We start from the raw sequence: 55,866 nt of genomic DNA, 5'->3' as shown, positions 1-55,866 counted from the left end.
GTCATCGCTGACTTGGAGACCGTGTGGGTCACCCATGAGGGTGTCATCATCGCCACCCACGTCCGGGCCTGGGCCCGGCACCTGGTGGTGACCGATCCGGCCCACGTGGCCCGTGCGGCGGTGATGCGCCGGGACTTCCGAACCCAGCGGGTGCACCGCCCCGAACCGATAGAGTCCGTGCAGGTGCGGGATCTGGCCGCCTACGACGAGATCTTCGGCATCGACCTCGGCCAGCAGCCGAAACTGGTCCTGGAGGTGGCGTCATGACCGGGACGCCGTCGCAGATCGAGTACTACGCCCGGGCCCTGCGCGCACCACGGATCAGCGATGGGTTCCGCCGGCTCGGGGACCAGGCCCGGGACGCCGGCTGGTCTCATGAGGAGTATCTGGCCGCGGTCCTCTCCCGGGAAGTTTCCGAACGCGAAGCCTCCGGAGCGGCGACCCGGATCAAGGCCGCGAGGTTCCCGGCCCACAAGGACCTGGAGGAGTTTAACTTCGATCACCAGCCCTCCGCGGACCGGAACCTCATCGCGCATCTGGGCACCGGGGTGTTCCTCTCCGAAGCCAAAAATGTGGTCCTGCTCGGACCGCCCGGCACCGGCAAAACGCACCTCGCGGTCGGCATCGGCATCAAGGCAGCCAAGGCCGGGCACCGGGTCCTCTTCGACTCTGCCACCGGCTGGGTCGCCCGGCTCCAGGAGGCCCATTCCCGCGGGAAACTCGCCCAGGAACTGGTCAAACTCCGCCGCTACAGCCTCCTGGTGGTCGACGAAGTAGGCTATATCCCGTTTGACCAGGACGCGGCGAACCTGTTCTTCCAGCTTGTCTCCAGCCGCTACGAACACGCGTCCATGATTCTGACGTCCAATCTCCCGTTCGCCCGCTGGGGCGATGTCTTCGGGGACCTGACCATCGCCTCGGCCATGATCGACCGGATCGTCCACCACGCCGACGTCCTCAGCCTCAAAGGCAACAGCTACCGGCTCAAAAGACACCAACCCGACGCCAGTACGGCACAATAGAACCACAACCCCGTGGCCCCGTTTTCAATTGGCACTATTGGCCCTATTTTCGGTTGGCGTTAACACCTCATCCTGGGTTTCAGCCAACATGATCGTGTTCATCTCCTCACGAAAAACACCCGCTCTGATTGCATAGGCGGCCGCCCGCGGGGATCACCGGGAAAATCGGAATCTAGTCCTCGTTCTCGGTAAAAGGAAACAGTGAAGGGCCCACGGCGTGATCCCCGGCGCCCGGCTTAATGACGGACTGAAAGAACCATAGTGACTACGGCGTCGACAGGCGACCACAGGCACATTTTCAGCCCGGAACGGGCGCCCCGCAAGGGGCATACAGGCTTAATGCGGCTTTAACGAAATGCTCTATCACTCTTGGGGCGGCAAGATGGCTAGCCCGTTTGCTCGGCTGGACCATCGCCCCTGGATACGCTTGCTAACCGAAACAGTTACGTCATGGGATGCTCCGATGTGTGTCTCGTAACTAGCAGTGGATACAGCGATTTAGCCAGAGGGTTATGAGGCATAGTTACGAGAATCTCTGGCCGTGGACGAACAATGGCGGTGGGCTTCCGCGGCACGGTGATCGACCCTCTAATGGGACGATTTGGACGGCCATAGGAGAAACCTGACAGGACGCGGGCACTGCACTGCGATTCTCGGCTACGGAAGCAGAATTATGTGGAGAAAGGGGGGATACCCAGCATCCAGAAGATCAGTGACGCTACGACGACGACGGCCATGCCGGCGCCGAGCGCCCCAGACAGGGCCAGCCTGTCAATTCTGTCAGCGTCCTCGCGGAGTATGACGTATGCTACGCCAACGGCGGTTACGAAAGCCCAAGCCAGAAACGACTGGAAGGGGAAACTCATCGGATCCTCCTTCAGTGCTGGGCCTCGTCAGTAGTCCTACCCTTTAATTGTCCTTCCTCTGCAGCCAGCGTGCAGCCCTACTTTCATTTGTCGCTGAGAACTCGGACTACCGCGGCGGGAGGCACGGGGGTGCGGCGGTCATCGGGGACAGCCACCCAAACGATGCCGTGCTGGTCTTGACGACTTTTGGCAGTCCCGATCGGCTCGGCGAGGTTGACCGCGACGTCGCGAGCGAAGCCCTCGATAGTGCCGTCTGCTGCATTCCTATGGAACTCGAGCCTGCTGCCTAGGACCACCATGGGATCTATAGTCCGGCGGTACACAACGCAGGCTGCAGCCGGCCCGTCCTGCCAGATGCCGAGGATTTGCACTTCCTCCGCCCAGTAGCGGTTGACCGAGTCAACGATGTAGTGAACAAGATTCATAGTTCCATCCTGAAGGAAGACCGGACGGGAAAGCAGCCAACTTCGCTAACGGAACAGTGTCCCGGCTAAGGATCGTCTATCGCGACACGAGATGAGGCCGTTCACTGCCGATAGGCGGTTTTCGCGCACCCGCGCTTCCGAGAAAAGAAACTACGCCTCGACGAGAATAACCAAGGTCTCCGGCAGCACGCCGTCATACGCCATCGCCTCGGCCCCGGCCTCGGATTGCATCAGGGCCATGACGGCATCCATGTCGGGAACGTCCATCAGCACCGCCACTTGCGTCGGGTTCTGTGGGTTGACGAACGTCCGGATGTTGGTGACGCCGAGGGGTCCGAAGATCTCTTCGCGTTTCGGTGAGGCAAGCCAATGATCCTTGTCCTTCACATCGTGGTGGCCGATCACGGTTGGCATAGCGCGTCCTCTCGAAGGGGGGCCAGCGGTCCGCAGGCCCACTGCGCAGAACGCTACTGGTCGTTCCGCACCCAGGCAAGGCCTTTCGTGGCCGCATCTCCCTCGGTCTGCGGGCTGCCCGCAAAAGGTTCCCCAAACGGACCCCAGGCCGCGAGAGTGGCCCTGTTTTGACCGCCACCTCTGGCTTTTCACCATTACCGGATCACGTGGTCCGGGTTTTGCTGGTCGTACATCTCCCGTGATTGCCCGATGGAATCCTTATGTTTCAGTGACCAGTCCGCGAGCTGCTTGACCAAATGGGTGAGGCTGCTTCCGCGCGGCGTGAGCTCATACGTGACCTGTGCGGGGACCGTGGGGTAGACGGTCCGGATGACTAGGCCGTCGCGTTCGAGCCGCCTGACGGTGAGGGTCAGCATGCGCTGGGAGATACCGTCGATCGCGCGCTGCAGTTCCCTGAAGCGCCTGGTGCCGGAGGCCAGCTCCACAATCACCAGCACCGACCATTTGTCGCCGATCCGGTCGAGCACGTCACGGATACCGCAGTCCGGATGCTCGGCGTCGCCGCACGGCTCAAGCATGGCGGTTACTTCCGTGTGACTGTCTAACACCAAAGTGCCTCCTTGTGCGTTTCGGCATGGTTACCGAGGATGAGTCTAGTTACCGAAAAGTACCAGCGGAAAGAGCGCATGCATGATTCTCGTTACCGGGGCCTCAGGCCACCTCGCCACAGCGGTCCTCGAACACCTCGCGGAATCCGGTGCACCGGCAGTCGGGGGAACCCGTAACCCCGCTGGAAACCCGGAGCTCCGTCAGCTGGACTTTGATGATGCCGGAACGCTCAATATGGAAGGGGTGGAAACGCTGGTTCTCATCTCCGCCGGCACGGCCGAAGACGACGTGGTCATCGACCGGCACACGAACGCCATCGCGGCAGCGGAACGCGGCGGGGTACAGCACATTGTTTACACCAGCCTGGCTGGCGAGGGCGACCATCTTGGCTTCGCTCTGGCCCACCGGTGGACCGAACGCCGTCTCCGGAACGGAAATGTCGCGTGGACGGTCCTGAGGAACGGCTTGTACGCCGAGCTGATCGGTCAACTCCTTACGCCACGCGAGGGCGTGATTACTGCCCCCTTCGGCCGCGGCGGGGTGGCGGCCGTCGCCCGGCAGGACCTCGCCGAAGCGGCATCCATCGTCGCCCAAAACCCCCGGCTGCACAGCGGCCGGACCTACAATCTGGTCGGCAACCGGGCGATCACGGCCCAGGACGTCGCCGACGAGCTGGGCGTGACGTACCGGCCGGGCACGATGGAGGATCTACGGCAGTCCCTGGACGCGGCAGCACTCCTGCCGTTCCAGCCCTCCATGCTGCTGTCCATCCACTCTGCCGCAGCCCATGGATTTCTCGAAGGAACCGCCACCGACGTCGCACGCCTCCTTGGACGGGAACCGCGTGACCCGCTGACTGTTGCCGCCGCCGCCGCACACAACTGATAGCAATCGAGAACGCGTCCGCTCAGGGTTCCTCCAGGACGCTTGAGCTGACAGCTCCAGGAGTCCTGGAGGCGAGATTGATGCGGAATGACGGGTTAGGCTCACACTATGAAGCCCCGGCCCGTAGTCGTGCTTGCCGTTGGTGCCCTAGCCACCTTGCTAGCTCTGGCCGTCCTGATCGGATTCATGCCTGGAATAAATCGCGCGTGTCCCGCAATTGGGTACGCGTATGTCGGCGATGTGGAGCTGGCCTTTTCCGAGCAGCCGGAGTCAGTATCGGCTTGTTTTGGGGAGGGATGCGCTCCTGAGGCCGTGACGCCACGTGATGGAAAATGGCTGGTGCCCCAGTCGCCGCCGTATCTGATCCCACCCGTTAGCGTCACGTCCATTTACGTCGAAGCCGTAGCCGCTTCGGGCGCCCGCATAGCCCGTACCCTGCCAATAGAAACGGAATCAACCGGGGAGCGCCCCTACGGACCCCATTGCGGTGGACCTTTCAAGTTCAAGCCTGTGCCCGTGCTCCTTAACTGAAAGCATCACTCTGGCTCGAATCTTTGAGCTGCCAGGGCTCGGGGTCTGCAGGACTATTTGCCACTGCAAAATCAACGGGAGTGTCCCGTTGAGGGTTCGTCACACGGGACGGTTACGAGGCCCGCTTTCACCGGGGCCGTGCAGCCGTCAGGGCAGTCGAGTGAGACGGCCGGTCACCCCCAATAGTGACCGGTCGTCTCAGGTCGTTGTGGTTTGGAGCCTATGGCGCGGCGTTCACCACGGACGTCTTCACGGAGGTCCAGGTCGAGACGGTCCCGGCGGTGAAGCCCGGATAGTCCTTGAGCAGTACGTCCTGCTCCCCGATCACGAGTCCCGAGGTGGGATCGATGATGATGTCCGTCCTCGCTCCTCCGTCGGGAGAGGGGATTCCGATGGCGATGCCCGTCCTGCCGTCGATTGTTGCTTGCCTGTCTCCGACGGTGACGCCTGGGATGAGGGCAGCGGCCTTGTATAGGGCGGCGCGCAGGTCGGCAGGGACAACTCCGCTGCGGAGGCCGTCCGCGATCGTAACGAATGCCGCACTTTCAGGAGACTTCCCGGCACCCTTGGTCCGCTCGTAGATGATGTCCAGCAGGGCTTGTGGGTCTCTGGGCAGACTGCTGGCGTCCTTGAGGGGCGTGCCGATAATGATGGTCGGCTCGTTCCCGTAGAAGGCACCTCCTGGGGCACGCAGGATCCCGACCAGTACCGAGGCACCTTCAGGTTGTGCTTTCCGTCTCTGGGCCAACTCGGCCGCTGCAGCCTTGGCGGCGTCGCTGGAGGAGTCAAGGGGAACGCGGTCTTCACGGTTCCACACCCATTCCCCGTTCTTATCTGCCGGTACGTAGACCTGTCCGCCGGTCGTTTCCTGCCAGGAAATGTCGCTTCCATCGGCGGCCTGCATGCCACTGCCGGTGAGCTCCGTCGTCTCGATTTTTAGGTACTGGCCTGGTCCCACTACCGGGTCGGAGGTCTGGATGGTTGCTGCCGCGGCGTTGTTCAGGACCTCGGCGGCTTCGGCAGTTGCGCCCGGACCGCTGGGCCTGACAACGTCTGCCACGACGATTCCGCCCACGAGCAGAGCCGCTGCTGCCGAAGCGAGCAGGACCCGGCGCCGGAACCGGATCGGGCTCACTGTTGCCGGGGCGAGCGTCCTTGTCGACGCCCCGGGACGCGAAGTCGAGTCGATCCTGGTCATGAGTTTGGTGCGGCCGCGGGCCAGCGTTGCCGGCGCGGCGGAGCCGATGTCGCTACGCATTGCGCGGAGCAGCTGCAAGTCGTCCATGGTCGTTCTCCGTTTCGTCAAGTATTTCGAGTTTGAGCTGGGTCCGCAGTGTCTGGCGGGCGCGGTTCAGGCGGGAGCGCACGGTTCCCACCGGAACGTCCATAGCTAGGGCGATGCCTTCATAGGTCAGGTCCGCCCAGGCGTACAGCAGCAACGTTTCGCGGTCGATGGCCGGCATGGACTTCAGGGTGCCGGCGATGCGCCCGGTGGTCACAACGGCGTCCACCTGGGCGGCGATCCGGTCCGAAGCGTCAGCCACCGATTCTCGTGCAGCCGCTTTGGCCGCGGTTTTCAGCATCTTGGCTTCAGCACGGTGATGCCGCCGAAGCAGATTTGTGGCGATGCCGAACAGCCAGGGCCGGGCATCCTCCCGGTCAAGGTCGTAGGTTTCGAGTTGTTCCCAGGCCACCAGAAAGGTTTCGGATGTGACGTCGTCGGCCGCGAAGTCGCCGGCCCGCCTGGCGGCGTATCTGTAGATGACTGAGGCGTGTCTGTCGTACAACTCCCCGAAAACTGCGGGACTGGCCCGGGACCGCCTGATGATGTCGTTATCTGTGCTCACACTATGTATTGCCCGGTGGCCGCAAAAGGGTTCACGGAGCGTCCCCTTCTTCGCATCAACGGATCTCCATCGAAGCGTACCGGTGCCCGGATATGCGGATTACTCATGATGCTGGTCCAACTCTGGCCGCACTGGGCTGTCACCGCAGTTCGCCTCTTGCTCGTGGTCCGCTTAGCGGTTGGGATACGGCGAGCCAATGCCCACGGTCGCAGAAACCACGGCCAAATTCAGCCTCGCTGAAGGCCCGTCATCATGGCTGCGTCGACCTCCAGGAAATTAACTAGGGGAGCGCAGGGGATGTGTCCCGTAGCGGGTTCGGCTACCGGGCGGCCTGGGTGACATTTATCGCAGCGAAAACCCCGCCATTTATTGCTGCGATTCACACCGTGGCGTGGCGCCACTTTTCCAAAGACCGGCCTCGGGTGTTCCACTTCCTAGGAAATGAACCGCCCTTTGAACGTTGTAGGAATTCAACAACGGCCCGGTCCAACAGCCCGTGACTGTCACTTCAGACTGGCGGGTTTTCACGGTTCAATCGGCGGTTCTATCTGATGCCGATGGTGAGGTTGAGCGGGCACTCCGCGGATTCCCGAATCGTGTCATGGTGAGGTGCCGAGGCCATTTGTGGGTGCGGCCAATGCGCAGGCGCGGGGCCCCTCCGTAAAGTCCCCGGACGGCGAGGAGATCGGCATCGGAAGTTCCCCGCCAGTGTGGCCGGACCTCCAGAGCCTCCTACCTGCCGGTGTCGGGAAGAATCAGGCCGGGACTTGGTGGACGATGTCGGGAGCAGACAGCCCCTCCAGCCATGCCACCGCGGCCGGACGCGACGTGAAAAACTCCTGGAGATTGTGCTGGCCGCGCCGCATCCAAGCAGCAACGACCCGGTCAAGATTCGTTGTCCCCACTATGGCGACGGAGGAAACGAAGCGGGTGTCCCGGTAGTCGTTGCAGGCTTCGACAGTCAGGTTGACGCCGATGATTTCGATCAGCAATGGCAGCTTCCGGCCAGCACTAAGAAGCTCCACGGCAAGCACAGATTCCGCAGCGTCTTCGGCCTGAAGAATGGAACCGGGCACCCAGATCAGATGAAGGGTCCCACCGACATATAAGCTCAGCGTCCCTTTTCCACCTGCAAGCACGATCTCCGCCACGGAATTCCCCTCTGCGACAGAATAGCCGGAGAACGTGTGCCCCGATAGGTCTCGGGCATGGCGGATGCCAGGAGCAGTGCAAAGCCGCGGGATCAACAGGCGATCGTTCAGCCTACTAGTTTCTGCCGCTTCTTGACCTCGGAAACGGGCAGGCGTACGTTACGGTTAGTCGTCGATCCGAAGGGGGTGCTCGCCAGCTTCGCCTACCGGGCTCGCCGGCAGTCGCATGCTCGAGAATCACGCCGATAGCCGCGTGCCAAGACTCACGCAGCATAGGTGCATCCGGTCTCCGCCGCTGCAGCAGGCCTGTCGGCCTGCTCCCGGGCTCTCCTCCGGCCCGCAGCGGCTGCATCATGAATGTCCCGCACAGCCGGAAGGGTGGTTGTGCCAAATCCCTGATCGTGCAGGCATGCTCAGGGCGAATGGGAGTCACCATGGACAACAACGCATTTCAGGCCCTGCAGGAAAAAGTACGCGGCCAGGTCATCACTTCCGACCACCCTCTCTACGACGCCTCACGGACCGTCTATAACGGCATGATTGACAAACATCCCGCAGCCATATTGCGTGTTTCGCAAGTCGCGGACGTCATCGCGGGAGTCAACTTTGCCCGCGACGAGGGCCTGGACCTGGCGCTTAGAGGTGGTGGGCACAGTGCGCCCGGATTCGGGACCTGCGACGGGGGCCTCGTGCTCGACTTTGCCGACCGCAGGGGCGTCCGGGTAGATCCTACTGCCGCAACGGCCCGGGCTGAAGCCGGCACCACCTGGGCCGACTTCAACCACGCAACAAACGCCTTCGGGCTCGCAACAACCGGCGGCATTATCGGATCCACGGGTGTTGCTGGCCTGACACTCGGCGGCGGCATCGGATACCTCGCCCGTAAGTATGGCCTGTCCTGCGACAACCTCAAATCCGCGGATGTGGTTACCGCAGAGGGGAAGTTCCTCACAGCCAGCGCAACCGAGAATGACGATCTCTTCTGGGCGTTACGTGGCGGCACAGGAAACTTCGGCGTCGTCACTTCCCTGGAATTCGACCTGCATCCCGTCGACGTGGTGTACGGCGGCGTGGTCATCTATCTGCTCGAGCATGCTGGGGCTGTTGCGCAGCTGTACCGAGACTACATTGCCACGGCTCCGGAAGACATGGGAATCTTCCTCGGATTCCACCAGGGCCCGCCGGTCCCCTTCCTGCCAGAGGAGCACCACGGCAAGCCCGTGGTGGTTGTGGTGGGTGGCTGGACCGGTCCCCACGATGAAGGCGAGCGGCAGTGGCAGCAATTCCTGGATGTCGCCCCAGTTGCTGGGTCATTCGTCGGGCCCCTCCCTTACCCGATGCTCAACACTCTGTTCGACCCCCTTCTCCCTAAGGGCCTCCAAGCATATTGGAAGGCGGAGTTCCTTCCAGAGCTAAGCGACGATGTGATCGGCGTTGCCCAGAAATTCGGAGCCGGCGTGCCCAGCCCCCAAACGGCCAATCATTTCTATCCCATTAATGGCGCGGCCCAACGCGTAGGACAGGATGAAACAGCCTTTCCTTACCGGGACGCCAACTTCTCTGTAGCCATCGCCGGAATGTGGGAGTCACCGGCGGACAACGACGCCAACACGAAGTGGGTCAGAGACTACTACCAGGCCCTGCATCCTTATGGGGCCGGAGCGGGTTATGTCAATTTCCTTGATGCTGACGACCAGCCCCGCATCGAGGACAACTACGCAGGCAACTACGCTCGGTTGGCCCAGATCAAGGCGAAGTACGATCCCGGCAACTTGTTCCATATCAACCAGAACATCAAACCGGTGGCCTGAAACGGGGAAGAGTCTTCACTAACTCGACCTTGGAACGTCGTCGGGCGGAACTTCAATATCTTCAAGCAGTGGCGAGGCCTGGCCACCCGCTACGACAAACTCGCACTCACATACCGCGGCGGAGCCATCCGCCGAGCGGTCAGCATCCGCCTGACTGCTTTAGGAGACACGCCCTAGTTGAGTGCGTAACAAGCGCTGCTGTTGGAAAAGCACTCACCACGCACCAAAGGACCCCGATCCCCAACACCCACGGCGGTGCAGTCGACTTCTGACATTCGGTGCAGACGCCTTCGGAAACTGAAACCATCCATGAAAAAAGAAAGCGAGGGCCGTCACGGTTGTTCAATCAGTGAGACCTCTCAAATCACAAGGGTTACGAGACAAGGAACAAGTCCCACGACTCACTTCTATTCGGGGCCGTAATAGGGGGCCTTGCACTATCTCCCCTTGGCGCCCGAGCGTAAAGTTTTACCACCTCGACGTACAGACACATGGGTGACGGGAGCCTTGGACATGACCGGTTTCGGGATGAGAATGGCGGGCGCGTTCCTGGTCCTTATTGGGCTATTCGCCGCAGGAATAGCTCCGGTGGCAGCGGCTCCGCCGTCCCAGAGTAAGGACCTGGTTGGCATCGACATCTCCTGGCCCCAGTGCGACAAGATGAATACCCTTCCCCTCGGGCAGGCATTCGCGATCGTGGGCGTGAACGGTGGACTGGCCAATAACAACAACCCTTGCTTCGCTGCTCAAATCGAATGGGCTAAGACAAAGACCACCGGGACCGGGAACCACCCTGCCCAGCCCCAAGTTTCTTTATACGTGAACACTGCCAACCCAGGACATGAGGGCTCCTGGTGGCCATCGTCCAACGTCTACAAAGACGTGGCGGTCCCCCCAGACCGCTACGGTGAATGCGTGCCCGAATTCGAAGGCGCAACAAGAGGCCCGGTCGACCTCGCCTGCTCATACGTGTACGGCTACGTGAGGGCTTATGAGGACGCCACTATCCGAGGCGTGACAGACCCCGGCAGCTATTTCTGGTGGCTGGATGTGGAGACGGGCAACAGCTGGCAGACCGGAGAGCCTAACAGCACAGCCCTGAACCGGGCAACCCTCGAAGGGATGGTCGACTACTTCACGACCATCACTACCAACCGTAAGACCGCCGACCTTAAGCCTGCCGGTGTCGGGATTTACTCGACAAGCAATCAGTGGGGAACCATCGCCGGGACCGTGCCATCAAGCAGCCCCTTGACAGGTCTGCCAAGCTGGCTTGCAGGTGCCAGAACGCTGCGGGGAGCGAAGTCGAATTGTTCTCTTCCTGGGCTCACCCCTGGCAGCACGGTAACACTGACCCAGTACGTGTCAGCCGGACTCGACTACGACTACGTCTGCCCCTCGAAATAGGCAGCGCAACGCGGCGCTCATCTTCGGCATCGCCGGCACTGACGTGCATGGTCTACACAGGCCCCGCCGAGTTGGGGGGCTGCCTTCGCAAGAGAATCTTCAGGCCGCGCTGCGCTCACGGCCCTAGCTCGTCAGGACTTTCCAGCCGCAGATCAGTAGAGAGCCCGGAAGACTTCCAGGACACACTTCTGTTTCCCTGGTCAGCGGGACCGGCTCAAGACGTGCTGAGACCAGGATCCGGTCCCGCCTTTATCGGCGCGCGCCCCGGGGCGAAAACAGGTTCCCTCCCCAAATATGGGCGGGGCACGCACCGTTGCACATCATCCGGAATAACCGGCTAACTCCCAAGAAAATACGGAATGCATGCAGCAGTGAACTTGGGAAAGCGCCCCGGCCGCGAGAACCTGCCGCAACCTCTACGGGTCATGGCAAGACGAGCCCCAACCTTGGTGTCTCGAAACCTTTCCGCCTCAAAACACTAGGGATATGAGACGTATCAACGACTGAAGGACGGCAGCTATGCAGTATGAATGAGGACATGACCAGCAGCTCTCAAGAGACACCAATGAAGGTATCCGTCTTTCCTGGGATGAATTTCTGGTGGGCTATCCAGTCGGACAACTTCCCGGATGTCTTTCCCGACGGGACGCTATGGGCACCGCTGCGAGGCAGTTCCGGACAGCGGGTTGCCTCCTGGGACACGTTGCACAACGTCCGACCAGGGGACCTTGTCCTGCACTATTCCCGTCCCGCGATCCGCGGCATCAGCCGGGCGGTCACGATGCCAGCGCCGGCATATCCACCGCCCCGCGGGTACAAAGAGCATGCGGACACGGAGGGGACACTGGTCCTCACGGACCCTGTATATGAAGTCCACATCCCCTGGAAAGACGTCCTCGACATTTTGCCGCCGGGACAAGGCCCTCTGACCGCAATAGGGACGTTGAACAGGGGCTACTTCTATAACTTGGACAGCGAAGGTGCTCTGCAGTTGTTGCAGCAGGCAGGGCTGGGGATCACCGATGACCCTGATGAGGGCCGGCACGAAGCCGTGTCGGCCGACCAATACTTTGGTGGTCCGAGCGACAGGTGGACATTAGGGGCAGTCCGTACAGAACAGCGTTTCCTGCGGAACCAGCAGCTGCAGCTTAGGGGCAGTTCCTGCTCGCTCTGCGGACATTCCTTCCCGGAACAGCTCCTCGTCGCCGCCCACATCAAGCCCCGCTCGGCCTGCTCTGAGAAGGAGCGCATGGACACACGCAACGTGTCTATGCTCGCGTGCCTCATCGGCTGTGATGCGCTGTTCGAGCTCGGCTACGTCGTCGTAGGCGAGTCGGGCGTCATCGAAGCGGGCAAACCCGGGCCCGGGCAGGTTGGAGACCGGATCGAGGGCCTCGTGGGCCGCAAATGCCGGGCTCATGACGAGCGATCGCGCGGCTATTTCGCATGGCACCGGCAGGCCCATTCCGGCAAGCTGATCAAGCAGTCGCAAAGGACTCCCGACCTGCCGCAGCATCTATCACCGTCGTAGAGAGTTCCACACAGAACGTCCCGTGCCACGTCCCAGCTCTCCATGGCGTCGCAAACGTTCCTCCTCAGACCAGTTCGTCACTTGCCAGGCATGGGCGGCTGTGACTTCTCTGCCCCGTCCTTCCGCCGGTGTTCGGCGGCCGCGGAATCCGCCTCAATGCATGGGAGTGCTTCCACCTCGGTGAGTTAACTCGGAAGGCCGACGGCGGCGCGCACCTGGGTCCGTGCCGCCGTCGTCAGCGGGAAACCATTGCCCGGTTCCTGCCGGCGGCGGTACGCTCTTCGTCCCGGCCGTGTCCCTGGAAGGATCGATCATGAAAGTCCTGGCTTCAGTCTCGCTGGTACAGCTGATTCTCCAGCTCATCGGAGCGCGAAAAGCCATCCGCGACGGGATCCCTTACGACACGCCGATCGGCCGGGGCAGGCCCGAGAACGTGGCGGGCGACATGTGGGGCATGGGCAGCGGGCTGTCAGCGCCGTGGCACACCCTGGCCGTCCATGCGGCAGGGACCGCTTTGCTGATTGCCAGGCCGCGGCCGTGGGTGCGGCGGGCGGTCGGGTGGCTGGGCGCCCTGTACATCTTCGGCATCCTGTGGGAGCGGATCACGCGGGAATCGTTCCGGCACCCGGACCGGGAAAACACCCCGCTCATAGCCTCGGGGCTTGCACTGTCTGTTGCCATGGCGCTGCTCGGTCTGGCAGGTCGGAAGGGGCGGTAGCCGGTCGCACCCTTCGGCCTTCGCGCCACCCTGTTCGTTTTCAGAAGTGGTGTGCGCAAATGTCAGTACCCGACTGCACAGCCGTTCCTTGTCCATATGCGGGGTCGTCCTCGTTTCCGGCCCAGACGGCACCGCCGCCAGGGCAGGGCATCACCTCGAACGCCAGGCCGTCACGCTGGGCCCGCAGGTGGCGCCCGTCATCCTCGACCACTTCCCAGCCCGCCGCCGGCAGCGCTGCACGATAGTGCTGCAACACATCGACGTCTCCCGAGAGCACAAACCAGCGGGCACAGCCGCCCACACCACTCATGCCGCCACCGCTGTAAAGGCCAATGTGTTCGATGGAATCGAACGCTCGCTGGGACTCGCGGTCTGCACTGGCCATGGGCTCATCCGTACCCTCGATCACGCACTGAGGGGAGGAGTCGTACTTGCCGATCTTCTGCCCCAGGGCCAAGGGGGTGACAGCGAGCATCACGAGCAGCATGAGGACCGGGATGGCCACGGCCGTCAGTCGCATCCACAGTCGTGGCGAGAGGACCAAACCGACCACGGCAACCACCGCGACCAGACCGAGCGCAATTCCGGCAGGACCTACCGTCAACCCCCAGGTGAGTCCTTCGAACGCGGTATCGGCAACACGGCCGTACACCGCCATGAAACCGCTGTGGACCAGCACAGCCAGCAGTGCCAGTACTGCCTCGACGGCGAGTAGTACCACAACAGAGACAGCTCGGCCGGTCATGGGCATGGCTCATCGTAGGTTCGGCCTGACCTGCTGTACATGGGTCGACGCTCGCAACGCCCTCGACCCCATTCGCAAGATATGTTGCAACCCCTCTTGACGCCAGCGCTTCTTGCGAGCAAGGCTGAATAACCGACCTCTCTTGTAACCTATCTTGGAGTTGAAATGTTTATTCCAATCACCGTCCACGTCCCGGAACACCGCGTTGAGGAGTTCTACATCCGTTTTGGAGAATTCCTCGCCGACGTCCCTGATCCGGATGCGCCCACCCGGCTGCCGTCCGGGACCGTCCCCTCCTGGGTTGAGGCCGACGAAGCTCCAGCTATCGCCGCGACCCTCTGGGATAAGATCTCGCCGCAGGGACAAGGAGTTCTCCTTCACTTGATCCGGGCGACCGGTGACGAAGCCGCGCATTTCCTTCCAGAGGAGATCGCCAAGGCGATTTCGCACCCGAAAGGCGCGTCGGGCGTCGCAGGCACTCTCGGTGGGGTGGGGAAGGCCATCCGTCGCGCGGGGCTTCCGATGTACACCACCCCCAAGGGCAATTCCTGGCACTACATCTGGGATTGGGACGGTCAGCGCTACTCCATGACCCCCGAGGTCGCTCGGCTCTTGCGCACGGCCGCCGGTAACTGACAGCAAGGAACCTTCCGATGAGGACTTGGCGGGTGCACGATCGGATCCAACCGCGATAGTTGGGTGTGGGTTTGAGTCGATGAGCGAGGCTTGATGCGGAAGGGGAAACCGTGATCGCAGTTCTGAACCAAGTCCTTGGTTACGTCGAGGAGCACCTCACTGAGGAGATCGATGTCGCCGGTCTGACAGTGTTCCGCACCACCGGACCCTACCCGGCGGCCCTCCAGTCCAGGTGGGCGGCCCACAGCCGCTGACTGGTTCCCCTCCAACCACTGGCGGCTGAGGCCCGGCCCCTCGGTCGTTGCCATTCTGGACCGCCGCCGACTTCAGCACCGCAACCACCGAGTTGCGGCTGCCGGTGGAACGCGCCTGACGGAATTATCGGCGCGTCAGCCTGGGCCGCGCATCACTCACTGACCTCGTCCTCTGCAGGGAGCGCCGTGTCAACGAAACTCCCTGACGAGATCTGCCGCTTGACCTGCTCAAGCTCTTCTTTGAGCAGGTCAACGGTCGCGCGGTACCTTTCAAAGTCCGCCGCTCGGCGCCGAGCCACGGCGTAACTGACGACGGCGGCGACAATGGCGAGCGGGAACGACAGGAGCAGGGCCCAGCCGGACACGGCAAGGAAGTCCAGCGCTATGGGAAGTGCCTGCTTGAATGCCAGGAACTCGTTCACGCCACCGACCACCCCGTTCAGCGCGGAGTCCAGGGGGCCCAGAAACTGGCCCACGATTGGCGTCCCGGAGAACGACGGGACGGTCAGCGGCGGTTCCCCTCCTGCGGACCATCGGGAATCACGGAATTGGCTCAGGACATAGATCCCGGCACCCGCGTTGAGGGCCGCAAAGAGCAGGACGGAACCAAGCGCCGTCCAATGAAACCTGCGCGGACGCCAGAGGCCGGCCACCAGCGCGAAGACGGCGGCAGCAATCCAGGGAAAGAAGCGGAGTTCGTCGCGGCTCAAGCCACCCAGCAGATCCAATGAATTCCCCGCTCCTTGCCGCCGGAGCCATGCGTGCCCCGGTCCCAGGTGAGCCTATCCCAGTCGCACCGGGCATTCCGCAGCAGATGTTTAACTGTCGTGCCGGCTGGAGTCCAGGGCGTCGAACTTCTCCTGCCATAGTGTTAGCTCGAGGTCCACAGGCTGCCGGCCTTGCGGTAGCCCTCGGGCCGGCTCATCCGGGCCGGCCGCATCATGGTGGACGCCCGTGCCGGGCTCAGGCGCTATACGCTTCGCATGCTTGAGCATGGCGAGCTCGGCGTTGGTTTCGAGGCCTTCTTTGACGGGGCCCGGGTCAAGATCTAGGGAGTTTGTTTGGCTGCGGCTCTCGAACCTGGATGGGAATAAATCACCTCGCTGCGGACGCGTTACATGTAACATTGACCCATGAGCGTAAGGGATCGCGTTGCCCGGCACCGGGTTGCCATGCGCGAGCGCGGCTTCCGACAGATTCAAATGTGGGTGCCGGACGCACGCACGGAAGAATTCAAGCGTGAAGCGCGCCGGCAAGCCATGGCAGTTGCCGCCGCTGACCGCGGCGGTGACGACCAGGATTTCGTTGAGCAAATTTCGGAAGACTGGCCTGAGTGAATCGAGGCGAGTTGTGGACGGTCTCAGGCGGAACATATGCTCAAAAACCTAGGCCGGCACTGATCATCCAGGATGACCTGTTTGCGGCTTCAGAGTCGATCACCCTCCTGCCCTTAACGTCGCAACTGACGGACGCCCCACTGCTGAGGCTGACGGTTGAACCCGGCCAACTCACTGGCTTGGAGCGCGTGAGTCAGATCATGGTGGACAAGCTGACCACGGTGCGTCGCGCCAACCTTGGCCTGCGGATGGGGCGAGTAGATGCCAAGACCATGGTCGCAGTCGAGCAGTCGTTGGCCGTCTTTCTTGGTCTGGGACGCTGACTCACACATCTGGTGTTGTAGGTTCAATGGCTAGGTCTCGGCGGGGACGACGCCATGACGGCACTCCTCGATTCGGCCGAATACTTCGTCCAACCCGGCGGGAGGTAGCCGACGTCGTGCGGGGGTTTCGACAGGCTCAACCACCGACCAGTCCCGGGACTCCGTCCTGGATGGCGAAGGAGGCCTTCGTGCTGACGGGGGATCCCGGCGTCGTGACGTAGTCCAGCACCCGGAAGTCCGCGGTCATCGCCTCTTTCGTGATGCGGGTGTTCTCGTAGCCGCGGTTGTCGTTGTAGAACTTCAGGTGCGGGTTCTATGCCATCACCGGGTCCACGGTGGAGCCTGAGCGGCGGCGGCGGCGGGAGGCGGCGTAGCCGTCCCACCCGTCCATGGAGACGTCGTCGATCTCCGGGCCCAGGATGTCCCAGCGCTGGGTGGAGTTCTTGAAGCCGTCCAGCAGCCACTTCTCCTGCTCGGCGCCGGTGATGGTGCGGTCCTCGGCGAGGTGCTCTTAGGCAAAATGTTCGTGCCGGACCATAATGTTCGACAATCAGTCCGCTGAGGTCTAATATCTGGAGCCTCGCCGCTATCATTTGTATGGCACACGGTAGTGCAGCTTCTATTAATGCTCGGTAATCACTTATGGCTGCTCCTGCGGTAAGAGGCATCCTTCGTACGAAAGAACAGTGCAGATGTCCACACCGCCGTATTTCCTTAAAGCCGCGACATCCGTATTCCTTGCCTCAATGGTTCTATCTCTGGCCCCTGCTGTTGCTCATGCTGATTTTGCAACTGATCCGCCATCTGCCACTGTTCCTTCTCCTTCGCCCTCTGCTCCACCCGCAGGAGAGCAAAGGTACATCGTGAAATATGGCAATGATGTGAATGCAGAAGCGGAGTCCACGTCCCTGCGGCAACAGGGGATTGAAGTTAAGGCGACTCTTTCCCATGCAATGAAAGCTTCGGTAGTTGTAGTGACACCGAAGGAAATGGAGTCCCTGAAAAGATCAGAAGACGTGGCCTCAGTTGAACTTGACACTCCCGTTTCAATCTCTGGTGCCACGTCTATTTGGGGGCTTGACCGGGTAGATCAGCGATCAGGGCGAGATGGGCAGTACAGCATCGGCAATGAAGGTGCTGGCGTGAACATCTATGTTGTTGACACTGGGCTGCATGTTTCCCATACGGAATTTTCCGGGAGGATTCCTGCAGTCTGGTGGGGAGTTCATGATGGCAATGGAATCAATGACTGTAATGGTCATGGGACGCACGTCGCTGGAACCGCCGCCGGAACAACATACGGCGTTGCCAAGAAAGCCAGCATCATCCCCATCCGGGCGCTTGAGTGTGATGGAAGCGGCTGGGCGTCAACAATCATGGCAGGGATTGACTGGTCAGTTCAGCACCACGTGGCCGGTCAGCCAGCAGTACTAAACCTCAGTATTGGCGGTTTCACTAATTCTTCATTTGACGAAGCCGTTCAAAGTGCTGTTAACGACGGGATGACGGTAGTCGCATCAGCAGGCAACGCCGGCGCTGATGCCTGTGCTGCTTCTCCTGCTCGAGTTCGGTCTGCCATTACCGTTGCAGCTACGGATATTAACGACGCTCAGGCGTCATGGTCCAACTACGGCTCTTGCGTTGATATTCAAGCGCCGGGAATATCCATCAGGTCTGCTTGGAACAACGCTGCTACCGGCTACAACACTCTGGACGGTACTTCAATGGCCGCTCCACACGTTTCCGGTGCGGCTGCAATCCTGCTTTCCCGTGACCCTTCGTTATCCCCGGCACAGGTTCACCAGTCGATGACCAACAACGCGGTGACGGGTATCATCAGTGCCAATAAGGGCGCAACCCCTAACAGGTTGCTATTTATCCCCGCGCCTAATCCACCTGCTCCCTCCTGCTCCAATCTCCAGCCTGGTGATGCATGGGCGGGGGTAGGTACGCATTGCGGGTTGCAGGGATCAGCAGCTTCTACCCCGTCTACCGCTGAAGCTCCCCCCGTAACCGCTGATGAAGCTCCCGCTCCCCTTGCTACGACCAATGCCGCCCCGGCACCTGCTGCACCTGCCCCAGCTCCAGGGCCCGCACAACCCGCTCCCGCGCAACCGGCTCCCGAACCTGCTGATGCTCCCTCCCAGCAGGCTGCAGCCGCATCGCCCCTAAATAACCCTGCCGCTGCGAATGCGGCGCAGGCAGTGGCAATTGCTGAACCTGGAGTGATCTCACCTGAGCCGGTGGTGGACGAAGCCACTCAACGACCCGAAACCACATCTTCGGAAACACCGGCAACAGTGGCAGCGAACTCCAACCCTGCCCCATTACCAAGTGGCGGTGCCACCATTGCCCCTGTAGCGGATACATTCGATGACGCTGCGGCGGATACCGTGACCGCTGCAGCGAACAACTCATTCTGGGTAATCACGATCGGACTGGTCCTTGGTGGCGTGGCTGCTGCATATGCAATCAGGAGGCTGAATCACCGACGGCGGCTGACAGTATGACCTCACCTTCTGTTTGATTTGTAACGGTCAGACACGGAACGGCTGACGGCGCCGGGTTGGAACGGCACGCGGCTGGTACGAAGGATATCCTCGGCAAGGACCCCGAAATCGACAACCAGCGAGGGGAGACTTCCATCGGCGGCAGCACCGGCGTCGTAATTCATGCTGCCGAAGGCGGCTGAGGCTTCCGAAGCTCCAGGCGAACCGGAAGTAACCCCGCCGCCGTTGCACGCAGGGTGATCTGCAGGTGCGCAGGGGTGGGCAGGCTGGCCGACCCTGCATCCGCACCATCGAACCGCGCGATTCGAGGATCAGAAGCGCGACGCCGTCCCGGAGCCGGAGGGATTGCGTCCGAGCGGGACTCCGCTCGTGTCCGTCGCGATGCCCGATTGTCCGGTCACTGTCCCCTGGTATGAGGGAATGCCGGCGATGACGCCCGTGGCGGGGTTCCGCTCTTCAAGGTTCCGAGTGTGATCGTGAGGGTCTTGCCGTCCGCGCTCAGCGAGACGGAGGACGCCCCACGCGAGCCGGTCCCCTTGAAGGTGAGGTTTCCGCCGCTGCTCGTGGTGTAGTTGGCGCCCAGGTTGACGGTGCCGAAGTTGTTCTGCGTGCAGCCCGCCGAGAGGGTCAGGGCGTCGTAGGGGGCAGAGGTGTTGCGGCTGATCAGCACGCTGACGCTGTTGCTACTGTGGGTCCACGGCCCCGTGGTGCTCGTCCAGGTGCTGCAGAACGAGCTCGGGCTCATCGGCTCGTTGAACACGACCACGACCTTGTCGTTGGTGTCCGCTTTATCGGCGGTTCCGCCGTTCTGGAGCGTGACGGACACGACCCTCGGGCCGATGCGGCTCGTCGTCGTCGTCACCGTGCTGATGTTGCCGTAGACGTCCGTGGCCTGGGCCGAGAACGTGACCATGCCCGAGTTGAGTTGGCTCAGGTTCATCGTCGAGGACCAGTTTCCCGAGCCGTTCGCCGTTGCCGTGGCCGATAGGCTGTAATTCCCCGAATCGGTGGCCGTGAGCGCCACGGCTGCCCCCGGATCGGAGGTCCCCGCGAATGGCACAGCGGTCACCGTGTCGCCCGTGATCTGGGACGGCATGCTCGTGAACTGCGGTGCCGTTGCGGTCGTCTTCTTTGTTCCGGTCTGCGCTGCGGACGCGCCGGTGTTGCCCGCCGTATCGGTCGCGGTTGCGGTGTATGTGAGCTGTCCGTCGCTCAGGCTCGTCAGGTTCAGTGGCGTTATGGTCCAATTCCCGGTTCCGTCCGCGGTCGCGGTTGCGGTGAGGGTGTGAACGGCGTCGGTGTCCGTGATGTTGAGCGTGACGGTCGTGCCGGGCTCGGCGCTGCCGCTGACGGTCACGGTCGTGGCGGTCGCGGTGGTGACTGTGGTCGGGGCCGTCAGTGTCGGCGCGGCGGGGGGCGCGGTGTCCTTGGGAACCGTTGCCGTCGTCGCCGGGCTGACGTTGCCCGCCGTATCGGTCGCGGTTGCGGTGTATGTGAGCTGGCCGTCGCTCAGGCTCGTCAGGTTCAGTGCCGTCGTGGACCAATTCCCGGTTCCGTCCGCGGTCGCGGTCGCGGTGACGGTGTGAACGGCATTGGCGTCCGTGATGTTGAGCGAGACGGTCGCGCCGACCTCGGCGCTGCCGCTGACCGTCACGGCCGCGACGTTGGCAAGGTTGACGACGGAGGGTGCGTCCAACGTGGGCGCGGCGGGGGGCGCGGTGTCCTTGGGGACCGTTGCCGTCGTCGCGGGGCTGACGTTGCCCGCCGTATCGGTCGCGGTGGCGGTCAGGGTCACGGTGCCGTCGTTGAGGCTCGAGAGGTTGAGTGTCGTTATGGACCAATTCCCGGTTCCGTCCGCGGTCGCGGTTGCGGTGAGGGTGTGAACGGCATTGGCGTCCGTGATGTTGAGCGAGACGGTCGCGCCGACCTCGGCGCTGCCGCTGACCGTCACGGCCGCGACGGTCGCGGCGGTGACTGTGGCGGGGGCCGTCAGTGTCGGCGCGGCGGGGGGCGCGGTGTCCTTGGGCACTGTTGCTGTCGTCGCGGGGCTGACGTTGCCTGCCGTATCGGTCGCGGTGGCGGTCAGGGTCACGGTGCCGTCGTTGAGGCTCGAGAGGTTGAGTGTCGGAAGGGACCAGGCTCCCGTCGAGCTGGCCGTGGCCGTTCCGCTCACGGCATGGCCCGCGCCGTCGGACGCTGTGACACTCACGGTGTCCGCGGGCTCGGCGGTGCCGGAGACGGGTACGGCCGCGACGTTGGCAAGGTTGACGACGGAGGGTGCGTCCAACGTGGGCGCACCGAGGGGCGGTGCCGGGCTGACCGTGATGGTCGAGGTGGTCGAACTTGAGCCGGTGTCGTTGGTGGCGGTCAGGGTTGCGGTGTAGGTTCCGGCGGCGGTGTAGGTGTGGGCAGGGTTCTGCGCGGTGGACGTGCCGCCGTCGCCGAAGGCCCAGGACCACGACGTCGGCGAGTCGGTGGAGGTATCGGTGAAGGCCACGTCCAGCGGCGCGGTGCCGGATGTGGGGGTGGCCGTGAAGGAGGCAACGGGCGCCCGGCGGCGGTGCCGGGTTGACCGTGATGGTCGAGGTGGTCGAACTTGAGCCGGTGTCGTTGGTGGCGGTCAGGGTCGCGGTGTAGGTTCCGGCGGCGGTGTAGGTGTGGGCGGGGTTCTGCGCGGTGGAGGTGTCGCCGTCGCCGAAGGTCCAGGACCACGACGTCGGCGAGTCGGTGGAGGTATCGGTGAAGGTCACGTCCAGCGGCGCGGTGCCGGAAGTGGGGGTGGCCGTGAAGGAGGCAACGGGCGCCCTATCACCAGGGTCGTAAGAGTGCCAGTACCGGTTTGTGGCGTTCACATCGGCGAGCAACAGCAGACCGCTGTTGGCCGTGCCCCGCGCCGCGCTGTTGAGGTTCTGCTTCGTTGACGTCACGTTGTGGACATACTGGTCGGCGTCCACGATATGAGCCGTCTTCGCGGTGGTGAAGTTGATGATGTCCAGCGGAGAGGACTTCTCGTAGATCGCACCCCCCGACTTAGTGCAGACACCAGCGTTCGTCGTGCCATTCGGTTTCGGATAGGTGGCGAAGGTACGCAGTCTCTGCGTGCTCTCATCAATCAGGACGATCACCCGGTTCGGGCACTCCGACACAGGCGCGATCGGGTGCGCCGACCAGGTCGTGCCATTCAATGCCAACAGCTGGATCAGCGGCTGGGGCGCGGACGTGAAGGACGTCTTGACGGCGGCGAAAACCCGGCCGCCCGAGGAGTCCAGCCACTTCAAATTCATGTGGTCATCACCGCTGTCCGGCCCCGACACCGCCGCCACCGGTGCGCTCCAGTCGGTGTTCGACGCGTCGTCGACGTGGTATCCAGTACATGCCGTCCGTGGCGTCACCGACCTGCCGGCTCCACATCAGACCCATCTTGCCGGGTCCGAACGCGATCACAGCCGACGTGTCGTCCACAGACACGTTGCTCAACGACGCAGGATGCGGGAACGGCGTGCCCCATGTTGTGCCGTCCGTGCCGGTGACGTTCAGATAAATCTTGTTCCCCTGCTGCCACGTGGCCCACACCCGACCAGTCGAGTCCTTATCGATTGTCAGGGTCTCAACCTTGTAGTTGTTGACGTTTGTAGAGGACAGCAGCGAGTAAGTCTTAGTACTCGAGTTGTAGCTGTAACTTCGCATCGTCGTCGGGAAGTTCGGCTCAGCCGGCAGGGTGTCGGCGACGAACCGATAGCTCGCCACATACAACGTCGTCCCGTCCCACAACACGTCATGATGGGTGCTCGCCCGCTTGTCCGTCGCCACACCCGTATCGACCCACGAACTCGTCGCGGCATTGAACCGGAAGATATGAAAATCCGAGCTGGCAGTGTCCCACAGGTTCCCCCACCAGAGCCCGTCGTTGAACCACAGCGAACTCGTCGCCCGCTTCGTACCCGTCGGCGTCCCCGTCCCCGAATGCGACGGACCCTCAACCCCAACGTCACCCTCAGCAGCCGACGCTGCAACCGGCACCACCAGAACACTACCCAGCGCAAGCAGCAGCGCTGTCAGCAGTGCATGGAGCCGCAGATTCCGCGACCCGCGTAGACGAAGACCAGCCGAGCGGCCACCTCCCCGCCTTACGCCAAGCCAGGAAGTCCTGCGACCTCTACCACGCCCGCCCATGTGGGCAAATGCATAGTCCAGCAACGTTGCTCCCCGGAGTTGAACGTCGATCCCCCGGGCGCATGCCGTGATGAACGCGGGCAGGGTCCTTCTCATGGTCTCTTCCCGGCGGATAGTGGATTCTTCGGTTGCCGCCGCTGTCACCGGCGACGGGCATCAGGTTCCGTGAAATTCTTCTCCCTTCGATTTTTGTCAGGCGTCGCGGCAGGCGTCTGGACAGTGTATGCCCGGGTCAGGAGGCCAACCAGCGTGGCGAGGGGCTTCCCTGTACTCGTTTTCTCGCAGGCGCTACCCGTCTTTCAGCCCGGACTACCCGCTCTTGGTTCAGGACCCAAGACCGGATTATTTGGCGGTCCGGCGCACAGCACCGCCCACCTCCGCGGCGAGAGAGGCGAGGGTGGAGAGCAGAAGCCGTCGCTACGGTGCGGAACGCGTACCTGCGTCTGTGTCCGACCCCGACGTTGGAACGAAGTTCCAGTCGAAAGACCCGTCGTCTCGGAGTGTCATCCGAAGGAACCCGTGGGTGTCGCTGAACCGCTTCACGATGTACGACGGACTGCTAGTGAAGGAGCGGAGATCGACACCTCCCGTGGAAACCTGGAACGCTGTCATCCCGTCACTGACGCACTGGTCAGCGTTGTTCACCGGACATGACCGTTCATAGTTGTGCTGTGACCCTGACAGGGTCAGACGGACCCGGTGCTTCCACATCACGTCGATCCACGGCTTGTGTTCAGCGGCCCGCTTATGTTCGTTCGTGTTCGACGTGAAGTACGGTTCGTGATGAACGACTGCCAGGTGCTTACCCGCCGCCTTAGCAGCAGCGAGGTCGTTGTCCAGCCACGTCGTCAACGCCCGAGCCTGCGTGGGGTTGTACCGCCATTGCGCCGACGACAGGAACGCGAAGTGCCAGTTCCCGAAGTCCTTCGAGTACGGTTCCCCGATCCCGATGAACCCACGCTCCTGATTGATCGCAGCCTTCGCCGGAGACCCCGGGCATTGGCCATTCATGAACTTGTCGAGGTCTTCGTTGCGGCCGGGTTGCCAGTCGTGGTTGGGGGCGGACACCCAGTACAACTTGGGCTTCGTGCCACCCCACAGCCGCGTCCAGTAGTTCACGTAGTCCGCGCAATACGCGGTGTCGTACTGGAAGTCCCCGAGCCCTAGGAACGCGTCAATCTCGTTGTTCTGCACGAGCCGGGTGATCGCCGCACCGTTCCGACCGGAAGGGCTATCAGGCGCATAGGTCTCGACGCCGTTCATGTCACCGACAGCAGCGATCCGAACATCAGGCGGCTCCGGAGCGCTGGTGCAACCCGCGGCGGAGACCGCCAGAAGGGCTGCGGCGGTTGCGGCCACGCTCCGGAAGGATCTGAAACGAGTGAGCACTGACTTCATCCGATAACCCTCAGATGTGTCGGTACCCGAGGTACTCGGTGACCTCGAGTACAGAGGCGGGCGGGGGAGGTGCGTCCGGTTTCCACGTCCTGCTGGAGATGCCTCCCGTGATAAACGTGCCCAGATGGTCTGTTCTCTGCGAGCACCCGGAAATCGACAACGAGCGAGGTGAGGCTGCCGTCGGCGGCCAAACCCCAGTAGCACGGGTAGGTCCCGTCACCGTACCCGCTCGAGACCATGACCGCATCCAGTACCTCGCCGGCGAGGCCGAACATTGTGCCCGGTGTTTCCATGAGCCGTTCAACGTGCTCTTGAAACATCGCCTCGACGCGCTGGGCTTGGCACTCCACCAGCGACCCGACGTCGAGGATGGCGACGTTTCCGGCGTCGACCCCTACCCCGTGCGCGCCGTCGGTGAATTCGGCGGGGTGCCAGTTGACCGCCGGCGCCTCGGACAGCAGCAGCCGTACTGCGACCGTCATTTCCGCCGCCGTGGCGACTTCGACGGCGTACGTCCCCGGCATGATCCGCCGCGCCAAGGGGACGAAGTGCGCGTCAACCGAACCCAAGTCCAAGACCGTGAGCACCCCGGAGGCACAAGTGAGCTTGCCGAGGTGAAGGACCTCGAGCGGCGCCGGTTCGCCGAACGGTGCGACCACCCGGCCCGCCGTAAACAATCCCGGTATGTCGAGCTCCAGCTGGGCTGGTAGGTCGGGCAGGGCGGCATCGGGTGCTGCACTCTGCAAGAGTGCCTCGGCCCGCGCCGGATCGATCAACGGTGTGCCGGGCGGGTCGAGGAAGGTCGAGAGATGGGAAATCCGCCAGCCGTCATCGCATCGCTGCAGCTGGTACTCGTCCCCGCCGTTTGGATGACCGAGCGGACCGTCGCCGTGTCCTCGTCGACCTCGACTTCGGTGATCTGCTCGGCGGACGGGTCGTGCGCGGGACTGGAAGACAACGCACCTTCCTGGCCGGTGCGGACTCCCGGGGTGCAATGGGTCGCGACCAGGTCCGCCAACTCGTCGGCCCAGGCTTGGAACACCGCAGGGTCGAAAGCGAACATGTCCGGCGACTTGCCTGACCGCTGCCACCTCGAGTGGAAATCGGCCACGAAGGCCTCGATTCTGCCGCGAACCTCGTCCTGAGTCATGCGACACATCCTACGGCCACACGGTGGCCCCTCTTCCTAAGGGGTTCAGGTTCACGACGGACTGCACTACCTTTCTCCTATGGCCATGGGCAAGCAAGGGTGCTCTGACCCCCTACAGGAATTTCTACTCAGAAGGAGTGGGATAGGTCATGAATCAACGATCCAAAATATTCTTTGCTCTCGTCGTCCTGTTGCTTGTTGTTGGCGGGGCGGCACTTTTTGTCTTCGACAACACAAAAAGGAGCAGGGCCGCGGAGTACGATCCGCAGATCAACCCGGCCGATTTCACCACCAAAATTACCAATCAATATTTCGCCCTCCCCGTCGGCAAAAAAATGACTTACGAAACGACCGAGCAAGGACGCGTCACCGAGAGGATTGAAATCGAAATCCTGCAGGAGACCAAGACCATAGAGGGCGTTGAGACGGCCATCTACCTGGACAAGGAATACAAGAACGGGCAGCTCGTAGAGGAAACCCGGGATTACCTGGCACAACACAAGAACGGTGACGTGTGGTACTTCGGCGAGGACGTGAACAACTATTGGTACGGGATGTTGCTGGACCACGCCGGCAGCTTTGTGCACGGAAAAGATGGCGCAAAAGCCGGCATCTGGATGAAGGCCGAGCAGCGCACCGGCGATTCCTATAGGCAGGAATTTTACGTTGGTCATGCAGAGGACATGCGGGACACCGTCGCTACCGGCGAGACCGTCTCCACGAAAACCCGCACCTACACCGGCTGCATCAAGGTTTATGACTGGACGCCGCTTGAAAAGAATTCCCGGGAGCACAAATATCACTGCCCCGAGGTCGGTGCGCTGGTCCTGACCGAGGACCTGCAGACCGGAAGACGGTCAGAACTCGTGAATGTTGTCCAGCCTTAGCCTTCCAACGGCAGGCCCTACGCCCGCGATACCAGTCCCGGGACTCCGTCCTGGATGGCGAAGGAGGCCTTCGTGCTGACGGGGGATCCCGGCGTCGTGACGTGGTCCAGGACCCGGAAGTCGGCCGTGAGGGCGTCCTTGGTGATTTTCGTGTTCACGTAGCCGCGGTTGTCGTTGTAGAACTTCAGGTGCGGGTTCCAGGCCTGGACCGGGTCGACTGTGGAGCCGGTGCCGTTGCCGGTGGAGGTGATGGACGTGCAGACCAGTTCCGAGCCGACCACGGGGGATGCGGGGTCCTTGTAGTCGACCTTGAGGTCGTTGGCCCAGTTGCGGTGGACGTCGCCGGTGAGGACCACGGCGTTGCGGACGTTCGCGTCCACCCAGCCCTGGGTGATGCGGCGGCGGGAGGCGGCGTAGCCGTCCCACCCGTCCATGGAGACGTCGTCGATCTCCGGGGCCTTGTTGCGGTCCTTTTCGGCGAAGAAGACCTGCTGGCCCAGGATGTCCCAGCGCTGGGTGGAGTTCTTGAAGCCGTCCAGCAGCCACTTCTCCTGCTCGGCGCCGGTGATGGTGCGGTCCTCGGCCAGGCGTTCAGTGACGTTCTTCTTCCAGCCGTCCCCGGCGAGCTGGTCGTCACGGTACTGCCGGGTGTCCATCATGTGGAAGTTGGCCAGCTGGCCCCACTGGATGGTGCGGTAGATCTTCATGTCGAACCCGGCCGGCACAGACGAGGCCCGCAGCGGCATGTTCTCGTAGTACGCCTGGAACGCGGCGGACCGGCGCTGACGGAAACGCTCGGTGGTGTCGTTAAGCTGGCCGGCGTCCTTGTTCTCCGGGATCTCGTCCGCCCAGTTGTTGTCCACCTCGTGGTCATCCCACACCACCAGCCACGGCGCGACCGCGTGCGCGGCCTGCAGGTCGGCGTCGGACTTGTACTGCGCGTGCCGCTGCCGGTAGCCCTGCAGAGTGGAAGTCTCGGGGCCCTGGTGGTCGCGCGGGTTGCCGCCGCCGATCACGTAGCTGTCCTTCTTGTACTCGTACATGTAGTCACCCAGGTGCAGCACCAGGTCCGGGTGGTCCTGCGCCAGCCGCGAGTAGGCGGTGAAGTAGCCGTGCTCGTACTGCGAGCAGCTGGCAAACGCCATGGCCAGCGCCGCCGGCGTCTCGTGCGGCGCCGGGCTGGTGAGGGTGCGGCCCACCACGCTGACGTGCCGGCCCGTGCGGAACCGGTAGAAGTACTCGCGACCCGGGCGGAGGCCCTTGAGTTCGACGTGCACCGAGTGCGCGGTTTCGATCCGGGCATGCTCGACGCCGCGGGCTACTACGGTGCGCATGCCGGCGTCTTCAGCCACTTCCCACGCCACCGCGACGTTGCGGGAAGGCATGCCGCCCAGGCCGTCCTCGGCGATCGGTTCCAGCGCCAGCCGGGTCCAGATCACAAAGCCGTCCGACCAGGGCTCGCCGGAGGCGATACCCAGCAGGAACGGATCGGTGCGGAGACCGGCGTCGTCCGCTGTTGAAACGGCGACGGCGGCACCCGGCCAGGCGGCGACGAGCCCGGCCCCGAGGCCGGCGGAAAGGAGGGATCTGCGTGAAATGTTGTCCATGGCTTCGACCGTATTGCGGCCGGTTGAACAGTGTGTAAGGGCGGCGTGAATGCGTGGTTAACTGCGTGACAAGACCTGTCGATTTGGAGCAGTTTCTAGTTCCTGGAGTTCAGCGCGTCGAACTGCTCCTGCCAAAGGGCCAACTCCTCATCGACGTAGCGCCTGTGGGCAGGAGTCCATTTGGGCCAGATGTCGGGCGAGGCCGGGGCGGGTGCGGGCCGCAGTGCCCGGTCTCGAACCGGGGGTGCTGCCCGGGTCGGAGCCGGGTCCGGGATGGGGCGTTGGACCCGGCGTGGGTCCCGTCTGGCGCTGGTAACTTTCTTCTGACTGGCCCGGGGCTTCAGGCCGGTAATCCAGAGCACCAGGCTGGACAGGACCCAGAGAATGCTGGCCAGGACCAGCACGACAAGAAGGAAGGCAATCCAGAGCAGTAGTCCGATGGCTGGGAAGACCAACATGGTCTATTTTAGCGTCCGGACCCTCGATTGGATCAGGAGTATTTTGAGGCTACGGCCCCCCGAACCCTCGTTGCGGACATCGTCCAGCTACATCGTCCGTGACCATCTCTGACGTGCTCGTGGCCCTCCTGTGGCGGGGCGACGACGCGGGGCTGAACCGGGGATCCCTCAGCGCGCATCGAATTTCGTCGTCGCCTACCGATCGGGGACTCGTTTGGATGAAGTTTGTTCGGCTATCCAGCAGCTTCTGGCAGGGGCGGCTGCACAGCTGCCGCCCCTGCCCACATGTAGTAGCCGGCCGCCACCATGGCGAGCCCAAAAGGTATGGCGAGCAGGACAGCAGGTGTTTGTTCGTTGGCTGCCAGCAGAGCGACAGTGCTGACCACGAAGAAGATCCCGAGCCATCGTGGAAGAACACCTGAACGGAGAATGAAGACCCCGATCATCAGGAGGCCTGCGATGATAGCCAGCAGCCCGGGGATGACAAAATAGGGCATCCCTGGGAAGTCGCCGGCGAAGAATGCCGTCTGGATCAGCGCGCCCGTAAACAGCAGGATGAACCCAACTGCGGCCGTAATCAGGCCAGCGTTCGCAAGCTTGAGGTACTGGCCGGATCGCCGTGCAAGGAGTGTCATACCGGCAACGCCAACCAGTATGAGAAGGGACGCGGCAGAGGCTGCCAAAGGGGCAAACCCGGTTGATGTACGCATGGCTCTTGTCTCGCATTCCAAGCCGATGCAGCCGATCGGTTCCAGATTGTTAGGAATGCGGCCAAGACGCACAGCACGCCGCCGAGCATCGCTGCGGCGCCAGCCCCTCGGGAATTGCCCTGCCCAGAATCGGTCGTCGAAATTTCCCCGGGCCATCGTCAACCGCCATCTCTCTGGAGACCGCCAGTGTGTCCTCCCATGCTGGACCGGGCCGGCGTGGCGGTCAAGAGCCGGTTGCCAGGCACAGGAGGATCCGCATGAATTCCTTGAGGCGGGTCGCCGGCGAGGTCGCCGACCCGGAACTTCTTGTCGAACTGGCTGGACCCGTGTTCTGCAGCCATAAACAGTTCCTTTGCGGACATCACCTTGTCCACCCCTGGCATACGGCCGCAGCTCCTCCCAGAACGTGAGAGAGGGTTGCCCAAAAACGTGCGGGAAGTGAGAGAGGGTCCTGGGGTTCCTGACCGGTCGGACGGCGGGGCCGGGGGGAATTGCCCTGATCGGCAGGCTCAAGCGGCGGGCAACTATCGTTGCAGCTCCAGGCGGAATACCCAGAGAAGGACGTCCTCGCCGGGCACGTACCAGTCGCGCTTCGGAACCCTCTGGAAACCCAGGGATTCGTAAAGAGCGTGAGCCCGTCCCATAAACGTCGCGCTCGTAATGCTGATCGCCCTGATTGCGGGCAGCGACTGCGCGTGTTCAATGACCCTTCGGACTACAACGCGACCAATCCCGCCGCCCTGAACCGCAGGATCAACGGCCAGCATCCGGAACTCCAGCTCCCCGTCGGCGGCGATCTCGCTGTACGGCTGGCCGGCAAACGTCAGCGTCACCGCCGCCACCACCCGACCGGCCGCCTCCGCCACCCACACCTGCGCATGCTCGGCGCGGTGCTCCACATCCTCCAGCACGCTCATGTACGGATGGTCCGCGGAGAAGTGCCCTGCCCGCAGGTAGGCATCGCGCGTGATGCCTACCTGCGGAAAGTCCGACGGCGCCGCCCGCCTGAAAGCGACGCTCACCGCGCACCGTCGGTTGCGGCGGTCCGCTCAACATAGTGGCCCAGCTGTGCCAAATCAGGCTGGGAGGAGGGATGGCCCACGGCGTCCCCACCCACAGCGTTGGCCACGGCCAAGGCATGGGTGTAATCCAACCCCTGCCGCAGGGCCAGGACCAGGGCGGCGCAGAACGCGTCGCCGGCGCCCACCGTGTTCGCCACGCTCACGGCAGAGGCCGGGGCTTCGGCCACCTTCCGCCCGTGTTCGAACATCGCGGAGCCGTCCTTGCCGTACGTCACGGCCACCAGCTTGGCCGCGGCGAGGGCGGGGATTAGGGCGTACTCGCTCTCGTTGACGATCACCAGGTCGCAGCGTTCCAGCAGCTCGGCCGGCAAGTCCATCGCTGGTGCGGCGTTCAGCACAAAGTACCCGGCGGACCGCCTGGCGGCCTCCAGTACCACGGGCAGGCCCACCTCCAGCTGGCACAACACCGTCTCATCGGGGCCGAACTCCACACCCTCCAGGGAGAGGCTGGAGTTGGCGCCCGGGCAGACGACAATCTGGTTCTCGCCGTCGCGGTCCACCACAATCAGTGCCGTCCCGGTCGCCTCCGGATGGACCGCGACGTCAGCGGTGTCGACGCCGGCGCTCGCCAGCGCGGCCAGCATCCGCTGCCCCTGGGCGTCGCTGCCCACGGCGCCGACCATGCGGGCGCTCCCGCCCAAGCGGGCTGCTGCTGCGGCCTGGTTGGCGCCCTTGCCGCCGGGCTGTTCGGAGAGCACCGCGCCGCCGATGGTTTCGCCGGCGGTGGGAAGCCTCTCGGCGGTGGCGATCAGGTCCAGGTTGATGCTGCCGACGACGGTGACGGCAGGAAGTCGATTGCTCATGGGAAGTCTCTCTCGAGGGGAAGCCGGAAGCGGCCGGATTAGGAAATAGTCTACGGCATGGTTGTACTTGTGCGTCATACATGGTTGTATAACAACTCGAATCGCCATTCCGGACGATCCAGCTCGAACAAAGGAGTTTGATGTGAACACCCCAACCCCGGTCACCGCCTCCCCGCCGGTCAGCGCGGAACAGCCCGCCTTCGCCGGCCGCCGCGCCGCCCTGCTGATCTCCACCCTGCTGCTGGGCGTGCTGTCCTTCCAGCTCAACGCCAGCATGGTCACCCCCGCGCTGCCGCAGATCGCCGCGAGCTTCGGCCAGGGCGCCGACAGTGCCGCGCCCGTCCAGTCCATGTTCTTCCTGGCCGGCGCCATCGCCGGGCCCGTGATCGGCCGCTGGAGCGACTTCATCGGCCGCCGCGCCGCCCTGCTCCTGGTCCTCGGCATCATGGGCGCCGGCACCATCCTCTGCATCGCCGCCCCCACGCTGCCCCTGCTCGTCACCGGCCGGTTCCTGCAGGGCGTCTCCAGCGCCGTGTTCGCGCTCGCCTACATTGTGCTCAGCGAGAATCTACAGGCGAAGGTCTTCGGCACCTCCGTGGGCATCATCGCCGCCATCAACGGCGGAGTGGGGGGCGTGGACGGCTACGTGGGCGGGCTCATGGCCGAGACCCTCGGCTTCCGCTCCATCTTCGTGGTCGTGCTGGTCCTCACCGCCATCGCCGCCGCCTGCATCATCAAGATCGTCCCAGCCGGACGGCCGCGGGGCGTGCGCGGCGCCATGGACTGGTGGGGCGCCGGATCCCTCTCCGTGTTCCTTGTGTTCATCACCTACTTCGTCTCCGGCGGATCCGCCGCCGGCTGGACAGCGCCCAGCACCCTGGCACTGCTCGCCGCCACCATCGCGTCCTTCGCCGCCTTCTGGAGCATCGAGAAACGGCGCACCAACCCTCTCATCGCAGTCCACCACCTGCGCTCCCGCCAAGTCTGGCCGGTCATCGCCACAACCGTCCTGACCCTCGCCGGCATCTTCGCCATCATCAACTTCACCGTGGTGCTCCTCAGCCAGGACGCCGGTGCCGGCTTCGGGCTGACCGCATCAGTTTCCGCGCTGCTGTTCCTCACCCCGGCCGCCCTGATCGGCGTCTTCGCCGCACCCCTCGCCGGCTGGCTCGCCGACCGGCGCGGCTGGATCAAAACCCTCCGCGCCGGCACCGGACTGAGCCTGGCGTGCGCTATCGCAGCCGCCATGTTCTCGGACAACCAGATCGCGGTGCTGATCGCCGTTGCGGCCCTGGGCATCTTCTACAACGGCTTCTTCCTCACCGCCATCAACGGGCTCTCGGTGCTGCTCTCACCCAAGGAAGCCCCGGCTGCCCTGCCCGGCATCAACGGTGCCTCCTTCGGCATCGGGGCGAGCCTCGGCGTCGTTCTCGTGGCACCCTTCGCCGCCCAGGCCACCGCCGCCGGGTACACCACCGCCCTCTGGATCTCGGTGGCCATTACGGCCGCAGCGTTCATCGTCAGCCTCTTCGTCGCCGCCCCCAAGGGCGAGACGGTCTAACTCCCCTCTACCGAAAGAGAACCACCGCCATGACCGACACCTTTCCGTTCTACCTGGACTGCGACACCGGAATCGACGACGCCCTCGCCCTGGCCTACCTGCTGGCCGCCCCCACCGCCGACGTGGTTGGCATCGGGACCGTCAGCGGCAACGTCAGTGCCGCCGTCGGCGCCCGCAACACCCTGGACCTGCTCCAGCTCGCCGGCCACGCGCACATTCCCGTGGCGCTCGGCGCCCACGATCCGCTGGCCGGGCAGTTTGGCGGCGGGGCGCCGTGGGTGCACGGAGAGAACGGGATCGGCGGGGTTTCCCTTACGACGGCGTCCGCCACGTTGGAGTCCCAGAGTGCGGCCGAGATGCTGGTCCGCCTCGCCCATGAGTATCCGGGAACGCTGCGGGTGCTCGCCATCGGCCCGCTGACCAACATCGCCGAGGCGCTGCGCCTGGACCCCGCGCTGCCCTCGCTCGTGGACGAAATCACCATCATGGGCGGGGCGGCCCTGGCCCCCGGGAACATTAGCCCGGTGGCGGAAGCCAACATCTTCAACGACCCCGAGGCCGCCGCCCTGGTGCTGGCCGCCGACTGGGACGTGACCCTGGTGCCGCTGGACGTCACAATGGCCAACGTCCTGGAGGAAAGCCACCGGCAGGAACTGCTCGCCGCGGACCACCCGGTCCCGCAGGCCCTCGGCGACATGCTGGGCTACTACTTCCGGTTCTATGAGGGCATCTTCGGCCGGCCCTGCTCCGCCATGCATGATCCGCTGGCGGCGGCGCTCGCGGTGGGCGGCATTAAGGCGACGGTGGCCCCGGTGGTGCATGCCGCCGTCGACACCTCTGCCGGGCCGGGCCGCGGGCAGACCGTCTGCGACCTGCGCGGCTCCTACCTCGGCTACCCCGAGCAGCCGGGCGCCCGGTGCCGCGTGGTCCTCTCCCTTGAAGGGGATTTCGCGCCGCACCTGGTGGAAACGCTGCTGCGGTTCACTGATAGTACGACGGCGGCACTCGCCTCCGCGGTTCCGTCACCTGCGTGATTAGGTAGGGCGATTTGCCGCGCCGAACTATCCAGCCGGTCCGGGTTGGTGCAAGATAACCCCATGAAAAAAACAGTTATCGCCGGTTTCGCAGCGCTCATGATGGGGCTCGGCGCCATCACCTTCGCAGGCCCAGGCAACGCAGCGCCCGAGCCGTCGCACGTCGCGGGGCAAATCATGGTCAAGTTCCGCGACGATGGCGCGGCCGCCGGCGTGCTGCGCCGCCATGGGCTCAGCGACGGCCCGGGGATTGGCAGCACCGGGGCCCACCTCATCAAGGTTCCGGCCGGTAAGGAACTGCAACTCATCGACGCCCTCAGCCGGAACCCGAACGTTGAGTATGCCGAGCCGGACGAGGTGGTAACGGTAGCTACCGATCAGCCCAACGTCGACTATTTCCCCCGCCAGTACGCTTTGCACAACACTGGCCAGGAATTTACCAGCACGTTGGGAGCAACTGTGGCCGGCGGTACGCTCGACGCCGACGTGGACGCCGTCGACGCGTGGGAGATTGCCACCGAAGACCGGACCAAAAGCATCAAGGTCGCCGTGCTCGATACCGGCGTCACCACCGACAATCCCGACATTTCACCAAAGGTTGGTGTTGATGCACGCGCCAACTTCAGTACTGCGGCGACCGGTGAAGACAATTACGGCCATGGTACCCATGTGGCGGGTATTATTGCCGCCACCAAAGACGCGGTGGGCGTCACGGGTGTGTGTCCGGGCTGCCGGATCCTGGACGGCAAGGTCCTCAACGACAGCGGGTCCGGTTCCACCTCCAGCATTGTCAATGGCATCGATTGGGCCCTCGACAACGGTGCCCAGGTCATCAACATGAGCCTGGGACAGCGCGTTTCCTCCCGGGCCCTGGAAGCTGCCGTCAACGACGCCTGGATCAGGGGCGCGGTGATCGTCGCCGCAGCAGGCAATGGCGGTACCCAGGCCAAGATCTATCCTGGCGCCTACCCCAACGTCATAGCCGTCGCGGCAACGGACAACGATGACGCCAAGGCCTCCTTCTCCACCTACGGCAAGTGGGTGGATGTGGCAGCGCCCGGGGTCAGCGTGTACTCCACCTTCCCGAACCACGATTTCTACCTCGGTACCCAGAACGGCCGCTCCCATGGTTATGACATCGCCAGCGGCACCTCGATGGCCTCACCCATCGTCGCCGGTGTTGCCGCCCTTGTCTGGAGCACGCCCGCCGGGACCGAAAATGCCGCAGTCCGCAAGAAAATCGAATCCACTGCGGAGCGGATTACCGGCACCGGCACCCTCTGGGCACACGGCCGCGTGAACGCCTGCAAAGCAGTCGGCGGTTGCCCATAGCCCTGAACGCGGTTGCCGTCAGGACTGGAGGGATTGCATCACGGACAGGTGCCCGGCGCGGGCGGCGATAAGGCATTTGGCCAGGTAAAAGGGCCGGTTGCCGTATCTGACGTACTGGGTGAGGACCAGCACAGGGTCCGACGGCCGGAGGTCCAGCAGCTTGGCGCGGCTGGGTCCCACCTGGCTGAGGCTGATCTGGCACTCGCCAGGCCCGAGGATCCGGCCGAAGCGGTTGTTGAGGCTGGCAAGCAGGGTGTTGCCGCCGTCGTCCTCTATTTCCAGCGGCGCGGCGGCGGCGGAACTGCTGCCCAGGCTCATGGGCAGGGCGGAGATGTTTTCCTGCAGGTGGGCGATGGCCTCGCCGTCGCGGATCAGGACGGATTCCCAGAGCCAGCAGTCGTCGCCGGGCTCGACGCCGACGCCGGGGGCGACGAATTCCGAGGCGGGCTGCCGCTCCCGGAGGACGCGTTTGATTTCGAGGTGCTGGCCGGGGCCGCCGAGGACTTCCTCGAACGGGCGGATCCGTTCGATGCCGATGCGGGGGAGGGTGTCCGAGACGAAGCGTCCGACGCCGCGCCTCGCCCGGATGAGCCCGTCTTCCTCGAGCAGCATGAGGGCTTCGCGGACCACGGTGCGGCTGACTTTCATGTCGGCGCCGAGCTCGGTTTCCGTGGGGATCATGGAGCCGGGCTTGAGGAGGTCGTTGCGGATGGCTTCGGCGATCCGGGAGTACACCGCCACGCGGAGGGGTGAGCCGGGCTGGGCCTGCACCGGCTGGGATAGGAACCGGACGGCGTCCTCGTGCACGTTATGCCTCGCTTCGTGGTCTGGGAATTCCCAGCCTACCGGTGTGACGCGCTTGTTGGACAAGGCGCGGGTGGCTTTGAACCTGCTTGCCCAGGATGTCCCAGCGCTGGGTGGGGTTTTAGAAACCCTCCGGGAGCGAATTCTTTGAGACGATTAATGATCATAATAGTGACCACAAAGTTCCCTACGGATCACATTTATAACCCTTATGGGTTCACCGGTCATAGCCCCCGGCTGGCGCTATTTTCCGCACGCAGTGCACATTTGTGCAGCAGCTCTGACGGGTTTTCTCAGTCCCGGCGCCGACGCATGCGCTACCCACCAGTAACAACGCTGGGTTTGAGGGTTTTGGCCTCGGCGGAGAGCGCACCGCTTCGTAAGGCTTTTTTGGCGCACGTCTGTGCAACCCGGCTCCGCAACGACGGGTGTGCTGCGTAGCATGGAAAAACTCGGCCGGTACCTGATCAACACTCAGAACCATCGCTACCGGCCGCCCCTGTTGGCACATGAACAAAGAGGTTTCCATGTCATTCGTTACCCGGGCCCTGTCCGTTGCCGCTGCCGCCGTCCTCGTCACTTCCTTGGCTGCGGCTCCCGCCCAGGCGATCGAGATTTCCCCGCCGGGGGCCAACGACTGGTCCTGCAAGCCAACCGCCGAGCATCCGTATCCGGTCATCCTGGTACCGGGAACGTTCGAGAGCATGGAGAAGAACTGGTCCACCCTCTCGCCGTACCTCAAGAGCGCCGGGTTCTGCGTTTTTGCCCTCAACTATGGTGAGACGAACGGCGTGTATGCCACCGCGCCGGTGGCCGAGTCCGCGCAGGAACTCTCCCCGTTCGTGGACGCGGTCCGTGCCGCCACCGGCGCCAAGAAGGTGGACCTGGTGGGCCACAGCCAGGGCGGCATGATGCCCCGCTACTACATGGGCTTCCTCGGCGGGGCCAAGTACGTCCACCAGCTCATCGGCATCGCCCCCTCCAACCACGGAACGGAAGGCGTGATCGTCCCGCCGCCGGGCTTCATCGAGGACCCGGACTACACCGCCCTGGGTTGTGCCGCCTGCGCCGACCAGCAGGCGGGATCGGCCTTCATCCAGAAGCTGAACTCCATCGGCGACACCGTTGCCGGTCCTTCCTACACGGTCATCTCCACGGTCTATGACGAAGTGGTTATTCCCTACAACAGCCAGTTCCTTGACGGGCCGGCACGGCAGGTCACCAACATCACCATCCAGGACAAGTGCCCGACCGATCTCTTCGAACATGACCAGACGCCCAACGACCCCGTGGTGCACCAGATCGTGGCGCACGCACTGGGCCAGGCGTCCGGCCCGGCAGACCCTGCCTACCAGCCCAGCTGCATTTAGCGGGAGGGCCAGGCGCGCGCCTGACGCTCCTGCACTCGGCGGCGATCGATCCCCGCCCCAGGACAGGCACCTCACGAGGGGCCGGGTCCGGGCGGGGGTTGGCGGGAAAGCGCCCGGCAGCCAGTATCAGGAGAACTGCGGAACCTGAAAGCACGTGCTTCCGTCGAGGGTGCAGGGGGATCTTTGATGGACTGGTGGTGGCTTTCATTGGCGGCCAACGCGATGGTTGCTATGTCTTATCTGGCAATCTCGGGGGCGATCATTGTGCCATTGGCCCGGGCCGGGCAGGTGCGCCGGAACCGGTTGGGGCCGCTACTGCGGCGATTTTCTTTACTTGCGCGATCGGGCACGGCCTGCACGCCGTACATCCGCTGCTGCCTCTGATGGGGTGGATGCCGCCGAGGGCATAGCTGCCAGGGAAGAGATCTCCTGGCATGACGCGTTATGGGATGTGTTGACGGCAGGAATCGGTCTCTACTACTGGACGCTGCGCCGGGCATACGCGTCAATGTTGGCCGGGCCGGTGATTTTCGAAGATCTGATCGAGCGGCAGCGCCTGACGGAGCGTGAGGCCGCAGCCGCGCTGAATGCTGTACGCCAGCAGGGGGCAGCGGAGCTTGAGCGGAGCGAGAAACGCTTCCGGCTGGCCTTCGAACACGCCCCTATCGGGATCGCGCTGATCGGCCTGGACCCGGAGGCTCCCGGAAAGGTGCTGCGGGCCAATTCCGCGTTCTGCACCCTGCTGGGACGGGCGCCCTCCGAGCTGGCGTCGGGTAACGTTCTGGATTTGACGGTGCCCGAAGACCGGCCCGCGGCGCAGCACCGGTTGGCGCAGATGTTGGCCGGCGAAGTCACCTCGTACGCAGATTCCCGGCGGTTCTCCACTCCGACGGACACATTGTGTGGACATCGATGACAAGCGCGGTGGTCGCCGATGGCCATGGGGCGCCCCTGTACCTGGTCGCCCAACTCGAGGACATCACGGGCCGCCGTGAAGCCGAAGAGGTCCCGACCCGCCAGGCGATGCATGATGGCCTGGCAGGCCTGCCCAACCATCCCCGACCTCACCGAACTCGCTGCCCGGCTCACGGACCTGGAGGCTGCGGATCCGCTGCGCTAGGCCGCCATCGGCGTCGTGGATCCGCAGGATTTCGTTGATCGGGGCAAGGCTGAGCCCCGAGTCTTTACTGCGGACCTCGCCGTGGGAGCGGAGCTTGACCTTCCCCTATCGGAAAAGGGGCAAGAATGGGTCAGGACAGGACCGACGCGGAAGCGTCCCGCTTCATCCCGCCCCTTGGAGGCCACCATGACTGAAACTGCCGAAGAAGAGTATGACCTGGCTGTGATCGGGTCAGGCGGCGCGGCATTTGCTGCCGCGATACGGGCCAGCGGGCTGGGCAAGCGCGTGGCCATGGTGGAACGCGGCACGGTCGGCGGGACGTGCGTGAACACCGGCTGCGTTCCCTCCAAGGCCCTGCTTGCCGCGGCAGAGGCCCGCCACACGGCCCTGGACGCGGGACGGTTCCCGGGCCTGCCCGCCGTGGACATGCCGGTGGACATGCCAGCACTGGCGGCCGGAAAACAGGATTTGGTGGAGGGGATGCGCGCAGAGAAGTATCTGGACCTGATCGCGGACTACGGCTGGGATCTGCACCAGGGCCATGCCTCGTTTACCGGCAGCGCGGACGATCCGCTGCTGGACATCGCCCTTCCCGACGGGCAGCCGAAACGGATCCGCGCCGCCCACTACGTGGTGGCCACCGGATCCTCGCCGTGGGCACCGGCGGTGGACGGCCTCGAAGAAACGGGATACCTGACCTCAACCACGGCGATGGATCTCACCGAGGTCCCCGAGTCCCTGCTGGTGATTGGTGGAGGCTTCGTGGCGCTGGAACAGGCGCAGCTGTTCGCCCGGCTCGGCTCGAAGGTGACCATGCTGGTCCGCTCCCGGCTGGCCTCCACTGAGGAACCCGAAGCCGGACAGGCCCTGGCGGAGGTTTTCGCGGATGAAGGCATCCGGGTGGTCCGGCGTGCCGTACCGGAAAAGGTAGCGCGCGACGCCGGAGGTACGGTGAGCGTCACGGCCACCGTTGCGGGGGGCACCAGGGAGTTCAAAGGCACGCATCTGCTCGTGGCCACCGGCCGGCGCCCTGTCACGGCCGGGCTGAACCTGCCGGGAGTCGGCGTCGTTCTCGGGGCGAACGGCGAGATCCTGGTTGATGACACACTGGCAACCAACCATCCCCGCATCTGGGCTGCCGGGGACGTCACAGGCCACCGGGAGTTCGTCTACGTCGCCGCGGCGCACGGGGCCCTTGCCGTCGAGAACGCCTTCACCGCCGGGTCACGGAAAATCGATTACCGGCATCTTCCGCGGGTCGCCTTCACCAGCCCCGCGCTCGCCGCGGTGGGCATGACCGACCGGCAGGCCAACCAGGCCGGGATCGCGTGCGAGTGCAGGGTGCTGCCGCTGGAATACGTCCCGCGCGCCCTGGTCAACCGAGACACCCGCGGCTTCATCAAGATTGTCGCCGAGAAAGCGACCGGCAGGATCGTGGGAATCACGGCGGTGGCCAAGGAAGCAGGAGACCTGGCCGCTGCGGGCGTCTATATCCTGGAAGGCGGCCTGAGCGTGGACCACGTCGCCCACCTGTGGGCGCCGTACCTGACCATGGCAGAAGGCCTGAAAATTGCCGCGCAGACCTACACTACGGACGTCTCGCGGCTCTCCTGCTGCGCCTCGTAAACCACAAGACCGTGAAGATGAAGGAGAACTCATGAACAGCGCCCCGTCAGTCATTGTTTTTGACGTTAACGAAACGCTTTCGGACATGTCACCGATGGGGGACCGCTTTGCCGAAGTCGGCGCCCCTGCCCAGTTGGCGAAACTCTGGTTCGCTACGCTGCTTCGCGACGGTTTCGCCCTCACTGCCGCCGGCGGCAACGGCGCCTTCGCCGAGATCGGTGCAGAGGCTCTGCGCGGGCTGCTCGCCAATGCGGGCATCGGCACGGACCTGGACCGGGCGGTGGAACATGTCAGGGCAGGAATGGCCGGGCTCGGCCTGCACCCCGACGTTCCGGAAGGCGTCCGGGCACTGCGGACAGCGGGATACCGGCTGGTGACCCTGACCAACGGCTCCACCCAGGTCGCGGAAAAACTCTTCGGCCCGGCAGGGATACGGGACCAGTTTGAACGGCTGCTTTCCGTGGAGGATGCCCGGGGATGGAAGCCTGCCCGGGCCGCTTACGACTACGCCGCCGGGGTCTGCGCGGTGGCTCCCGAGCAGATGCTGCTCGTGGCCGTGCACCCCTGGGACATCCACGGCGCAGCCCAGGCCGGTCTCGGCACTGCATGGATCAACCGGACCGGCGGAAGCTACCCTGGCTATTTCACCGCACCCGATTACACCGTCGCTTCCCTGGAAGAACTCCCCGGAGAACTGAGCGCATCCGGAGCCTGAGCGGGGATTTATTGCTCAGACAGGCCCGCCTTACCCCCGAAAGGGTGTGTGCGGACCGGCAGCCGCCGCAGCCGTTCGGCAGGCTCAACCGTGGGGGTTCGAGGTCATGATGCCGGAAACGCCAAGGGCCCCGGCAGCAGCGGGAAGCTGCGGCCGGGGCCATTGTCATGCGTGTGGGTTTGGGTTAGGCGTGTGCCTTGGTATGGCCCTTGGTGAGGATGAGGGCCAGTGCGATCATGCCGACGCCGAGGAGGAGGTGCAGGCCGTTGTCGAAGCCGTTCAGGGGTACGAAGTTGCCGGCTGATTCCTGGGGGACGATCAGTCCGTAGACGAACAGGACCAGGTAGATGATGCCGCCGTAGAGGAGGAAGGATTTGGCGCCGGTGGCGGTTTTGGCCAGGGCGATTCCTGCTGCGCCGAAGAGCAGGTGGACGATGTTGTGGAGTACCGAGACCTGGAAGAGGCCCAGCAGCATGGCTTCGGATTCGTGGCCGGCGAAGTGCAGCTGGTCGAAGTTGCCGGTGATGCCCGGGACGAAGCCTAGGATGCCGACCAGCAGGAACACGGCGCCGACAAGCATCGATGCCTTCTGGACGTTGGTGCGGGCTGTTGTGCCGGTGTGGGTGTGTGTAGCCATGATGTTCTCCTGAGTGCATTTTTTGAATCAGCGGGTAGTGCTGACCTGCTGAACCAACGGGTTATACCTGCTGTTCGGGGCCGCATCGCAGTGTGGATGGCTTGTTGGGAAAACTATTTGATGTGAGGTCTCTCGCGATGCTCAACCCGGTGGACTCCAGTAAAGGACCCACGTCCGGAAAGTTCCGGACGGGGGTCTTTGTCGCCGGGATGGACTTGGGCCGCTCAGCAGACGGCCAGCGGGCCATCGAACAGGACCGTTGCTGACCACGCGGCCGCGGCAGTGGCCTCGGTATTTACAAACGACTTCTCAACGCCCGTCACGATTCCGGGGAATCCCGGGTGTCCGGCGACGGGATTGCCTCCGGGACAGCTGAATTTATCCTGGGGGTCCGCTGAAGGCTCGAACGCCAGCGCGCTCGGGGCAAACATGACTGATAAGGCGGCTACGATGACGCCGACGGCGAGCGCTTTGGTTCTCATTTGAGCTTCCACCCTTCCGGGGTGAGGGCCGGTCCCCTTGGTCGGGAACGGGTTAAACCCCCGTCCCTAAGCAAGAGAGATTACTCCTGTCACCCGCCGCACTGCCAGCAGTCATAGCTGGCCAGTTTCAGGGCCTTGCTTTTGGACCTTGGCCGGTCCTTACTAATGGAAGGAACCGCCATCCGGAGGACATCTGCTACGGATGGCAACACCAGGTTCCTGCCGCACGGACTGGTTCCCTGTGTCGCAACGGGGAGCCGGCCAGCGGTTCCGCGCAGTGACTACGGGAGGAAAAACCGATGTTCGCTAGAGTCAGCACGTACAAGACCGGCCCCGAGACGGTCTCAGACACCCCTACGGAAGACATCGTCAGCAGGGTGCGTCAGATCCCCGGCTGCAAGGGAATCTACTACCTGAGCGGGAAAGAAATAGACAAGGCCATCTCCATCACGCTTTGGGATACCGAGGAAGCGATGACTGCCAGCCGGCAGGAAGCAAACAAGATCCGCAAGGAGAACAGCGAGGCGGAAAAAACGCAGATCGTTGCGGTGGAAGAATTCGAAGTCACCGTGAGCAGTCTCAGCGACTGATATCGAGCCGCTCCAGCGCCCAGTTCCAGCGGATCAGCTCCTGCTCCAGCCTGACCGCAATACCGTAGGCGTCGCTGCGGAGCCCGTCGTAGAGCGCCGACTCCTCGGCGGTCAACCGGGTCAACACAGCTTTCGACGGCGACGGCTCACTGCCCCAGGCATCGCGGTGGGCCAGCAGCGTGGCTTCGTCCATCAGCAGGCTCACCACGTGCGGGTGGACCGCGCGGAGCTGGTCGAGGATCCGGAACCCATGGGTGTCCAGGTCGCCCCAGTAGAGGACCTCGCAGTTCCGCAGCCACCCGGCATCCCGCAGCGATGAGAACCCATAACCGCCCCCATAGACGGCCAGCGCGTCCGGGCGCTCCGGGACGGCCAGGAAGTTGACCAGGTTCTCGGTGATCATCACTGTGCTGGTGGGCAGCTGCAGGGTGCTGAACGCCTCCGCGGTGACGGTCAGGTCCCGCGCCTGGCCAAGCAGCTGCATGCCGGGATCCAGAAGGCGGAACCGGACCAGCTCGGGCGGATGCAGGAAGCCGTGCGCCGCAGCAAAGCGCGCCGCCGGCGTCCGGGCCGGGGTCAAGCCGAGCAACGAACCGGGCGCGGCCGGGGTCTCAGCCAGGCCCCCGTCCTCCTTGGCATCTGAAACATCAACAACGTCCGCCCGCAGCTCCGATGCCAGCTCGCCAACAACAGCCCGGTGGTTCTCGATGAACTTGGTGTGCACGCCGGGCAGGCTCAGCTGCCGGACGTAGAACCCCGGCTCGGGGTGGTCCCGCAGCCAGAGCGCCACCCGGGCAGCCGTCAGCACATCAGCCCCGAGCTCCAAAAGCTTCAACGGCCGCTTCAGCGCCCACCCGCGGAACGCAGGATCCAGTGCTGACAACCCGCCGGCAAGCTCCACAAACCGGGCGGCGTCCTTCATCCTGCCTGTAAAAGCGATCTCGTCCTCCACGGACGCGAACACCGCCGCGGCGGGCAGCTGGTTGGCCCCCACCGTGGTGCGGCCCACCTCCGCGGTTTCCAGGCTGAAATGCCCGACGGCGGCAGCCAGCTCAGCCGCCCACGCGCGGGCCGCCGCATAATCGCGTAAGAGAGCCACCGCCGTCGGACGCTTCAACGGACGACGGCGGGGGTACAGTCCGCCGGGTTCCAGCACCTCTCGCAGCAGCGCCCCGCTGCCCCAGGCCTTCCTCGACTGCGCCCGCAGGTCTGCCAGCGTGGTCCAGCCGAGACCGCGTGCGTCAGCCGGCACGCCGGTCCCGCTCGTCCCGGTACTCCTGGATGGTCATGTTCCGCAGCTGCGAATCGTCGCCGTTGGTGTTGGCCACGAAACCCACATGGGACACAAAAGGCTCGATGACGTGGATCTTCTGCAGGGGCGTGACGATCAGCAGCTGCAGCTTCATCCGCTGGAACAGCTCCAGCCCGTACCGGGCGGACTCGTCTGAGCCGCGGCCGAACGCCTCATCGATGACGACAAACCGGAAGCTCCGCCCGCTCCCCGCGTTCTTGCCCGCACTCTTGCCGGACGCCAGCCCGAACTGAAAGGCCAGGGCGGCCGCGAGGATGGTGTAGGCGAGCTTCTCCTTCTGGCCGCCGGACTTGCCGCCCGAATCCGTGAAGTGTTCAAACTCCTCGCCGGTTTCGGTCCATTTTTCCGAGGCGGAGAACGTGAACCAGTTCCGGACGTCCGTGACCTTGGCGGTCCAGCGCTCGTCGAGGGTGGTGTAGCCGTCCCGGCCCCGGAACCGCTCGATCAGGCGCGCCACCTGCAGGTACTTCTGCTCGGAGTACTGGTCATCGTCGCCGATGGTGCCTTCCGAACAGGCCCGCAGGTCCAGGCCGAACTGCCGCACGTCGAGGTCGGTGCTGTTCTGGTGCTCCAGCTGGATGTGCCGGCCGGTGTTGTACTCAATCCCGGCCAGGGACAGGTTGATTTCGCCGATGCGGTTCACGATGTCCTGCCGGCGGCTGTCCAGGAACGCGTTGAACGCCACCACCTCGTGGATGGTGTTCTGGTTCAGGGACTCCTTGAAGTGGGCCTCGAAGCGCGGGAGATCGTTGCTGACCAGCTGCTCCAGCAGCTTGCCGAACTCGCTGGCGGACTCCAGGGCGGCGTCAATCTCCGTGGTCTCGTTCGGGTACTTGTTCCGGAACTCGGCCATGAGCCGGACGGTCTTCTCGGCGGCCCGGGCGATCTGTTTGGAGAGTGCGTCGATGGTGTCGGTCAGCCCGGAACGGACGGAGCTTTCGATGGTGCCGGTGTTTTTGTAGGTGAGCGGTTTGCCGGCGAGTTCCGCGGCGGCGAGCCGGGCGACGGCGGACAGCACGCCGCCGTCGTCCGTCAACGGGGTCTCCTGCAGGACGCTGCGGCAGTCCTCGATCGCCTCGACGATGTCCTTGGCCGCGCCCTCGTTGGAGCCGATCCGGCGCTGGACATCATCGGCCCGCACCTGCAGGCGATCCAGCTTTCCGGTGAGCTCGGCTTCCTTCGCCGTCAGCTGCCGCAGCACATCGCTGGTGGACTCCAGCTGGGCCTTCTCCGCCTTGAGCTCCTCGATGCGGCGTGCGGTGAGCTGCCAGCTGAGCTCGGCGAAGTCCGACACCGCCCCGATGATGCCCAGCTGCTGGTTCTGCCGGCCGATGGCGCCCAGGGAATCGTTGACCCGGGACAGCTGGCCGGCCACCACGCTGAGCTGGCCCTGGACGTCGTCCTGCTCGGCCCGGAAACGGCTGATCTTGTCCAGGTTGTCCCAGCCCAGGACGTAGTTCCGGCGGTCGGACAGATCCTGCCGGTCGTCCTTCTCGTGCCGGCCGCGGCCGCCCTTGAGCTGGCCGTTGGCGGTGAGGGCCTTGGAGCGGCGGCGGAAGTCCTCCAGGGTGTCGCAGCAGAAATAGTCGAAGCGGCTGCTGAGCTCATCCAGCAGGAAATTGCGGAACGGCGTCCCCTGCTTGATGGCGATCTTCGCCCCCAGCGTGCCCGCCTCGGCCGGCTTCGGAGCGTACGATTCGCCGATCTTCAGGTACACCAGCCGGCCGCGCAGGTTGTTGCCATCCACCCAGCCGCTCACCGCCGCGTAGTGCTCCGACGGCACCAGCAGCGACAGCGCAAAGCCGCGCAGGGTGCGTTCGGCGGCGCCTTCCCAGGCCGCTTCGCCGTCGCGGACGCGCAGCAGCTCGCCGGCGTACGGCAGGTCAGATTCCTGGATGCCGGTCCCGTCGCAGAGCCGACGGCGGAGCTCCACCTGGGGGCGCGGCAGCAGGTTGGGGCGCGCCTGCAGGCTGGTCAGCTCCGCGGCGATGTCGGTGGCGCGGCCGGTGAGCACCGTGCGCGTCATGGTCAGTTCGGTGCGGCTATCCTGCACGTCGTTTGCTGTGGCGGCCAGTTCCTTTTCGACGTCGGCCAGCCGGGCCCGGTTGGCGTCGAACTGGACGCGGTCGGCCGGGGCCTGAAGACCGAGGTCCGCGGCAGCTTCGGCGTACTTTTCGAAGCGCACCCGCTGGGACCGGGACTCTTCGCCCAGCCGTGCGGCCTCGGCCTCGATGGCGGCCAGCCGGCCGCCGCCGTTGCTGCGGATGTCTTCCTTGACGGCGGCCAGGTCGAGGCGGAGCTGGGTGATTTCGGTGGCCAGCTTGCCGCTGTCCTCCTGCAGCCGCAGGCCGGTGTTCTGCAGTTCCGTCTGGTGCTCGATGCTCAGCTGCAGCTTCCGGTCCGTGAACCACGGGTGCAGCTGGTCCCGCTGTTGGCGGGCGAATTCATCGTCCCGGCTCAGGGCGGTGTGCTGGGCCGCGCCCTCGGTGATGGGGGTGAGCAGGGCGATCTGGTCCTTGGCGCGGAGGACGGCGTCGTGGGCTTTTTTCAGGTCGTCGAAGTGGTGGATGAGGTTGCCGATCCGGGCTTCGACGTCGTCTTCCTCGAGCATGTTGGTGCGCACGAAGTTGGTGATGTTCTCCACCTGCTTCATGGACACCGTGCGGTGGAACAGCTCCATGGCCTGATTGCCGCTGATGCCGAACTGCCGCTTGAACGCCGCCGCGTAGGGCTCGAAGGTTTCATGGATGGACGCCCCCGCGGCCCGGAGCTGCTTCTTCAGCTTCGCGGGGTCCTGGCCGAAGTTGGCGAAGTCCCCGGCGATGGACTGCTCGCCCTCCACCAGCGAGTAGAAGCGGTTCGGCTGGCCGGCTTCCTGGGTGGCCCAGAGGGTGATGGCCAGGGTGATTGACTTGCCCAGGACGGCGTTGTGGAAGACGCCCAGAACCACGGTGAGCTTGCCGGTGCCGCGCAGCGCCACGGGCTTGGAGTATTCGCCGCCGGCGCTCCGGGTGCTCTTGTGGAAACCCCTCACGTACGACATCAGGGTGCGTTCCTTCTTCTGTGCACCCGCCGCCTTGTTGTACTCGATCCTGTTGGCCGGCAGCAGCAGGGTGGTGATCGCATCCACCACTGTCGACTTCCCGGAGCCGATGTCGCCGGTCAGCAGGCTGTTCGAACCGTCCAGCCGGAACGTCCGCACCTCCTGATGGAAGGTGCCCCAGTTGAGCAGCTCCAGACGGTGCAGCCGGAACCCCGGGGGAGTGCCGGCGTCGTCCGCTTTTTCATCGAGGCTGAACAGCATCTCCTGCTGGTCAGTGGCGCCCTTAATGGCAGTGGCCGTGTCGGTGGTCATGTGCGGTCCTCTTCCTTGGGGCCGGTGGCGGTGGCTCCGGTGAGCGAGGCGCGGTAGTCGGCCAGCCGCGCGTCGAATTCCTCCAGCCACTGGGCATCCACATAGGCCTTCAGGATCCGGGCCACCTCGTAAGTGCCCGTCTGGCCACGCAGTTTCCGCAGGAAGCCCAGCTCCACGACCTTTTTGATGTTCGTGCCGAGCTGGTCCAGGATCCGAGCCTCGTTGCTGGATTCGGGCAGGAAGACGGCCACCATGTCCGCGATGTCCTGCTCGGTCATGATCAGGCGCAGTTCGCTGCTGTTGGTGTCGAATTCGAGCATCCGGCCGCGGAGCAGCGCCAGGAGGAGGCTGACGTTGAAGGTGAGCGGGCGGCGGGGGATCAGCCGCGGCAGCGTGCCGTCCGGGTCCTCGCGGGATTTCAGGAACGCGTAGCCCTCGGACTCGTCCAGGATCAGGTCAAGGCCCAGGACGGCCACGTAGTCGCGGACATGGGAGGACAGGCCCAGCAGCGACTGCCAGATCTTCTCGTCCGTCTCGGCGTAGACCACGCCTTTGAAGAGCTTGGTGACGACCCCGGGAAGTTCCTCCGGCGTGTGTGTTTCGGGTGCGTCTGTGGTGGTCATGCCGGCCTCACGAAGATGATCTGTTCGACGGTGGCTTCCCGGATGCTGCCGTCCGGGAGCTGCCAGGACAATTGCTGTGACTCGTCCGGGTTGATGGAGGCCCAGTCCGATTCGGTGGCGAGCTGGTAGTAGGCCACGATCTCCGCCAGTCCCTGCGACAGAGGGTGCGCGGCCGCTACTTCGCCAAGAGTGGCCTGCTCGGCGCCGGCCAGGACGTCGTCGATATTGGACTTCAGCCGCTCCGTGTCCACATGGAACTGGCTGAAGAGGGCGCCGGCATCCACTTCTGCATCATTTGCCGCCACCACGACGTCGTCCACCATGATCCGCCGGCTCGGCTCATACAGCGGCCGTTCGAAGGGAAGCGCGACCTCGACGGACTGAGCCGCGATCTCCATAAAGACGCCCGACGGCGGCACCTCCCGGGTGCCCAGCGCGCCGGATTCGATGCTCCTGACCAGCTGCATGATGCGCTTGTTTTCCAGGAACACCTTGTCGTCCAGGAGCCGGCGCATCTGCTGCGAGAGCTGCCGGACAGTGGCCTGGGTCTGCTCGACGGCGGGTAGCCAGTCCTGGTGCAGGTTGGTCACGGCGTGCAAGTTGTCGAGTTTGGCGAGGGCGTCGATCTGGGTGGCCCGCTGCAGCAGGTCCCGCAGTTCGGTGCGCAGCTGCGGGGACATCAGGTAGTCCCAGAAGCCCTGGAATGTGCGGCCCTGGAGGGAGCCGCTGATGTCCTGCTGGTTGGCGAAGATGGAGGCAAGCAACTCGCCCTGGGTGCCGTCCCAGGTGGCGATCTGTTCGCGGACCTGCCGGTCCAACTTCCGGAAATTCTGCTCCACCTCACGGAAATCGGAGAGCAGGTCCTTGGCCAGGGTGGTCAGCTGCTGGAAGTGGTCCAGGGCTTCCGGCGCAGTCATCACGCGGATGTTGCCGTCCTTGATCCGTTGCATCTCGGCGTCGATCCCGTCCCGCTGGCGCTGGAGCTCGGCGAGCCTTACCTCCGGGTCGGTCTCGGACTGCTGGACCAGGGCCTTCAGCACGGCGAAGATGCTGGTCAGCCTGGACTGGGTGGCCACGAAGTCCCGCCCGCTCAGGCTCTCCACCCAGCGGACCACGTCCTCGGCGGCGGCGGTGAGATCGTAGCGCGGCTCGTCCTGGCCGGGGACGTAGTATTTCCGCAGCCAGGCACGTTCCGGGGCCGCCCACTCATCCAGGTACTCACCGGCCGGCCTAGGATACTTGTCCTCGCCGAAGACTTCACGGAGGCCGAACAGGACATCATCGAGGTGGTCAATGAGCTCCTGCCGGCCGATGTCCCGTTGGTTGGGTCCGGTGAAGGCCTTGATGAAGAAGCTGACGGCCAACGGGGCGTTCTGTGCGCGGAGCAGGGACCACCCTGCGTGGTTCTCACGCAGTGCGTTGATGGCGTAGAAATCCATGGCGTCCTCATGCAGGGTGCTGTTATTCCTAAGCTACACGGGGACGGAGACAGTGATCGAACTTGTCGTCCCCGGTGATCGAGCCTGTCGAGATCCGGAAGCCCGGTGATCGAGCCTGTCGAGATCCAGGGTTTCGACAAGCTCAACCGCCAGGCGCACTCAACCACCGGGGGACAGGACGTTGATGCCCGCATCGACGGCAGCAGCCCGGAGCTCGGCGTCATACGCCACCATTACGTCGGACTGCAGCCGGATGGCCGCGGCCAGATGTATGGCGTCGGCGCTTCGCAGCATGCCGGGCAGGGCCGCCGCGTACATAAGGTCCGAGCGGGCAACATCGACCAGGTTAATGGCTCCCAGGACCGTATTGACGGGCTCGCCGGGAAATCCGCGGCGATGGGCCGCGCAATGAAGTTCCGTATAGAGGAGCATCGAAGCCACCAGCTGGTGGCCCTGGGCTGCCGCGGTTGAGAGGTAATGGGCGGCCGCGGATGATTCTGGCTCTTCGACCACAAGCTTGAGGACAGCCGACGTGTCCAGGTAGATGATCACCGGTCCCCGCGGAGGTCAGCCAGGATCTCAGCAGTGCCGGCTTCTGACGGGACGCGCGGCAGCGTCTGGAAATCGACCGGCCCCTTGGCGGCTGGGCGGACCTGGCCCGCCAGCAGCAACCGCTCAAAGGGCGACGCCGACGGCGGAATCAATGTAGCGGCTATCTCGCCGTTGTTTGTGACGTCGATGGTTTCGCCGTTCTTAACGCGCTCCAGGATTTTGCTGCTCTGGTTGCGCAGTTCCCGGTGTGGAATGGTCGCCATGGTTACCTCCGTAGCAAGCGTAGCAACTGCTGCGTCTGAGCGTAAGGCTCAACCACCGTGGGTTTCGACAGGCTCAACCACCGCCCGCTCCCAGTGCCGCCGGAGCAATTCAGCCAGCCGCTCGGGCTCGATCCGGTGTGGCGGATCGAAATGGTGGCGCTTGGGGAACACTTCCAGGTGGAAGTCCGGGAAGAAGACCCTGGACAGCCGGCTGGCGATATCGCCGTAGTCATGGGGATTGCTCAGGCCGCCCAAGGCGAAGTAGACGGGCTGGCGAAAGGCAGCCAAACGCGCCCTCTCCAGGTCATAGTTTTTGAAGGTCCGCAGGAACGCCCTGATACCCGCCGGCCGGTTGGCCATCCACGGCGGCGGGGGATCCGGCGGCGGCGGAAGGACGACGTCGGGCTTAACTCCCAGCCTCATGAAGGCGGACATGAACTGCTCCGGCGGGAGGGTTTCCAACTGCTCGTACTTCTTCCGGAGCTCCGTGTACGCAGGGCTCCAGTCCCAGTTCCCGGCCCAGGCAGGTTCCAGCAGCGCCAGGCTCAGCAGCCTGCCCGGGTGCTTGGCAGCGAACGCCAGCGCCGCCGCGCCGCCACCTGAATAGCCCGCCAGATGGAACGTCTCCCATCCCCGGGTATCGGCTTCGCGCAGCACGCCGTCGATCTCTGTGTCCAGGCTCCAGTCCGCCGGCGGCCCATCGTCCGCGTAGAGCGCGAGATCCTTGGCGATTGCCTGGACATCCGGCCCGAGGGCTGCGATGAGTCCGCCGAAGGCGGCCTGGGCGGGGAGTACAGCGCCCGGTAGAAGGATGGCCCGAATTGGTCCCATGGGAGAACGGTACGCCTGGATTTCGACAGGCTCAACCACCGGATACTGGAGGCTCAACCACCCGTCTCGTTGGCCGGTGGTAAATGGTTCGGAAAATCTCCTGTAGTGTTGATCCTGTTGTTGTGTTTATGCGGTTGGTAGTTCAGGCAGTACGCGCGGTCGAAAGTCCGCGTCTTTCTGAAGTAGCGGTTTTGAACACCCCACACCGGAGGACCCGAAAGTCGGGACTTTTCCTCCACCTTCACGAAGGACAAAAATAATGGCTACTGGTACCGTCAAATGGTTTAACGCTGAAAAGGGCTTCGGCTTCATTTCCCCCGATGACTCCTCACAGGACGTTTTCGCTCACTACTCCGCGATCGCCTCTTCCGGCTTCCGCTCACTCGAAGAGAACCAGAAGGTTTCCTTCGAAACCGAGCAGGGCCCCAAGGGTCCCCAGGCCGTCAACATCCAGGCACTCTAATTCTTTAGAGATTCTGGGGCCTTAGGGTTTCATTTTCAAAGCAGGGCCGGTCATTAGACCGGCCCTGCTTTTGTTAACCCGGATGTGCTTCAAAGCGCCCGACTGGCAACTTCCGAGAAACCCCTTCAAGATAGTCAGTGGGCAAGCAGGGGGGTGATCGAGTCCATCCCGCCGCACAGAGAGGCCCGCACTTCGTGCCAATACCAAAACGTCAACTCAGTCCGCTCATCCGCAAGTTCGTCAACGGCAGCCGCCCCGCCCAGGCAGAGACCAGAGGCCTCGGCGAGCTCAATCCGGTGGAGCCCGCCGCCCGCCGGGAGGGGCTGCCCGTACTGGGCGATGACCAGGTCTATGTGATGAAATACGGGACGGTCTATCACACGGCGTGGTGTCCGGTGGTGGCCGACTGCTGGGACCACGCCCCCAGAAGACTGCTAGTGACCCTGTTGGCCGCTGTGGGGGAGCGAACCCGGTGCGCGGAATGCAACCGGCACGCGAAGGCAGCCAGGGCGTCAGCTGCGCAGGAATACCACCAGCAAGCCCGGCCCACCCCCGAACCCCCACCGCCTGACGCCGTGGTCCCGCTGAAAGTCATTGGGCTGGCCCATGGGATACTCTTCCTGGCCGCAGGGCAGGAATATCGGGAACGTTTTAAGGAAACCGCCGTGGAGCCGGCTACCCCGCTGTGGGTGGACGGGCGGCGTGACGGCATGGTGGTGCGGCTGGACTCCGCCAGCGACGAACCACTCGTGCTTGTCCAGTTGGACCCCCGCGCCACGTTCCGGAACGGTCCGTACCAGGTGCGCCTGCGTCATCCGCTGCGGCGGTCGGCCACCAAACCCTATGCGGTTGAGTCAGTTGAGTCCGTTGAGCCTGCACCATGACGGATCCCCGGCCGCACCCTGCAGGACTGCCTCCATGCAACTTTCCGTTCCCGCCTTCGGCTGGGAAAACAGCCACCTCTACGCCATCCGCTGGAAGGACCGCGCCGGAAAGCCGCGGGAGATTGTGGGTCCCCAGGACCTCACGGAAGATCTGGACGCAGAGCCGGCTCCGGCGTCGTCCTTTCCGAACTGCTGGATGCCCAAAAGCCGGGAAGCGCGCTGGAATACGAGTACGACTTTGGCGATAGCTGGACGCATCACGTGGAGGTGTTTGGTTCAGCGGACCTTCCGGCCGGGGAACTGCTGTGCGTCGACGGCGCCAACCGCGGACCCGTGGAGGCCTTCGGCGGGCCCCGCGGTTACCAGCGACTGCTGCAGATCGTCGCGGACCCGAAGCATCCGGAACACGCGGATGCGCCATGCTGGCCGCCGGGTTTGTCACCCGGTCCGGCCATCCCATCCCGGACGAGTGGGTCAGCGACATCAACCGCGTGGTGCGTTGGAACTTCGAGTGCCTGCACCTGACGGCGCCCAAAGTGGGGCCTCTTGACAGGGCACTGCTAACCGACGGCGGCGTGAAGTTCCTGCTGGCGGTCCAGGCTGTGGGCCGCTCGGTTTAGGGCTGGCTTTCGCTCCCCACCCGGTCACTCGTCCGGGTTCGGATTGCGTACGTCCTTTTCGCCGATATCCGCAGCACCCAGGGCGGCCGCGGCCGGGCTGTGCGTGGTTTCGTGCGCGCGAACGCTGAGCTCCGGATGGTGGAGGTCCAGGGCGGGACGCTCTGAACGGATCCGGGGCAGGGACGTGAAGTTGTGGCGCGGCGGCGGGCAGGACGTGGCCCATTCGAGCGAGGCGCCGAAGCCCCACGGGTCATCCACCTCAACGCGCTCTGAGCTGCGCCACGTGATGTAGACGTTCCAGAAGAACGGAATCATCGAGGCGCCGAGAAGGTATGACGAGATGGTGGAGAACTGGTTCATCCAGGCGAAGTTGTCCTCCACCAGGTAGTCGGCGTAGCGGCGGGGCATGCCCATGACCCCTAGCCAGTGCTGGATCAGGAAGGTTCCGTGGAATCCCAGGAACAGCATCCAGAAGTGGATCTTTCCGAGGCGCTCGTTGAGCATTTTGCCGGTGAATTTTGGCCACCAGAAGTAGAAGCCTGCGAACATCGCGAACACCACGGTGCCGAACACCACGTAGTGGAAGTGCGCCACGACAAAGTACGAATCGGAGACGTGGAAGTCCAGCGGCGGGGAGGAGAGGATGATCCCGGTCAGGCCGCCGAAGAGGAACGTGATGAGGAAACCGAGGCTCCAGAGCATGGGGGTTTCGAAGGTGAGGGATCCGCCCCACATGGTGCCGATCCAGTTGAAGAATTTCACGCCGGTAGGTACGGCGATGAGCATGGTCATGAAGGCGAAGAACGGCAGCAGTACCGAACCGGTCACGTACATGTGGTGTGCCCACACGGTCATGGACAGGGCTGCAATGGCGATGGTCGCGTAGACAAGGCCCTTGTAGCCGAAGATCGGCTTGCGGCTGAAGACCGGGAAGATCTCGGACACAATGCCGAAGAACGGCAGCGCAATGATGTACACCTCGGGGTGTCCGAAGAACCAGAACAGGTGCTGCCACAGAACCGCGCCGCCGTTCTCCGGATCATAGATGTGGGCACCGAACTTACGGTCCGCCCCCAGGGCAAACAGTGCTGCGGCGAGCGGCGGGAAGGCCATGATCACCAGGATGGCCGTGACCAGCGTGTTCCAGGTGAAGATGGGCATCCGCCACATGGTCAGGCCGGGGGCGCGCATGCAGATGATGGTGGTGATGAAGTTGACGGCGCCCAGGATGGTGCCGAATCCGGACAGTGCCAGGCCGAAGACCCACAAGTCACCGCCGACGCCGGGAGTGAATGTGGTGTTGTTCAATGGCGCGTAGGCGAACCAGCCGAACGCCGCAGCGCCCTGCGGGGTGATGAAGCCCGAGACGGCGATGGTGGAGCCGAAGAGGAAGAACCAGAAGGCCAGGGCGTTCAGTCGCGGGAAGGCGACGTCGGGGGCGCCGATCTGCAGCGGCATGATGACATTGCCGAAGCCGGCGAACAGCGGGGTGGCGAACATCAGCAGCATCATGGTGCCGTGCATCGTGAACAGCTGGTTGTACTGCTCCTTGGTCTGCAGGATCTGCATGCCAGGTTCGAAGAGCTCGGCCCGGATCAGCAGGGCCATAACTCCAGCCAGGCAGAAGAAGACGAACGACGTGATCAGGTACATGTACCCGATGACCTTGTGGTCAGTGGACGTGATCCAGCTGACCACCATGGCGCCTTTGCGCCGGGGTACTACCGCAGGAGCAGCGGTTGAGCCGGTCCCCATTCGTGAATGTCCAGTGATGGCCATCTTCCACCTCACAGATACTTCTGCATGACAGCTATGGGCCCTTTGCATGAGCCCCTAATTGCAGGCTACTCACTAACGCGGCATCCCGAAAGAGTCAGTGCAGGCCCATCGCGTTCCGGACCTCGTCCAGGATGTGGTGGACGGCGGTCTCCGCCCCCACCGCGTCTCCACGGGCCACCGCTGCAGCAACATCCTCGTGGGCCTGTAAGGCTTCGTTCCGCGGTTTGAAGGGCATCAGGCCCTGCTGGGTCCGGCTGGTGAGCACCTCGGCCACCATGCCTTCCAACGCGGTGAACATCTCATTGCCGCAGCTTTGGAGCAGCAGGCAGTGGAACTCGATGTCGACGGCCAGGAACGCCTCGAGTTCGCCGGCCTCACCCAGTCGCCGCAGCTCTGCAGCCAGGGCAACCAGCTTGGCCCGTTCCGCGGCGCTCGCCCGGCGGGCAGCACCTGCGGCTGCAATGGGCTCGACGGCGATGCGCAGCTCCGTGAGGCTGCTGTACTGAATATCGCGCCGGACAGAGCCCAGGCGCCAGCGCACCAGCTTGGGATCGAAGACATTCCACAGCCTGCGCTCCTGGACCACGATGCCCACCCGCCGGCGCGAATACACCAGGTTCATGGACTCCAGGACCTTCATGGTGTCCCGTGCAACGGTGCGGGAAATGCCGTACTCCCGCTGCAGGCCCTCAAGGGTCAGCCGGCTGCCCGGAGGCAGGCTCCCTGCCGCGATGGCGACGCCAACCGCCTCGAGAACGCGTTCATGCATGGCGGGGGAGGCCCCGCCGTCGTGCGCGTCATCCGCGTCCGGTGGTGTCGCCGTCGACATCTTTCCTGCTTTCCTCTGCGCCTGTGCGCCCTCCAATCGTACCGACAAATTCCCAAAGGTATGACTTGTGACACCAAAAGATAGTATCTATGGTTAGAAATGGTGATACCTTATCTCCCGGCGCAGTTCCGTGTGGGATGCGCAATGAGCTTTCTTCATTTAGCCAACGGCGTCTTCTTCGGAGGTAAAATATGCAGTATCCAGCCACGCACCTGGTGGTGATGGGCGTTGCCGGTTCCGGCAAGTCCACCATTGCGGCAGCTCTTTCCCAGCAGCTTGGCTGGGCCTGTGCCGAAGCGGACGAGTTCCACCCCCAGTCCAACATCGACACGATGACCCAGGGCATTCCCCTGCA

General features: G+C 64.0%; 54 protein-coding genes and 5 pseudogenes (2 of these 59 cut by a window edge). 26 read left to right on the top strand and 33 right to left on the bottom strand.

What is annotated here, in order from left to right; translation table 11 throughout:
• Positions 1–267: the 3' portion of an IS21 family transposase gene (istA, locus tag ACX80X_RS09520; protein ID WP_459311853.1), read on the top strand. Its footprint begins 978 nt before the window's first position; the window shows 267 of its 1,245 coding nt (coding positions 979–1,245); its start codon lies off the left edge, out of view; the stop codon is at positions 265–267.
• A complete protein-coding gene (istB, locus tag ACX80X_RS09515; protein ID WP_254753354.1) occupies positions 264–1,022 on the top strand; it encodes an IS21-like element helper ATPase IstB in 759 nt (252 codons plus the stop codon). The genes istA and istB overlap by 4 nt, the downstream gene beginning before the upstream one ends.
• Before the next feature lie 671 nt (positions 1,023–1,693).
• Here istB and ACX80X_RS09510 read toward each other — a convergent pair.
• The 4 genes from ACX80X_RS09510 to ACX80X_RS09495 form a co-directional block, all read right to left on the bottom strand.
• The gene (locus ACX80X_RS09510; protein WP_252603724.1) at positions 1,694–1,888 is read right to left on the bottom strand and encodes a hypothetical protein; all 195 of its coding nucleotides are present in this window, start codon (positions 1,886–1,888) and stop codon (positions 1,694–1,696) included.
• 83 nt (positions 1,889–1,971) lie between these two features.
• Positions 1,972–2,313 (bottom strand): hypothetical protein, encoded by a 342-nt coding sequence (locus tag ACX80X_RS09505; RefSeq protein ID WP_252603723.1) that lies wholly within the window; start codon positions 2,311–2,313, stop codon positions 1,972–1,974.
• Positions 2,314–2,463: 150 nt separating this feature from the next.
• Positions 2,464–2,727 carry a hypothetical protein gene (locus ACX80X_RS09500; RefSeq protein WP_056634869.1) on the bottom strand — a complete coding sequence of 88 codons (264 nt, stop codon included), beginning with the start codon at positions 2,725–2,727 and terminating at the stop codon, positions 2,464–2,466.
• Between the two features lie 194 nt (positions 2,728–2,921).
• Positions 2,922–3,335, bottom strand: a complete 414-nt coding sequence (locus ACX80X_RS09495) for a winged helix-turn-helix transcriptional regulator (protein ID WP_252603725.1) — start codon at positions 3,333–3,335, stop codon at positions 2,922–2,924.
• Between the two features lie 82 nt (positions 3,336–3,417).
• On the opposite strand from ACX80X_RS09495, the gene ACX80X_RS09490 reads away from it, so the two are divergent.
• Complete coding sequence (locus tag ACX80X_RS09490; protein ID WP_252603721.1) at positions 3,418–4,221, top strand: NAD(P)H-binding protein; 804 nt, start codon at positions 3,418–3,420, stop codon at positions 4,219–4,221.
• Positions 4,222–4,972: 751 nt separating this feature from the next.
• Here ACX80X_RS09490 and ACX80X_RS09485 read toward each other — a convergent pair.
• The 3 genes from ACX80X_RS09485 to ACX80X_RS09475 all read right to left on the bottom strand — a co-directional run bounded on the left by ACX80X_RS09485 (position 4,973) and on the right by ACX80X_RS09475 (position 7,750).
• Positions 4,973–6,037, bottom strand: coding sequence for a CU044_5270 family protein (locus ACX80X_RS09485; protein ID WP_252603719.1), 1,065 nt, complete (start codon positions 6,035–6,037; stop codon positions 4,973–4,975).
• A complete protein-coding gene (locus ACX80X_RS09480) occupies positions 6,003–6,599 on the bottom strand; it encodes an RNA polymerase sigma factor (RefSeq protein ID WP_252603717.1) in 597 nt (198 codons plus the stop codon). Before ACX80X_RS09480 ends, ACX80X_RS09485 begins: the two co-directional genes overlap by 35 nt.
• 755 nt (positions 6,600–7,354) lie before the next feature.
• The gene (locus ACX80X_RS09475; protein WP_252573556.1) at positions 7,355–7,750 is read right to left on the bottom strand and encodes a hypothetical protein; all 396 of its coding nucleotides are present in this window, start codon (positions 7,748–7,750) and stop codon (positions 7,355–7,357) included.
• Positions 7,751–8,184: 434 nt separating this feature from the next.
• On the opposite strand from ACX80X_RS09475, the gene ACX80X_RS09470 reads away from it, so the two are divergent.
• The 4 genes from ACX80X_RS09470 to ACX80X_RS09455 all read left to right on the top strand — a co-directional run bounded on the left by ACX80X_RS09470 (position 8,185) and on the right by ACX80X_RS09455 (position 13,217).
• Positions 8,185–9,561 (top strand): FAD-binding oxidoreductase, encoded by a 1,377-nt coding sequence (locus ACX80X_RS09470; protein WP_252573555.1) that lies wholly within the window; start codon positions 8,185–8,187, stop codon positions 9,559–9,561.
• 513 nt (positions 9,562–10,074) lie between these two features.
• The gene (locus ACX80X_RS09465; protein WP_252603712.1) at positions 10,075–10,968 is read left to right on the top strand and encodes a glycoside hydrolase family 25 domain-containing protein; all 894 of its coding nucleotides are present in this window, start codon (positions 10,075–10,077) and stop codon (positions 10,966–10,968) included.
• Positions 10,969–11,959: 991 nt separating this feature from the next.
• Complete coding sequence (locus ACX80X_RS09460; RefSeq protein ID WP_459311848.1) at positions 11,960–12,499, top strand: HNH endonuclease; 540 nt, start codon at positions 11,960–11,962, stop codon at positions 12,497–12,499.
• 313 nt (positions 12,500–12,812) lie between these two features.
• Positions 12,813–13,217 carry a hypothetical protein gene (locus ACX80X_RS09455; protein ID WP_252603708.1) on the top strand — a complete coding sequence of 135 codons (405 nt, stop codon included), beginning with the start codon at positions 12,813–12,815 and terminating at the stop codon, positions 13,215–13,217.
• A gap of 40 nt (positions 13,218–13,257) precedes the next feature.
• Here the strand turns inward: ACX80X_RS09455 and ACX80X_RS09450 are convergent, their stop codons facing one another.
• Positions 13,258–13,962, bottom strand: coding sequence for a hypothetical protein (locus tag ACX80X_RS09450; RefSeq protein WP_252601352.1), 705 nt, complete (start codon positions 13,960–13,962; stop codon positions 13,258–13,260).
• A gap of 165 nt (positions 13,963–14,127) precedes the next feature.
• Between ACX80X_RS09450 and ACX80X_RS09445 the strand changes: the two genes are divergently transcribed.
• Entirely contained in the window at positions 14,128–14,598 is a 471-nt protein-coding gene (locus ACX80X_RS09445) for a DUF6416 domain-containing protein (protein ID WP_252601349.1), read from the top strand.
• Positions 14,599–14,783: 185 nt separating this feature from the next.
• A pseudogene (locus ACX80X_RS09440) lies at positions 14,784–14,971 on the top strand (GyrI-like domain-containing protein); the annotation flags it as partial.
• 33 nt (positions 14,972–15,004) lie between these two features.
• Here ACX80X_RS09440 and ACX80X_RS09435 read toward each other — a convergent pair.
• Positions 15,005–15,580: a hypothetical protein gene (locus ACX80X_RS09435; protein ID WP_252601346.1), complete on the bottom strand. Its 576-nt coding sequence runs from the start codon at positions 15,578–15,580 to the stop codon at positions 15,005–15,007.
• A 405-nt stretch (positions 15,581–15,985) separates the two neighbouring features.
• Between ACX80X_RS09435 and ACX80X_RS09430 the strand changes: the two genes are divergently transcribed.
• On the top strand, positions 15,986–16,189 hold the full coding sequence (locus ACX80X_RS09430) for an antitoxin MazE family protein (RefSeq protein ID WP_308216199.1): 204 nt from the start codon (positions 15,986–15,988) through the stop codon (positions 16,187–16,189).
• Positions 16,186–16,512 carry a type II toxin-antitoxin system PemK/MazF family toxin gene (locus tag ACX80X_RS09425; RefSeq protein ID WP_459311844.1) on the top strand — a complete coding sequence of 109 codons (327 nt, stop codon included), beginning with the start codon at positions 16,186–16,188 and terminating at the stop codon, positions 16,510–16,512. Before ACX80X_RS09430 ends, ACX80X_RS09425 begins: the two co-directional genes overlap by 4 nt.
• Positions 16,513–16,648: 136 nt before the next feature.
• Here ACX80X_RS09425 and ACX80X_RS09420 read toward each other — a convergent pair.
• Positions 16,649–17,023 (bottom strand): annotated as a pseudogene (locus ACX80X_RS09420) (alkaline phosphatase D family protein); the annotation flags it as partial.
• Between the two features lie 352 nt (positions 17,024–17,375).
• Here ACX80X_RS09420 and ACX80X_RS09415 point away from each other — a divergent pair.
• A complete protein-coding gene (locus ACX80X_RS09415) occupies positions 17,376–19,022 on the top strand; it encodes a S8 family peptidase (protein WP_459311842.1) in 1,647 nt (548 codons plus the stop codon).
• A 397-nt stretch (positions 19,023–19,419) separates the two neighbouring features.
• On the opposite strand, the gene ACX80X_RS09410 is transcribed toward ACX80X_RS09415, so the two are convergent.
• The 6 genes and pseudogenes from ACX80X_RS09410 to ACX80X_RS09385 all read right to left on the bottom strand — a co-directional run bounded on the left by ACX80X_RS09410 (position 19,420) and on the right by ACX80X_RS09385 (position 25,743).
• Entirely contained in the window at positions 19,420–21,519 is a 2,100-nt protein-coding gene (locus ACX80X_RS09410) for an Ig-like domain-containing protein (RefSeq protein WP_459311840.1), read from the bottom strand.
• Positions 21,520–21,652: 133 nt separating this feature from the next.
• Positions 21,653–22,306: pseudogene (locus ACX80X_RS09405) on the bottom strand (PKD domain-containing protein); the annotation flags it as partial.
• Positions 22,307–22,313: 7 nt separating this feature from the next.
• Positions 22,314–23,291, bottom strand: a complete 978-nt coding sequence (locus ACX80X_RS09400; RefSeq protein WP_459311838.1) for a hypothetical protein — start codon at positions 23,289–23,291, stop codon at positions 22,314–22,316.
• A gap of 321 nt (positions 23,292–23,612) precedes the next feature.
• The gene (locus ACX80X_RS09395; protein WP_459311836.1) at positions 23,613–24,554 is read right to left on the bottom strand and encodes a metallophosphoesterase family protein; all 942 of its coding nucleotides are present in this window, start codon (positions 24,552–24,554) and stop codon (positions 23,613–23,615) included.
• Between the two features lie 35 nt (positions 24,555–24,589).
• Complete coding sequence (locus tag ACX80X_RS09390) at positions 24,590–25,339, bottom strand: DUF4241 domain-containing protein (RefSeq protein WP_459311834.1); 750 nt, start codon at positions 25,337–25,339, stop codon at positions 24,590–24,592.
• Between the two features lie 26 nt (positions 25,340–25,365).
• A complete protein-coding gene (locus ACX80X_RS09385; protein WP_459311832.1) occupies positions 25,366–25,743 on the bottom strand; it encodes a hypothetical protein in 378 nt (125 codons plus the stop codon).
• Between the two features lie 149 nt (positions 25,744–25,892).
• On the opposite strand from ACX80X_RS09385, the gene ACX80X_RS09380 reads away from it, so the two are divergent.
• Positions 25,893–26,630, top strand: coding sequence for a hypothetical protein (locus ACX80X_RS09380; protein ID WP_459311830.1), 738 nt, complete (start codon positions 25,893–25,895; stop codon positions 26,628–26,630).
• Between the two features lie 17 nt (positions 26,631–26,647).
• Here ACX80X_RS09380 and ACX80X_RS09375 read toward each other — a convergent pair whose 3' ends face one another.
• From ACX80X_RS09375 to ACX80X_RS09355, 5 genes are all read right to left on the bottom strand, one after another.
• The gene (locus ACX80X_RS09375) at positions 26,648–28,237 is read right to left on the bottom strand and encodes an alkaline phosphatase D family protein (protein ID WP_459311828.1); all 1,590 of its coding nucleotides are present in this window, start codon (positions 28,235–28,237) and stop codon (positions 26,648–26,650) included.
• 95 nt (positions 28,238–28,332) lie between these two features.
• Positions 28,333–28,695 carry a hypothetical protein gene (locus ACX80X_RS09370; protein WP_252607749.1) on the bottom strand — a complete coding sequence of 121 codons (363 nt, stop codon included), beginning with the start codon at positions 28,693–28,695 and terminating at the stop codon, positions 28,333–28,335.
• 233 nt (positions 28,696–28,928) lie between these two features.
• Positions 28,929–29,330, bottom strand: coding sequence for a hypothetical protein (locus ACX80X_RS09365; protein ID WP_459311826.1), 402 nt, complete (start codon positions 29,328–29,330; stop codon positions 28,929–28,931).
• 599 nt (positions 29,331–29,929) lie between these two features.
• Positions 29,930–30,427 carry a GNAT family N-acetyltransferase gene (locus ACX80X_RS09360; protein WP_459311824.1) on the bottom strand — a complete coding sequence of 166 codons (498 nt, stop codon included), beginning with the start codon at positions 30,425–30,427 and terminating at the stop codon, positions 29,930–29,932.
• A complete protein-coding gene (locus ACX80X_RS09355) occupies positions 30,424–31,290 on the bottom strand; it encodes a ribokinase (protein WP_459311822.1) in 867 nt (288 codons plus the stop codon). Before ACX80X_RS09355 ends, ACX80X_RS09360 begins: the two co-directional genes overlap by 4 nt.
• 142 nt (positions 31,291–31,432) lie before the next feature.
• Here ACX80X_RS09355 and ACX80X_RS09350 point away from each other — a divergent pair, with 142 nt between their 5' ends.
• From ACX80X_RS09350 to ACX80X_RS09340, 3 genes are all read left to right on the top strand, one after another.
• Positions 31,433–32,851, top strand: coding sequence for an MFS transporter (locus tag ACX80X_RS09350; protein ID WP_252613150.1), 1,419 nt, complete (start codon positions 31,433–31,435; stop codon positions 32,849–32,851).
• Positions 32,852–32,880: 29 nt separating this feature from the next.
• Entirely contained in the window at positions 32,881–33,885 is a 1,005-nt protein-coding gene (locus ACX80X_RS09345) for a nucleoside hydrolase (RefSeq protein ID WP_459311820.1), read from the top strand.
• A 63-nt stretch (positions 33,886–33,948) separates the two neighbouring features.
• Positions 33,949–35,217: a S8 family serine peptidase gene (locus ACX80X_RS09340; protein WP_459311818.1), complete on the top strand. Its 1,269-nt coding sequence runs from the start codon at positions 33,949–33,951 to the stop codon at positions 35,215–35,217.
• An 18-nt stretch (positions 35,218–35,235) separates the two neighbouring features.
• Here ACX80X_RS09340 and ACX80X_RS09335 read toward each other — a convergent pair whose 3' ends face one another.
• Positions 35,236–36,024, bottom strand: a complete 789-nt coding sequence (locus tag ACX80X_RS09335; RefSeq protein WP_459309329.1) for a GntR family transcriptional regulator — start codon at positions 36,022–36,024, stop codon at positions 35,236–35,238.
• A 524-nt stretch (positions 36,025–36,548) separates the two neighbouring features.
• Here ACX80X_RS09335 and ACX80X_RS09330 point away from each other — a divergent pair.
• The 4 genes and pseudogenes from ACX80X_RS09330 (at position 36,549) to ACX80X_RS09315 (ending at position 40,852) form a co-directional block, all read left to right on the top strand.
• Positions 36,549–37,391 carry an esterase/lipase family protein gene (locus tag ACX80X_RS09330; RefSeq protein WP_252613145.1) on the top strand — a complete coding sequence of 281 codons (843 nt, stop codon included), beginning with the start codon at positions 36,549–36,551 and terminating at the stop codon, positions 37,389–37,391.
• 508 nt (positions 37,392–37,899) lie between these two features.
• Positions 37,900–38,336: pseudogene (locus ACX80X_RS09325) on the top strand (PAS domain S-box protein); the annotation flags it as partial.
• 361 nt (positions 38,337–38,697) lie between these two features.
• Positions 38,698–40,137 (top strand): mercury(II) reductase, encoded by a 1,440-nt coding sequence (gene merA, locus ACX80X_RS09320; protein WP_252613140.1) that lies wholly within the window; start codon positions 38,698–38,700, stop codon positions 40,135–40,137.
• A gap of 31 nt (positions 40,138–40,168) precedes the next feature.
• Positions 40,169–40,852 carry a haloacid dehalogenase type II gene (locus ACX80X_RS09315; protein WP_252601272.1) on the top strand — a complete coding sequence of 228 codons (684 nt, stop codon included), beginning with the start codon at positions 40,169–40,171 and terminating at the stop codon, positions 40,850–40,852.
• Positions 40,853–41,036: 184 nt separating this feature from the next.
• Here the strand turns inward: ACX80X_RS09315 and ACX80X_RS09310 are convergent, their stop codons facing one another.
• Positions 41,037–41,489 (bottom strand): DUF4383 domain-containing protein, encoded by a 453-nt coding sequence (locus ACX80X_RS09310; RefSeq protein WP_252607757.1) that lies wholly within the window; start codon positions 41,487–41,489, stop codon positions 41,037–41,039.
• Between the two features lie 224 nt (positions 41,490–41,713).
• Complete coding sequence (locus ACX80X_RS09305; RefSeq protein ID WP_459311815.1) at positions 41,714–41,971, bottom strand: hypothetical protein; 258 nt, start codon at positions 41,969–41,971, stop codon at positions 41,714–41,716.
• A gap of 299 nt (positions 41,972–42,270) precedes the next feature.
• Here ACX80X_RS09305 and ACX80X_RS09300 point away from each other — a divergent pair, with 299 nt between their 5' ends.
• A complete protein-coding gene (locus ACX80X_RS09300) occupies positions 42,271–42,561 on the top strand; it encodes a hypothetical protein (RefSeq protein WP_252601264.1) in 291 nt (96 codons plus the stop codon).
• Here ACX80X_RS09300 and ACX80X_RS09295 read toward each other — a convergent pair.
• From ACX80X_RS09295 to ACX80X_RS09265, 7 genes are all read right to left on the bottom strand, one after another.
• The gene (locus tag ACX80X_RS09295) at positions 42,551–43,813 is read right to left on the bottom strand and encodes a Wadjet anti-phage system protein JetD domain-containing protein (RefSeq protein ID WP_252607760.1); all 1,263 of its coding nucleotides are present in this window, start codon (positions 43,811–43,813) and stop codon (positions 42,551–42,553) included. The two genes, ACX80X_RS09300 and ACX80X_RS09295, sit on opposite strands and share 11 nt — an antisense overlap.
• Entirely contained in the window at positions 43,803–47,228 is a 3,426-nt protein-coding gene (locus tag ACX80X_RS09290; RefSeq protein ID WP_459311813.1) for an ATP-binding protein, read from the bottom strand. The genes ACX80X_RS09295 and ACX80X_RS09290 overlap by 11 nt, the downstream gene beginning before the upstream one ends.
• Positions 47,225–47,851, bottom strand: coding sequence for a DUF4194 domain-containing protein (locus ACX80X_RS09285; protein ID WP_459311811.1), 627 nt, complete (start codon positions 47,849–47,851; stop codon positions 47,225–47,227). Before ACX80X_RS09285 ends, ACX80X_RS09290 begins: the two co-directional genes overlap by 4 nt.
• Positions 47,848–49,290 carry a DUF3375 domain-containing protein gene (locus ACX80X_RS09280; protein ID WP_459311809.1) on the bottom strand — a complete coding sequence of 481 codons (1,443 nt, stop codon included), beginning with the start codon at positions 49,288–49,290 and terminating at the stop codon, positions 47,848–47,850. The genes ACX80X_RS09285 and ACX80X_RS09280 overlap by 4 nt, the downstream gene beginning before the upstream one ends.
• Before the next feature lie 159 nt (positions 49,291–49,449).
• Positions 49,450–49,842, bottom strand: coding sequence for a type II toxin-antitoxin system VapC family toxin (locus ACX80X_RS09275; RefSeq protein WP_252613128.1), 393 nt, complete (start codon positions 49,840–49,842; stop codon positions 49,450–49,452).
• Positions 49,839–50,105, bottom strand: a complete 267-nt coding sequence (locus ACX80X_RS09270; protein WP_141139769.1) for a type II toxin-antitoxin system Phd/YefM family antitoxin — start codon at positions 50,103–50,105, stop codon at positions 49,839–49,841. Before ACX80X_RS09270 ends, ACX80X_RS09275 begins: the two co-directional genes overlap by 4 nt.
• A gap of 48 nt (positions 50,106–50,153) precedes the next feature.
• Positions 50,154–50,936: an alpha/beta fold hydrolase gene (locus tag ACX80X_RS09265; RefSeq protein ID WP_459311807.1), complete on the bottom strand. Its 783-nt coding sequence runs from the start codon at positions 50,934–50,936 to the stop codon at positions 50,154–50,156.
• Positions 50,937–51,195: 259 nt separating this feature from the next.
• Between ACX80X_RS09265 and ACX80X_RS09260 the strand changes: the two genes are divergently transcribed.
• The 4 genes and pseudogenes from ACX80X_RS09260 (at position 51,196) to ACX80X_RS09245 (ending at position 52,903) form a co-directional block, all read left to right on the top strand.
• On the top strand, positions 51,196–51,399 hold the full coding sequence (locus ACX80X_RS09260) for a cold-shock protein (RefSeq protein ID WP_024365339.1): 204 nt from the start codon (positions 51,196–51,198) through the stop codon (positions 51,397–51,399).
• 194 nt (positions 51,400–51,593) lie between these two features.
• Entirely contained in the window at positions 51,594–52,283 is a 690-nt protein-coding gene (locus tag ACX80X_RS09255) for a hypothetical protein (protein ID WP_252607766.1), read from the top strand.
• A gap of 3 nt (positions 52,284–52,286) precedes the next feature.
• Positions 52,287–52,649 (top strand): annotated as a pseudogene (locus ACX80X_RS09250) (IS1096 element passenger TnpR family protein); the annotation flags it as partial.
• A gap of 53 nt (positions 52,650–52,702) precedes the next feature.
• Entirely contained in the window at positions 52,703–52,903 is a 201-nt protein-coding gene (locus tag ACX80X_RS09245) for a hypothetical protein (protein ID WP_459311805.1), read from the top strand.
• Between the two features lie 24 nt (positions 52,904–52,927).
• Here ACX80X_RS09245 and ctaD read toward each other — a convergent pair whose 3' ends face one another.
• Positions 52,928–54,682, bottom strand: a complete 1,755-nt coding sequence (gene ctaD / locus ACX80X_RS09240; RefSeq protein ID WP_374209871.1) for an aa3-type cytochrome oxidase subunit I — start codon at positions 54,680–54,682, stop codon at positions 52,928–52,930.
• A 94-nt stretch (positions 54,683–54,776) separates the two neighbouring features.
• Positions 54,777–55,511: a FadR/GntR family transcriptional regulator gene (locus tag ACX80X_RS09235; RefSeq protein WP_252601242.1), complete on the bottom strand. Its 735-nt coding sequence runs from the start codon at positions 55,509–55,511 to the stop codon at positions 54,777–54,779.
• Positions 55,512–55,702: 191 nt separating this feature from the next.
• Between ACX80X_RS09235 and ACX80X_RS09230 the strand changes: the two genes are divergently transcribed.
• Positions 55,703–55,866, top strand: partial view of a gluconokinase gene (locus tag ACX80X_RS09230; RefSeq protein WP_252601241.1) — the 5' end (the start) only. It continues 400 nt past the right edge of the window; the window shows 164 of its 564 coding nt (coding positions 1–164); its start codon is at positions 55,703–55,705; its stop codon lies off the right edge, out of view.

It is taken from the genome of Pseudarthrobacter sp. MDT3-1 (assembly GCF_054510755.1).
Note: the sequence above shows the minus strand (reverse complement) of the source record. Positions and strands in the feature narration are given on the sequence as shown.

Excerpts from the sequence above, each read along its gene's own strand:
- ACX80X_RS09450 (WP_252601352.1), bottom strand. The coding sequence starts at position 13,962 with ATGACCGGCCGAGCTGTCTCTGTTGTGGTACTACTCGCCGTCGAGGCA.
- ACX80X_RS09365 (WP_459311826.1), bottom strand. The coding sequence starts at position 29,330 with ATGACACTCCTTGCACGGCGATCCGGCCAGTACCTCAAGCTTGCGAAC.
- istB (WP_254753354.1), top strand. The coding sequence starts at position 264 with ATGACCGGGACGCCGTCGCAGATCGAGTACTACGCCCGGGCCCTGCGC.
- ACX80X_RS09455 (WP_252603708.1), top strand. The coding sequence starts at position 12,813 with ATGAAAGTCCTGGCTTCAGTCTCGCTGGTACAGCTGATTCTCCAGCTC.
- ACX80X_RS09385 (WP_459311832.1), bottom strand. The coding sequence starts at position 25,743 with ATGACTCAGGACGAGGTTCGCGGCAGAATCGAGGCCTTCGTGGCCGAT.
- ACX80X_RS09465 (WP_252603712.1), top strand. The coding sequence starts at position 10,075 with ATGACCGGTTTCGGGATGAGAATGGCGGGCGCGTTCCTGGTCCTTATT.
- ACX80X_RS09485 (WP_252603719.1), bottom strand. The coding sequence starts at position 6,037 with ATGGACGACTTGCAGCTGCTCCGCGCAATGCGTAGCGACATCGGCTCC.
- ACX80X_RS09380 (WP_459311830.1), top strand. The coding sequence starts at position 25,893 with ATGAATCAACGATCCAAAATATTCTTTGCTCTCGTCGTCCTGTTGCTT.
- ACX80X_RS09315 (WP_252601272.1), top strand. The coding sequence starts at position 40,169 with ATGAACAGCGCCCCGTCAGTCATTGTTTTTGACGTTAACGAAACGCTT.
- ACX80X_RS09265 (WP_459311807.1), bottom strand. The coding sequence starts at position 50,936 with ATGGGACCAATTCGGGCCATCCTTCTACCGGGCGCTGTACTCCCCGCC.
- ACX80X_RS09310 (WP_252607757.1), bottom strand. The coding sequence starts at position 41,489 with ATGGCTACACACACCCACACCGGCACAACAGCCCGCACCAACGTCCAG.
- ACX80X_RS09305 (WP_459311815.1), bottom strand. The coding sequence starts at position 41,971 with ATGAGAACCAAAGCGCTCGCCGTCGGCGTCATCGTAGCCGCCTTATCA.
- ACX80X_RS09510 (WP_252603724.1), bottom strand. The coding sequence starts at position 1,888 with ATGAGTTTCCCCTTCCAGTCGTTTCTGGCTTGGGCTTTCGTAACCGCC.
- ACX80X_RS09290 (WP_459311813.1), bottom strand. The coding sequence starts at position 47,228 with ATGACCACCGACACGGCCACTGCCATTAAGGGCGCCACTGACCAGCAG.
- ACX80X_RS09355 (WP_459311822.1), bottom strand. The coding sequence starts at position 31,290 with ATGAGCAATCGACTTCCTGCCGTCACCGTCGTCGGCAGCATCAACCTG.
- ACX80X_RS09375 (WP_459311828.1), bottom strand. The coding sequence starts at position 28,237 with ATGGACAACATTTCACGCAGATCCCTCCTTTCCGCCGGCCTCGGGGCC.
- ACX80X_RS09340 (WP_459311818.1), top strand. The coding sequence starts at position 33,949 with ATGAAAAAAACAGTTATCGCCGGTTTCGCAGCGCTCATGATGGGGCTC.
- merA (WP_252613140.1), top strand. The coding sequence starts at position 38,698 with ATGACTGAAACTGCCGAAGAAGAGTATGACCTGGCTGTGATCGGGTCA.
- ctaD (WP_374209871.1), bottom strand. The coding sequence starts at position 54,682 with ATGGCCATCACTGGACATTCACGAATGGGGACCGGCTCAACCGCTGCT.
- ACX80X_RS09490 (WP_252603721.1), top strand. The coding sequence starts at position 3,418 with ATGATTCTCGTTACCGGGGCCTCAGGCCACCTCGCCACAGCGGTCCTC.
- ACX80X_RS09300 (WP_252601264.1), top strand. The coding sequence starts at position 42,271 with ATGTTCGCTAGAGTCAGCACGTACAAGACCGGCCCCGAGACGGTCTCA.
- ACX80X_RS09445 (WP_252601349.1), top strand. The coding sequence starts at position 14,128 with ATGTTTATTCCAATCACCGTCCACGTCCCGGAACACCGCGTTGAGGAG.
- ACX80X_RS09400 (WP_459311838.1), bottom strand. The coding sequence starts at position 23,291 with ATGAGAAGGACCCTGCCCGCGTTCATCACGGCATGCGCCCGGGGGATC.
- ACX80X_RS09500 (WP_056634869.1), bottom strand. The coding sequence starts at position 2,727 with ATGCCAACCGTGATCGGCCACCACGATGTGAAGGACAAGGATCATTGG.
- ACX80X_RS09280 (WP_459311809.1), bottom strand. The coding sequence starts at position 49,290 with ATGGATTTCTACGCCATCAACGCACTGCGTGAGAACCACGCAGGGTGG.
- ACX80X_RS09370 (WP_252607749.1), bottom strand. The coding sequence starts at position 28,695 with ATGTTGGTCTTCCCAGCCATCGGACTACTGCTCTGGATTGCCTTCCTT.
- ACX80X_RS09260 (WP_024365339.1), top strand. The coding sequence starts at position 51,196 with ATGGCTACTGGTACCGTCAAATGGTTTAACGCTGAAAAGGGCTTCGGC.
- ACX80X_RS09270 (WP_141139769.1), bottom strand. The coding sequence starts at position 50,105 with ATGGCGACCATTCCACACCGGGAACTGCGCAACCAGAGCAGCAAAATC.
- ACX80X_RS09235 (WP_252601242.1), bottom strand. The coding sequence starts at position 55,511 with ATGTCGACGGCGACACCACCGGACGCGGATGACGCGCACGACGGCGGG.
- ACX80X_RS09345 (WP_459311820.1), top strand. The coding sequence starts at position 32,881 with ATGACCGACACCTTTCCGTTCTACCTGGACTGCGACACCGGAATCGAC.
- ACX80X_RS09470 (WP_252573555.1), top strand. The coding sequence starts at position 8,185 with ATGGACAACAACGCATTTCAGGCCCTGCAGGAAAAAGTACGCGGCCAG.
- ACX80X_RS09430 (WP_308216199.1), top strand. The coding sequence starts at position 15,986 with ATGAGCGTAAGGGATCGCGTTGCCCGGCACCGGGTTGCCATGCGCGAG.
- ACX80X_RS09505 (WP_252603723.1), bottom strand. The coding sequence starts at position 2,313 with ATGAATCTTGTTCACTACATCGTTGACTCGGTCAACCGCTACTGGGCG.
- ACX80X_RS09245 (WP_459311805.1), top strand. The coding sequence starts at position 52,703 with ATGCTGGCCGCCGGGTTTGTCACCCGGTCCGGCCATCCCATCCCGGAC.
- ACX80X_RS09330 (WP_252613145.1), top strand. The coding sequence starts at position 36,549 with ATGTCATTCGTTACCCGGGCCCTGTCCGTTGCCGCTGCCGCCGTCCTC.
- ACX80X_RS09285 (WP_459311811.1), bottom strand. The coding sequence starts at position 47,851 with ATGACCACCACAGACGCACCCGAAACACACACGCCGGAGGAACTTCCC.